46 protein-coding genes and 1 pseudogene (2 of these 47 only partly in view) are annotated in these 57,671 nt (G+C 72.4%); 18 read left to right on the plus strand and 29 right to left on the minus strand.

Features of this window, described 5'->3' with window-relative positions:
- Positions 1-142, plus strand: the end of a protein-coding gene (locus tag B4N89_RS06965) for a RecQ family ATP-dependent DNA helicase (protein ID WP_235618500.1). 2,048 nt of this gene lie to the left of the window's left edge; only the last 142 of its 2,190 coding nucleotides appear in the window; its start codon lies beyond the left edge, outside the window; its stop codon occupies positions 140-142.
- Between the two features lie 221 nt (positions 143-363).
- Positions 364-1,026 carry a hypothetical protein gene (locus B4N89_RS06970; RefSeq protein ID WP_078974983.1) on the plus strand — a complete coding sequence of 221 codons (663 nt, stop codon included), beginning with the start codon at positions 364-366 and terminating at the stop codon, positions 1,024-1,026.
- Positions 1,027-1,041: 15 nt separating this feature from the next.
- Here B4N89_RS06970 and B4N89_RS06975 read toward each other — a convergent pair whose 3' ends face one another.
- From B4N89_RS06975 to B4N89_RS07005, 7 genes are all read right to left on the minus strand, one after another.
- Complete coding sequence (locus B4N89_RS06975) at positions 1,042-1,410, minus strand: hypothetical protein (RefSeq protein ID WP_078974984.1); 369 nt, start codon at positions 1,408-1,410, stop codon at positions 1,042-1,044.
- 96 nt (positions 1,411-1,506) lie between these two features.
- Positions 1,507-2,112 (minus strand): hypothetical protein, encoded by a 606-nt coding sequence (locus B4N89_RS06980; RefSeq protein ID WP_143657880.1) that lies wholly within the window; start codon positions 2,110-2,112, stop codon positions 1,507-1,509.
- Positions 2,113-2,343: 231 nt separating this feature from the next.
- Positions 2,344-4,947 (minus strand): TerD family protein, encoded by a 2,604-nt coding sequence (locus B4N89_RS06985; RefSeq protein WP_161500652.1) that lies wholly within the window; start codon positions 4,945-4,947, stop codon positions 2,344-2,346.
- A gap of 164 nt (positions 4,948-5,111) precedes the next feature.
- Positions 5,112-6,017 carry a DUF2510 domain-containing protein gene (locus B4N89_RS06990; RefSeq protein ID WP_161500653.1) on the minus strand — a complete coding sequence of 302 codons (906 nt, stop codon included), beginning with the start codon at positions 6,015-6,017 and terminating at the stop codon, positions 5,112-5,114.
- Positions 6,018-6,109: 92 nt separating this feature from the next.
- Entirely contained in the window at positions 6,110-6,790 is a 681-nt protein-coding gene (locus B4N89_RS06995) for a ribonuclease HII (RefSeq protein ID WP_078979166.1), read from the minus strand.
- A 387-nt stretch (positions 6,791-7,177) separates the two neighbouring features.
- Positions 7,178-8,668, minus strand: coding sequence for a hypothetical protein (locus B4N89_RS48900; protein WP_143657881.1), 1,491 nt, complete (start codon positions 8,666-8,668; stop codon positions 7,178-7,180).
- 183 nt (positions 8,669-8,851) lie between these two features.
- Complete coding sequence (locus B4N89_RS07005) at positions 8,852-9,376, minus strand: winged helix-turn-helix transcriptional regulator (protein ID WP_078974989.1); 525 nt, start codon at positions 9,374-9,376, stop codon at positions 8,852-8,854.
- A gap of 120 nt (positions 9,377-9,496) precedes the next feature.
- Between B4N89_RS07005 and B4N89_RS07010 the strand changes: the two genes are divergently transcribed.
- A complete protein-coding gene (locus tag B4N89_RS07010; RefSeq protein ID WP_078974990.1) occupies positions 9,497-10,891 on the plus strand; it encodes an MFS transporter in 1,395 nt (464 codons plus the stop codon).
- A gap of 178 nt (positions 10,892-11,069) precedes the next feature.
- Positions 11,070-12,695, plus strand: coding sequence for a hypothetical protein (locus B4N89_RS07015; RefSeq protein WP_235618501.1), 1,626 nt, complete (start codon positions 11,070-11,072; stop codon positions 12,693-12,695).
- 48 nt (positions 12,696-12,743) lie between these two features.
- Here the strand turns inward: B4N89_RS07015 and B4N89_RS07020 are convergent, their stop codons facing one another.
- Positions 12,744-13,337, minus strand: coding sequence for a TIGR00730 family Rossman fold protein (locus B4N89_RS07020; protein WP_078974992.1), 594 nt, complete (start codon positions 13,335-13,337; stop codon positions 12,744-12,746).
- Positions 13,338-13,626: 289 nt separating this feature from the next.
- On the opposite strand from B4N89_RS07020, the gene B4N89_RS07025 reads away from it, so the two are divergent.
- The 3 genes from B4N89_RS07025 to def all read left to right on the plus strand — a co-directional run bounded on the left by B4N89_RS07025 (position 13,627) and on the right by def (position 16,680).
- Entirely contained in the window at positions 13,627-14,217 is a 591-nt protein-coding gene (locus B4N89_RS07025; RefSeq protein ID WP_078974993.1) for a hypothetical protein, read from the plus strand.
- A gap of 109 nt (positions 14,218-14,326) precedes the next feature.
- On the plus strand, positions 14,327-15,946 hold the full coding sequence (locus B4N89_RS07030; RefSeq protein WP_078974994.1) for a hypothetical protein: 1,620 nt from the start codon (positions 14,327-14,329) through the stop codon (positions 15,944-15,946).
- Positions 15,947-16,002: 56 nt separating this feature from the next.
- On the plus strand, positions 16,003-16,680 hold the full coding sequence (def, locus tag B4N89_RS07035) for a peptide deformylase (protein WP_078974995.1): 678 nt from the start codon (positions 16,003-16,005) through the stop codon (positions 16,678-16,680).
- Positions 16,681-16,799: 119 nt separating this feature from the next.
- Here the strand turns inward: def and B4N89_RS07040 are convergent, their stop codons facing one another.
- Together B4N89_RS07040 and nrdR are read right to left on the minus strand one after the other, a co-directional pair.
- Positions 16,800-19,652, minus strand: coding sequence for a vitamin B12-dependent ribonucleotide reductase (locus tag B4N89_RS07040; RefSeq protein ID WP_078974996.1), 2,853 nt, complete (start codon positions 19,650-19,652; stop codon positions 16,800-16,802).
- 165 nt (positions 19,653-19,817) lie between these two features.
- Positions 19,818-20,321, minus strand: coding sequence for a transcriptional regulator NrdR (gene nrdR / locus B4N89_RS07045; protein ID WP_101897011.1), 504 nt, complete (start codon positions 20,319-20,321; stop codon positions 19,818-19,820).
- 648 nt (positions 20,322-20,969) lie between these two features.
- On the opposite strand from nrdR, the gene lexA reads away from it, so the two are divergent.
- A complete protein-coding gene (gene lexA, locus B4N89_RS07050; RefSeq protein ID WP_414646406.1) occupies positions 20,970-21,680 on the plus strand; it encodes a transcriptional repressor LexA in 711 nt (236 codons plus the stop codon).
- A gap of 462 nt (positions 21,681-22,142) precedes the next feature.
- Here lexA and B4N89_RS07055 read toward each other — a convergent pair whose 3' ends face one another.
- The 9 genes and pseudogenes from B4N89_RS07055 to B4N89_RS07095 form a co-directional block, all read right to left on the minus strand.
- Entirely contained in the window at positions 22,143-24,176 is a 2,034-nt protein-coding gene (locus tag B4N89_RS07055; protein WP_078974997.1) for an ATP-dependent DNA helicase, read from the minus strand.
- Between the two features lie 83 nt (positions 24,177-24,259).
- Positions 24,260-25,216: an SGNH/GDSL hydrolase family protein gene (locus B4N89_RS07060; protein ID WP_078974998.1), complete on the minus strand. Its 957-nt coding sequence runs from the start codon at positions 25,214-25,216 to the stop codon at positions 24,260-24,262.
- Positions 25,217-25,334: 118 nt separating this feature from the next.
- Complete coding sequence (locus B4N89_RS07065) at positions 25,335-26,192, minus strand: carbon-nitrogen hydrolase family protein (protein ID WP_161500654.1); 858 nt, start codon at positions 26,190-26,192, stop codon at positions 25,335-25,337.
- Positions 26,193-26,279: 87 nt separating this feature from the next.
- Positions 26,280-28,145: an IucA/IucC family protein gene (locus tag B4N89_RS07070; protein ID WP_078975000.1), complete on the minus strand. Its 1,866-nt coding sequence runs from the start codon at positions 28,143-28,145 to the stop codon at positions 26,280-26,282.
- Positions 28,069-29,541, minus strand: coding sequence for a lysine N(6)-hydroxylase/L-ornithine N(5)-oxygenase family protein (locus tag B4N89_RS07075; RefSeq protein WP_078975001.1), 1,473 nt, complete (start codon positions 29,539-29,541; stop codon positions 28,069-28,071). Before B4N89_RS07075 ends, B4N89_RS07070 begins: the two co-directional genes overlap by 77 nt.
- Positions 29,538-30,206 carry a GNAT family N-acetyltransferase gene (locus B4N89_RS07080; RefSeq protein WP_078975002.1) on the minus strand — a complete coding sequence of 223 codons (669 nt, stop codon included), beginning with the start codon at positions 30,204-30,206 and terminating at the stop codon, positions 29,538-29,540. The genes B4N89_RS07075 and B4N89_RS07080 overlap by 4 nt, the downstream gene beginning before the upstream one ends.
- Positions 30,207-30,234: 28 nt before the next feature.
- The gene (locus B4N89_RS07085; protein WP_078975003.1) at positions 30,235-32,004 is read right to left on the minus strand and encodes an IucA/IucC family protein; all 1,770 of its coding nucleotides are present in this window, start codon (positions 32,002-32,004) and stop codon (positions 30,235-30,237) included.
- 179 nt (positions 32,005-32,183) lie between these two features.
- Positions 32,184-33,704 carry a pyridoxal phosphate-dependent decarboxylase family protein gene (locus B4N89_RS07090; protein ID WP_235618502.1) on the minus strand — a complete coding sequence of 507 codons (1,521 nt, stop codon included), beginning with the start codon at positions 33,702-33,704 and terminating at the stop codon, positions 32,184-32,186.
- 635 nt (positions 33,705-34,339) lie between these two features.
- A pseudogene (locus tag B4N89_RS07095) lies at positions 34,340-35,818 on the minus strand (diaminobutyrate--2-oxoglutarate transaminase); the annotation flags it as partial.
- A gap of 213 nt (positions 35,819-36,031) precedes the next feature.
- On the opposite strand from B4N89_RS07095, the gene B4N89_RS49650 reads away from it, so the two are divergent.
- On the plus strand, positions 36,032-37,123 hold the full coding sequence (locus tag B4N89_RS49650) for a trypsin-like serine peptidase (RefSeq protein WP_078975005.1): 1,092 nt from the start codon (positions 36,032-36,034) through the stop codon (positions 37,121-37,123).
- 62 nt (positions 37,124-37,185) lie between these two features.
- Here the strand turns inward: B4N89_RS49650 and hflX are convergent, their stop codons facing one another.
- From hflX to miaA, 6 genes are all read right to left on the minus strand, one after another.
- Positions 37,186-38,691, minus strand: a complete 1,506-nt coding sequence (gene hflX, locus B4N89_RS07105; RefSeq protein ID WP_235618503.1) for a GTPase HflX — start codon at positions 38,689-38,691, stop codon at positions 37,186-37,188.
- 140 nt (positions 38,692-38,831) lie between these two features.
- Positions 38,832-39,542, minus strand: a complete 711-nt coding sequence (locus tag B4N89_RS07110; RefSeq protein ID WP_161500655.1) for a DUF4097 family beta strand repeat-containing protein — start codon at positions 39,540-39,542, stop codon at positions 38,832-38,834.
- Positions 39,543-39,768: 226 nt separating this feature from the next.
- A complete protein-coding gene (locus B4N89_RS07115) occupies positions 39,769-40,512 on the minus strand; it encodes an SCO6745 family protein (protein ID WP_143657882.1) in 744 nt (247 codons plus the stop codon).
- 113 nt (positions 40,513-40,625) lie between these two features.
- A complete protein-coding gene (dapF, locus tag B4N89_RS07120) occupies positions 40,626-41,480 on the minus strand; it encodes a diaminopimelate epimerase (protein WP_078975009.1) in 855 nt (284 codons plus the stop codon).
- Between the two features lie 89 nt (positions 41,481-41,569).
- On the minus strand, positions 41,570-43,330 hold the full coding sequence (ggt, locus tag B4N89_RS07125) for a gamma-glutamyltransferase (RefSeq protein ID WP_235618504.1): 1,761 nt from the start codon (positions 43,328-43,330) through the stop codon (positions 41,570-41,572).
- A gap of 191 nt (positions 43,331-43,521) precedes the next feature.
- Entirely contained in the window at positions 43,522-44,427 is a 906-nt protein-coding gene (miaA, locus tag B4N89_RS07130; protein WP_101897257.1) for a tRNA (adenosine(37)-N6)-dimethylallyltransferase MiaA, read from the minus strand.
- Between the two features lie 181 nt (positions 44,428-44,608).
- On the opposite strand from miaA, the gene B4N89_RS07135 reads away from it, so the two are divergent.
- Positions 44,609-44,950 carry a hypothetical protein gene (locus B4N89_RS07135; RefSeq protein WP_078975011.1) on the plus strand — a complete coding sequence of 114 codons (342 nt, stop codon included), beginning with the start codon at positions 44,609-44,611 and terminating at the stop codon, positions 44,948-44,950.
- 146 nt (positions 44,951-45,096) lie between these two features.
- Here B4N89_RS07135 and B4N89_RS07140 read toward each other — a convergent pair whose 3' ends face one another.
- Positions 45,097-45,816 carry a hypothetical protein gene (locus tag B4N89_RS07140; RefSeq protein ID WP_078975012.1) on the minus strand — a complete coding sequence of 240 codons (720 nt, stop codon included), beginning with the start codon at positions 45,814-45,816 and terminating at the stop codon, positions 45,097-45,099.
- A gap of 61 nt (positions 45,817-45,877) precedes the next feature.
- On the opposite strand from B4N89_RS07140, the gene B4N89_RS07145 reads away from it, so the two are divergent.
- On the plus strand, positions 45,878-46,465 hold the full coding sequence (locus B4N89_RS07145) for a histidine phosphatase family protein (RefSeq protein WP_078979169.1): 588 nt from the start codon (positions 45,878-45,880) through the stop codon (positions 46,463-46,465).
- Positions 46,466-46,489: 24 nt separating this feature from the next.
- On the opposite strand, the gene miaB is transcribed toward B4N89_RS07145, so the two are convergent.
- Positions 46,490-47,971, minus strand: a complete 1,482-nt coding sequence (miaB, locus tag B4N89_RS07150; protein ID WP_078975013.1) for a tRNA (N6-isopentenyl adenosine(37)-C2)-methylthiotransferase MiaB — start codon at positions 47,969-47,971, stop codon at positions 46,490-46,492.
- Positions 47,972-48,039: 68 nt separating this feature from the next.
- Between miaB and B4N89_RS07155 the strand changes: the two genes are divergently transcribed.
- Together B4N89_RS07155 and B4N89_RS07160 are read left to right on the plus strand one after the other, a co-directional pair.
- Positions 48,040-49,041, plus strand: coding sequence for a TAXI family TRAP transporter solute-binding subunit (locus B4N89_RS07155; protein WP_235618505.1), 1,002 nt, complete (start codon positions 48,040-48,042; stop codon positions 49,039-49,041).
- 208 nt (positions 49,042-49,249) lie between these two features.
- Positions 49,250-51,163 carry a bifunctional serine/threonine-protein kinase/glutamate ABC transporter substrate-binding protein gene (locus B4N89_RS07160; protein WP_161500656.1) on the plus strand — a complete coding sequence of 638 codons (1,914 nt, stop codon included), beginning with the start codon at positions 49,250-49,252 and terminating at the stop codon, positions 51,161-51,163.
- A gap of 108 nt (positions 51,164-51,271) precedes the next feature.
- Here the strand turns inward: B4N89_RS07160 and B4N89_RS07165 are convergent, their stop codons facing one another.
- Both B4N89_RS07165 and B4N89_RS07170 read right to left on the minus strand, forming a co-directional pair.
- Positions 51,272-52,687 (minus strand): sensor histidine kinase, encoded by a 1,416-nt coding sequence (locus tag B4N89_RS07165; RefSeq protein WP_078975015.1) that lies wholly within the window; start codon positions 52,685-52,687, stop codon positions 51,272-51,274.
- Between the two features lie 36 nt (positions 52,688-52,723).
- On the minus strand, positions 52,724-53,401 hold the full coding sequence (locus tag B4N89_RS07170) for a response regulator transcription factor (protein ID WP_078975016.1): 678 nt from the start codon (positions 53,399-53,401) through the stop codon (positions 52,724-52,726).
- Between the two features lie 225 nt (positions 53,402-53,626).
- Here B4N89_RS07170 and B4N89_RS07175 point away from each other — a divergent pair, with 225 nt between their 5' ends.
- The 5 genes from B4N89_RS07175 to B4N89_RS07195 all read left to right on the plus strand — a co-directional run.
- The gene (locus B4N89_RS07175) at positions 53,627-54,406 is read left to right on the plus strand and encodes an amino acid ABC transporter ATP-binding protein (RefSeq protein WP_078975017.1); all 780 of its coding nucleotides are present in this window, start codon (positions 53,627-53,629) and stop codon (positions 54,404-54,406) included.
- Between the two features lie 107 nt (positions 54,407-54,513).
- A complete protein-coding gene (locus tag B4N89_RS07180) occupies positions 54,514-55,464 on the plus strand; it encodes a glutamate ABC transporter substrate-binding protein (protein WP_078975018.1) in 951 nt (316 codons plus the stop codon).
- Positions 55,465-55,613: 149 nt separating this feature from the next.
- On the plus strand, positions 55,614-56,261 hold the full coding sequence (locus tag B4N89_RS07185; RefSeq protein WP_078975019.1) for an amino acid ABC transporter permease: 648 nt from the start codon (positions 55,614-55,616) through the stop codon (positions 56,259-56,261).
- The gene (locus tag B4N89_RS07190; RefSeq protein ID WP_078975020.1) at positions 56,258-57,145 is read left to right on the plus strand and encodes an amino acid ABC transporter permease; all 888 of its coding nucleotides are present in this window, start codon (positions 56,258-56,260) and stop codon (positions 57,143-57,145) included. Before B4N89_RS07185 ends, B4N89_RS07190 begins: the two co-directional genes overlap by 4 nt.
- Positions 57,146-57,294: 149 nt before the next feature.
- Positions 57,295-57,671: the beginning of an FAD-dependent monooxygenase gene (locus B4N89_RS07195; RefSeq protein WP_078975021.1), read on the plus strand. Its footprint extends 1,333 nt past the window's final position; the window shows 377 of its 1,710 coding nt (coding positions 1-377); it begins with the start codon at positions 57,295-57,297; its stop codon lies beyond the right edge, outside the window.

A 57,671-nucleotide genomic window follows, 5' to 3' on the forward strand; every position in this document is an offset into this window, starting at 1 on the left:
GCGGGTGGCCGCCCTCGGCGCCCCGGTCCTGCTGGTCGACGACCGCACCGACACGGGGTGGACGCTCACCGTGGCGGCCCGCCTGCTGCGTCGCGCCGGCGCCGTGCAGGTGTTGCCCCTGGTGCTCATGATGGAGGGGTGACCCGCGCGGGCCGGTCGCCCGACCCGCCCGATCGGTCGCCGGGCCGTCACGCGGACGTAGCGAATGATCACCGGTACGTGTTGCCGAGTTCGTCGGCGTCACGCAAGAATCGACAAGGCGTTCTCTTCACTTTCCCGTGCGGGCCCCGTCGGCGCCGCTCCGCCGCGAGCCGCCCGCAGTGGGAGCGCGCGCCGCTGTCCGCCATGGACGGAAGGAGGACCGTGCACATCGCCGCAACCGCGTCCCCGGCGCCGGCCCCCACCGGCACGCCCCCGGCCAGTCCCTCCCGCTGGTTGGACCCGGAGTCCTGGCGCGCGCGCCGGATTCCCCTGCTGCGCGATCCGCGAGCACTGCTCAACCGGCTCCACGACCTGCACCGTCCGGCCGCGCGCACGGCGGTGGTCGCGGTCCTGGATCGGTCCGAACGGCCGGTCGCCAGCGCGTCCTTCGGCTTCGGCGAGGGCCGTACCGACGGCTGGCGCTGTCGCAATCTGATCCTGACCAACCTGCGCCTGATCGTCCCCGACGAGCTGCGCCGGGGCACCCCCACGCACACCGCGGTGTTGGCGGTGCATCGCGAGGGCGGGCGCGGCTGGGCGGCGGACGACGGCCGCTGGATGTGGGGGCTGCACGACGCGTGCGTCCTGCACGGTCTGCGCTGCGGCGCCTTCGCGATCGTCGCGGAGGACGGCTGGCAACTGGTCGCCGACGGGCGTCGCGGACGTACCCCCGCGCTGCCCCCGGGCCGCGACGGCGGTCCCGGCGCCGGAACGCCGATCAGGGCAGCGGGCATCGCCCCGGCCCGCGCCGCGACGGAACTGCCGCAGGTGCGCTACCTGCCGGAGGCGGGGCCCACTCCCCTGGTACGACCCTCCGCGTCCTGATGGACACGTGTGTGATCAGGCGGTGAGACCACGCTCGGCGAGCCAGTCGACCAGATCGGTCGTGACCGTCAACGCGTGGTCCTGAACGAGCTCCGGACTCTGCAGCCGCGTGCGCAGATGTTGCGCGTGGAACGGCTTGATCCCGGAGATCAACTTGCGTACCCCGAACACGTTGCAGAACGCCCGGTCGTCACCGGCCGAGAAGGCGCGGTCCCATTCCTGGCGTTCTTCCCCGATCAAGGTCGTGTAGGCGTACCGGTTGAGATAGCCCGACAACATGTCGATGACAGTGCTACAGGCCCGGTACTGCTGTATTTTCAGCCGGTCCTCCTGGTCGCTGAGGAACCGGTCAAGGAGCTGCGCGATCGACGGCGATTCCGACATGGCAACGAACCGTAGCCGACCTTGGCGATCCGCGGGGCAGGGGGCCCGAGTTCGGTCGGACCGGATACGGCCGGGCCCCCTACGTGCTACGACGTCTTACGCGACGCCGGTGAGCGCGCGCACCCGCTCCACGTCGCCGCAGACCGTGACCGACGCCCCGGCCGTGAGCGCCGAGGTCAGGATGCGACCCGCGTCGGCGCCCTCGGCGAAACCGTTGACCACGACGACGACCGCGGGCCGCCGCAGCGGACGCGAGGCCGGCAGCGACGCGTAGAACACGTCCTTGCCCTCGTCGTATTGGCGCCAGTACTGCGCGGCGCCGAACGTCTCCTCGTGCTGCTGCCACGGGTGCGGCCCACCCGTGGTCAGCACCAGGATGGCGCCGGGCTCGGTACCGGCCTCCAGGAGCGCGTCGACCGCGTCGTCGGCGACGTCGAAGACGTCGTCCGCGCCGGCGGGGATCAGCGTCACGCGCGGCGTCGGCGAGGCGGACAGGTCGGGGCCGGGCTTGGCCGCACCCGGCTTCGGGGGACCGGGCTTGGCCGGACCGGGCTTGGCCGCCGCACTCGCCTGCCGCGGCACGGCGGGCTTGGGCGGGCTCGGCTTCGGGCGCGGTCCGGGCTTGGGCACCGCGCCGGACGGACGCGGCACGGACGGGGTCTCTGCTGCGGACGTCGTGTCCGCGGTGTTTTCGGCAGTCACCGGATTCACAGTCATGTCTGGGGAAGGCTCGGTTCGTTCGTGGCGGTACCGGGATGCCCGGCGGTGAGGAGACGCGGGGAGGGATCGGTGGAGTCCCGTTCCCCGGAGAACACGCGCGGCATGGTGGCAGTCCTATCAAAGCCGCGCGGGGCGTGCCCACCCAGGGTGCTCCTGGGGTGTGGCCCGGGCGTACGACGGCGCATACTACGATGCCCCGTCAGCTCGGCCGGATCAATCGTCCACCACCACCCCGTGCTCGATCACCAAAGCTGCCAGCCCCTCCGCGTAGCCCTGACCGACCGCCCGCAGGCGCCAGGAGTCGCCGCGCCGATAGACCTCGGCCAGGATCATGACGGTCTCGTCGCCTCCGCTCAACCGGAATTCGGCGAGTCGACGGCAGGTCACGGGGTCGACGATACCGACGGTCACCGGTACCTGGGCGAAGGTGGTGCCACTCGTCGCGTCCAACGCGAGCGCGACCACGACCCGACTGCGGCCGGCCGGCAGCGTGGTGACGTCGATCTCGACCGAATCCGAGCCAGGTTCCACGTCGTTGGTGGTCCCGGTCTGCAGTTTGCCGGCCAACCGCACCGCGCCGCTGGCGTGTACCGGCTGGTTGAAGAACACCAGGTCGCCGTCGTCGGCCACCCGCCGATCGTCGTCGAGGACGAGGGCCACCGTGTCGCCGTCCACCTGCGCGGGCGCCCACCACGCGGCCTCGATCCGCACCGTGCCCGCGAACGGGCCCAGATCCTCGATCGTGACCGCCTGCCCCCGGGTCAGCCCGCGCGGCGGCGCGATCGCCGGCCGCGGCGGCACGGTCGGCGCCGGGCCCGCACTCGCCGACTCCGCCGACACCTCGCCCGACGCCGGGTGTTCCGGCTTCGGCGGCACGGACGACACCGGCCCGGGCGACACCGGCACCGTCGGCCGCGGCGGCGTGCGCGTCCCCGAGCCCGGCGGCGCCTGCGGCGGCGGCGGCGTCTGCGGCCCCGGCACGGGCGGCGGCGTGCTCGGCCCGGCGTCCGGCACCGGCGGCACCTCGGGCGGCGGCGGCAACACGTCCGGGACGGTCGCCTCCAACACCTCGGCGGCCGACGACCCGGCCGCGACCGGCAGATCGGCCGCGGTCGGCGGCGGCGGGATACTCGGCAGCGTCGCCCCCGTACCCGGCACCGGCGCCGGCGTGGTGGCGGACCCGGCCCCGGACATCGGCGCGCCCGGCGCGGACTGCGCCTCGGTGACCTCGAACGCCTCCGTCGGCGCCGACGACGCGTCCGGCCCGAACGCCTCCGTCGCCTCGAAGGCCTCGGTCGGCTCCGCCACCGCGGGCAGCACGTCGGAACCGTCCACCGGGGTGTCGTAGGGCCGGTACGGCCCCGGCGTGAACGACCCGGCACCGGCCGCCCCCGACGTGCTGGGCCGGGGCAGCAGGAAGCCGCTGGTGGTGCGCGGCATCCCCGGCACGGCAAGCGCCAACGAGGCGGCGGCCACCTGGGAGGCCGCGTCGGCCGCGCTGCTGCGCCCGCGCTCCAGGTCGGCGAGCAGCGCCAGGAACACCGGCTCGATCAGCACCCGGATACCGCGCTGCCGAGCCCAGTAGGTGCGATCCGCGGACTCGTCCGGATCGGCGACCACGAGCACGTCCACCCGGTCGTGGATCCCGGACGCCACGGACAGGTCCGCCCGGGCCATCCGACGCTCCAACTCGCCGCGGGTGACCGCGAGATAGCCGTGGAACAGCACCTGTAGACCCGACTCGAGCGGCCGCCCCCGGGCCAGGATGCGCGGCCCGCCACGACCCTCCTCGACGGTGGAGCGGGCCATCCCGACGATCTCGTCGAGCGCGGTGCGCGGAATCCCCAACTGCGCCGCCACCCGGGTCAGATCGGCCCGCTCCTCGCGGTCGATCGGGCCGGCGGCGACCATCGAGGCGGCCAGGGCGGTCACGTACAACCGGTCCAGGTCCTTGCGCTGCTCCTCGGAGATGCCCAGGGAGACCGCGAGTTCGGCGAGGTCGATCGCCTCCTGCGGGGTGATCACCCGGTCCTCCAGGGCCGCGTCCAGCACCGCCAGGTAGCTGTCGGGCCCCTCCCCCACGCCGGTCGGCGGCCCGTACGCCCGGGCCTTCTCCAGGTACGACACCGCGTCCCGGCGGCGCACCTGCTCGGCCTCCTCGCGGGCGCGCCGGGCCGTGTGCGCGTCGTCGCGGGTGAACACGCGCGGCGGATCGGCGCTGCGCCGCGGCCAGTTGAGCGAGGCGGCCACGGTCCGGGCCTGCTGCCAGTGCCGGGCCTCGCCCGCGCCGCGACTCAGGTAGTGCTCCAACAGGCGCGCCGTACCCATCGCCTTGGCCGCCGCGCCGTGTCCGCCGTCCACCGGCACCTCGGCCGCCTCGCAGCAGGCGAGCAGGGTGAACCTGGGCGCCTCCGGCAGGTGGTGCGGCGCCTCGCGCATCGTGCACACGGTGGTCAGCGGCGGCACCGTCGGCCGGCCTCGGCGCTGGAACTCGCGCTCGACGAAGCCGATGTCGAAGCGCGCGTTGTGCGCGACCACGACCCGCTGCCGGAACAGGTTGGCCAGCCACGGCGCGACCTCGGCGAAGGTCGGGGCGTTGACCACGTCGTCGTCGAACAGCCCGTGGGCCTGGAAGTCGCCGGCGGGACCCTGCGGATCGAGCAGGGTCGTGAAGAACTCGGTCACGCGTCCGTCGAGATCGCATTGCGCGATCGCGATCTCGATGATGCGATGTCGATGTGGGGACAAACCCGTCGTCTCCACGGCCACCACCGAGTAGCCGGGGCATTCGAGGCGATCACCGATGCGCACAGTCACCCCCCAATGATGATGTGCCCGGTGCGGCCTCCTTCGGTCGCATCCCGGCAAGCCCGACCTGCGGCGCGCGTCCACGGTACGCGCTCGCGACCGGTGCGGGGTACGGCGCGACCGATCGGGCGTAACCGTACCGCTGGTGACGAGTCATCAGATATGACGCACGGTCAGGACGCGCTCTCCGAGGGCTGCGGCTTGCCGACCCGGATGCCCTTCAGGACGGTGTCCAGCGTCGCCTTGTCCGGAGCCCCGGCGGTGATCGCCATCCTCGACAGCACGCACGGGTATCTGCCGCGCTCGTTCTTCTCGTCGATCACCACCGCCTGCGCCCAGGCGGAGTCCGCGTTCATGCCCAGGTCCTCGGGCTTGCCCGAGACCCGGCCGCGCAGGACGTAACCCGGGTGGCCGTCCACCGTGATCGCCTTGTCCAGTTCCAGGTCCTCCAGCTTGATCCCGCCCTTGCTGCCGCCGCTCACGTCCTTCTTCAGATCGGCGACCAGCTCGGCCATGGAGCCGGCCTTGCGCGCGGTCACCGTCACCCCCGCCACGTAGCACTTGCGCTCCGCCTGGAACCGGGTCTCGACGTCGGATCCGCCGTTGCGCGTCGCCGACCTGCTCGGGCAGGGGCCTTCCACCGCCTGGTCCGCCGGGGATTGGGGGTCGGGAGCGACCCAGTCCTTGAACCTGGGCACGGTCAGCCCGGTGGTGGGGTCGGTGAGCGTGCCGTCCGTGGCCACCGTCGTGCCGCCGTCGTCGTCCCCGCCCAGGAGCACGATCAGCGCGGCGATCAATCCGCCCACCACGACCAGCGCCAGCACGCTCAGCCCGATCGCTCTGCCACGACCGGGCCGGGCGGCGCCGGGTGGCGGCCCGATCGGCTGGTAGCCGCCCGGGTATCCCCCCTGGGGGTAGCCGGCGTGCGGCGGACCGGGCGGGGCGCTGCTCGGCGGCGGCGGAATCTCGCCCTGCGCGCGGGCCCGGGTGGAGGCGGTCCACTGCGTCCCGTCCCACCATCGCTCGGAGCCGGGAGCCGACGGGTCTTCGTACCAGCCGGGAGGAATCGAGGCAGTCACCCGCGTGACGGTACAACCGGCTCCGGCGCGACACGAGCGCCACCCGGCAAACGTGACCGTTCGGAGACGCGAACACCGCGAGCGGGCGCCGATCAGCCCAGGTCGAGGCCGAGTTGACCGTCGACGACCGGCTCCACGCGGGGTCGCTTCAGATGCCGCCACGCGGGCAGGTCGTCCCAGTACGCCCACGACATCCGGTGGTGGGGCGTGGGGCCGAATTCGGCCAACGCGGCCCGGTGCACCGGGGCCGGATAGCCGGCGTTGCCCGCGAAGCCGTACTCGGGGTACGTCTCGCCGAGCCCGGCCATCATCGCGTCGCGATGCACCTTCGCGAGCACCGAGGCCGCCGCGACGCCGACGCACGACTGGTCGCCCTTGATCACGCAGCGCACGGCCCACGGCGCGCCGAGGAAGTCGTGCTTGCCGTCCAGGACGATCGTGTCGGGGCGGATCGGCAGCGCGGCCAACGCACGCTCCGCGGCCAGCCGCAGCGCGGCGGTCATGCCGAGCGTGTCGATCTCCTCCGGCTCGGCCGCACCGAACGCGTACGCCCGCACCCACGAATCGACCGCGGCGGCCACCTCCTCGCGACGCCGCGCGGTGAGCAACTTCGAGTCGGTGAGCCCTGCGGGCGGTACGGACAGGTCGGTGATCGCCGCGGCGACCACCACCGGCCCGGCCCACGCACCACGCCCGACCTCGTCCACGCCCGCCACCACACGCGCGCCCCGAGCGATCAACTCCCGCTCGACGTCGTAGGTAGGCGCCGCGATCCGCCCACCGCCCTTACGCGGGCCGACGACCTTCTTGCCGACGGCCTTCTTGCCTGCCGCCTTCTTGCCGGCGATCGACTTTCCGGCCACCTTCTCGGCAGCGATCGTCCTGCCCGCGACCTTCTTGCCCGCGACCTTCTTGGCGATGGCCTTCTTGGCGGCAACCGTCTTGGCAATGACCTCGGCAGCGGCCTTGTCGCCGGCGATCGTCTCGGCCGCGACCGTCTCGGCAGCGGCCTTTGTGCCCGCCGTCGTCCTCGGGGCGCTTCGCGTCCCGGGGTGCGGCGTGGTGTCGGTGCTCGGCTCCGGCGCCGTCGCCGCGGTGTCCGCCGGGGTGCTCGTCGGTTCGGCGCTGGGCTGCTTCACGCCTCCACCGTAGGTCACCCGTCAGCGATGGCCGACCACCGTCTCGCGTGCGCCGTCGGCGATCGAAAGCGGCGGCTTGGGTTCGAAGTAGGTCGACACCCCCGCCGCCCGCAACCGGTCGCGCAGCGCCCGCGCCCCGGCCGCCCCCGCCAGCGCGGCCTCCGCCGCCGCGGCCAGGTTCAGTTCGACCCCGTCGTGGTCGGTGACGGTGGCCGTGCCGGCCCAACTCGGCCGCATCCGGCCCCGGCCCGACTCGATCCACGCGCACTCCAGCAGGGCGGCCAGCGCCTCCGCGGTGTCCTCGCCGTGCCGGGCGATCAGCTCGTCCCCCCGCCCCTCCACGAGCAGGCCGAGCACGCCGCCGAGGGTGACCGGATACTCCACGCCCGCCCGCCTCGCGGACATCCCGAGCGCCGCCGCCCGGCGGGCCGGCCCGAATCCGAGCACGTGCCCCAGGAACGCCTCGTCGGACAACTTCACCAGACCGTCCAGCGGCGCGAACCCGCGCCGCCCGAGATGCCCGTCGTCGTCGGTGGCCAGCAGGTACGGGTGCACATGCGCCAACAACCTCGGTTCGGCCGACGCACCACCCAGCAGGTCCGTACCGGCGGGTGTGCCCCGCCCGTCCGTCGGCCGCGCCCGCAGCCGCTCGATCCGGGTCACCAGGGCCGCCTCCGGCTCGCTCCCGGCCTCGTCGCGCTCCGCCCGAAACGCCCGGAAGCCGGCGATCGGGTCACGCGGTACGCATCCCGCCGCCATCCCGGGCACCAGGAGTTCGTCCCGGAACCGCCGCCAGTCCGCCCGCGCCAGAGCCAGCTCGGTCAGCGCGTCCACGACCGCCTCGGTGCCGTAGGCGCGCGCGGCGGCCCGATCGGCGGCCCGCTCCTCGAAGGCCACCACGGGCGCGCACACCCGCCGGTACAGCGCCGCGTAGCCGGCCGCCATCCGGGCCGACGCACCCCGTCCGGCGAACGCGTCGGCCAGCCCGACCACCGCGTCCACGCCGTGGCAGGCGATGCGGTCCGCCAGCGGAGGTCGGCGCCGGCGGGAGTGGCCGAGCGCGTGCGCGATCACCACCCGCAACCGGCGGCCGGTCATCACGTGGGGCAACGTGCCGCCGAGGACCAGGTGTCGGTGCAGCAGGGTCCCGGGCCGGCGCACCACCCGCAGTTCGCAACCGGCGCCACCGGTCAGCACGATCCCGTCCGGGGCCGGCACCCGCAGGTCGGCGGCCACATCCTCGACCAACTCCCACAACACCGGCTGCGCCGCGGCGTCGACGGCGAGTCCGGCCGGCAGTCGGCGCGGGCCGGCGAGTTCGAGCAGCAGCGCGACCGTCGCGACCACGCCCAGGCCCCACAACACCGCCGCGCCCGAGGTGAAGAACCGCCCGTGGTCGACGATCGCGCCCGTGGCGAAGGCCACGACCAGGAGCGGCAGCGCGAGCACGACGTAGAGCACGCCGAGGAGCAGCACCCCGGCGAGTGCGCGTAGGCCCGTCCGTGCGCCCATCGGTCCCCCTCGAGGAATATTCACCCGTTCGAGGACGACCCTAGAGCCTGGCCCGTGGCCCGCGCGGGATCCGCGGGCATCCGTGCGCATCCGTGCGCATCCGTGCGCATCGACCGGCACTCCGACCGCCTGCCGGGCACCCACGGGGCGCCCACCGAGCGCCGCTGCCCGCCGGCAAGCCCCTCAAGGCAGCAGCGGCTCCAGCAACCGATGCGGCTGCCGCATCGCGCGGGTGACCGGATCGTCCCGGCGCAGCAGATTCGCCCCCGGCCCCGGCGCCACCTCGGTGTCCGCCGGCGCGACCGTCGCCCCGCACACCGCGCAGACCCCGTGCGGGTCGACCGCCCCGCCGCAGCCCTCGTGCCGGAAGATCCGGCAGGGCACCCCGTTCTGCACGTGCTGCTCGCCCCATCGGGCCATCGCCCGGATGATCGGCCACAGGTCGATGCCACGCTCGGTGAGCACGTACTCGTCGCGCGGCGGGGACTCCTGGTAGCGGCGCCGATCCAGCACGCCGGCCTCGACCAGCGTCTGCAGTCGGCCGGAGAGCACCGCGCGCGGGATGTCGAGGTGCCCGAGGAAGTCGCTGTAGCGCCGCACGCCGTAGAAGGCGTCCCGGACGATCAACAGCGTCCAGCGTTCGCCGACGAGTTCCAGCGTGCGGGCGAGCGCGCAGTCCTGCTGTCCGTAGTCCTTGCCCAAAGCCATGCGAGCACTTTAACCCCGGGTCGGTTCATTCATCGAACCAAGAGGTGCTACGTTGCTCGGGCATCTTCGGTTCATTCACCGAACCGACGCGCCAGGAGTCGCAATCCGGGGAGCACAACCATGTCCGTCGCCACATCCACCGCCACGCGCACGACATCCGCACCACCCGCCACGCCCGAGTCCGCCCTCGACCGGGTCCGCGCCGACCGCACCGTGCCGGTGGTGGCGCTGGGCACGCTGCTGCTCCTGGCGACCTACACAATGCCGATGGCGATCGTCCCGAGCACCGTCCGCGACCTGCACGCCGGACCGAGCGGCCCGGCCTGGATCCTCAGCGCCATCGGCCTGGGCCTGTCCGCCGCCCTGCTGATCACCGGCAGCCTCGCCGACGACCTCGGCCGCCGCCGGGTGTTCACGGCGGGCGCGCTCGGCCTGGCGCTGTCCTCCGCGCTCACCGCGCTGGCCCCGTCGCTGCCCCTGTACGTGATCGGCCGCGCCCTCCAGGGCGTCGCCGGCGCGGCGATCATGTCCGCCGGGCTCGGCCTGCTGGCGCACAACCATCGGGGCGCCGCACGCGGGCGGGCGATGGCCGCCTACGGCTCCTCGATCGGCGTGGGCATGGTGCTCGGACCGCCGGCCGGCGCCGCCCTGGTCCAACTGCACCGGTCCGCGCCCTACTGGTTCACCGCGCTCGCCGCACTCGGCCTGGCCGTCGTCGCCCGCAGCATGCCCGAGTCGCGTGCCGAACACCCGCGCCGGCCGGACGTATGGGGCACACTCACCCTGGGCCCGGGCCTGATCGCACTCACCGCCGCGCTGATCGAGGGCCGCCGGGGGTGGCAGCGCCCGGTGGTCGACGCGCTGCTGGTGGCCGCCGTACTCCTGCTCGCCGGCTACGCCGCGACCGCGCTGCGCGGCCGGGCGCCGATGCTGGACCTGCGCATGTTCGCCCGGCCCGCGTTCCTGGGCGCCACGTTCGGCGCGCTGATCGCCGGCATCGCGGTGATCGCCATCGCCGCCTACCTGGCCACCGTGTTCCAGGGCACCCTCGGTCTGAGCGCCCTGGACTCCGCGCTCCTGCTCGGCCTGTGGTCGGCCATGGCCGCGCTCACCGCGTTCGCCGTCGGTCGGGTGCACGTGCTGCCCGACCCCGCCCACCGCTTCGCCGCGGGCCTGCTCGTCTCCGCGGTCGGCTTCCTGGGCCTGTACGGGATCGGCCCCGCCGACTCGTGGCTCCGGGCCGTACCGGGCCTGCTGGTCGGCGGCTTCGGGGTCGGCCTCGTCAACACCGCGCTGGCCCGCCTCGGGGTGGAGAGCGTGCCCGCCGACCGCGCGAGCATGGGCTCCGGCGCCAACAGCACCGCCCGCTACACCGGCGCCTCGATCGGCGCCGCGCTCGTGGTCGCCCTGGTCGACGCGGGCGGCATGGACCTGGCCATCCTGATGGCGGCCGGCGCATCCCTGCTCGGCGCGCTCGTCGTACTCGCCCTCCGGCGCGCCGAACAGCGGGCGTAGACCGTACGGCCCGCACCGGCCGCGCGGCGGCAGGCGGCACAACCCACCACGGCACAGCGAACACAACGACACAACCTGCGGGAATACCCTCGGCATCAAAGCGAATAAACCCACAAAGCTGCCCAAATCAGACACTCGCCGGCGACGCCGGGCCCCGCGTCTGGAAAACTCGGGTCATGTGACGAGCGATGTGCAGACACCGACGACGGATCGACCCGCAGCGCCGGCGGATCGCCGTCGTTTCCGGGCACTCGCCAACGCGATCATCGAGCGTCCGTACCTGATAACCGCGGGTCTGATCGGCCTGATCATCGTCACCGGGGTGAACGGGCCCGACTGGCCGGCGCAATACTTCCGCACCTGGCTGATCCGCGACCACGGCACCTACCTGTGGAACAACCAGTGGTACGGCGGTCACCTGCTCCCCGGCTACAGCATCCTCGCGCCGGTGATCGCCTCCAAGATCGGCACCGCCACCCTCACCGCGCTGTCCTGCGTCACCTCGGCGTGGGCCTGGGACAAGCTCCGGGTCGGCGCCAACGAATTCGCCCGCCAGGTGGGCAGCTGCTGGTTCGCGGTGATGTGCAGCGTCGACTACCTGATCGGCCGCACCCCGTTCGCGCTCGGCGTCGCGGCGGGCATGCTCGCGATACTGGCCGCCCGCCGCCGGCACCCCCTGTGGGCCGGCTTCGCCGCGCTGCTGTGCGGCCTGTCCAGCCCGCTGTCCGGCGCGTTCCTGATGCTGGTCGCGCTCGCGTGGGTGCCCCGGGAGCGGGTCTGGCCGACCCGGCTGTGCTTCGCTCCGGCCGCGCTCGGCCTGGTCGCCGCGCTGGCGTTCCCGAACGAGGGCATGTTCCCGTTCCCGTGGTGGCGGTTCCTGCCGATCCTGGCCTTCGCCGCGGTCGGCCTGGCGATACTGCCCAAGGAACTGAAGAGCGCCCGGCGCTTCCTGTGGTTGTACGCCGGCACCGCGGTGATCTTCTTCTTCGTGCCGACCTCACTCGGCGGCAACCTGGCCCGGCTGGGCGAGCTGACCTCCGGGCCGCTGATGGCCGTGGTCCTGCTCTCGGCCGGCCGGCGCCGGCTGGTGGTGCTGTTGACCCTGCCGCTGCTGGTCTGGCAGTTCCAGTCCGCCGCGCTGGCCATCACGCACGACATCAAGGACTCGCCGGGCGAGAAGCCGCAGTACTACGCGGGCATGCTCGACTACCTCCAGAAGAACAACACCCACCCGCTGGGCCGGGTGGAGATCCCGTTCACGCGCGGGCACTGGGAGTCGGTCTTCGTCGCCGAGAAGATGCCGCTGGCGCGCGGCTGGGAGCGCCAGTTGGACCGCAACTACAACGCGGTGCTCTACCAGAAGGACCTGACCGTCGAGGAGTATCGCGACTGGATCGACGACACGGGCGTGCGCTTCGTGGCCCTGCCCGACATCCCGATCGATCCGTCTGCGATCCCCGAGGCGGAGCTGATCCGCAAGGGCATCCCGTGGCTCAAGCCGGTCTACACGGAAAAGGACGGGCGCTGGCAGATCTGGGAGGTGGAGAACCCGAGCCCGATCGTCGAGGGGCCGGGCGAGCTGACCGAACTGACGCCCAGCCGGTTCTCCTTCGACGCGCACTCGGCGGGCACGTTCGTGGTGAAGATCCATCCGACGTTCTGGGTGACCGCCGACCGGCCCGAGATCGTGATCAAGGCGACCAAGGACGAGTGGAGCGAGATCACCGTCGACCGACCCGGACCGGTCACGGTGTCCGCGCGCGACGCCAAACTCTTCAAGGGCGGCAAGGGCGGCAAGCCCTGACCCGCGTCCGGTGGCCGGGGGCGGGTCCGCGACCCGCCCCCGGCCCGCTCACGGCGCCGGCGGCGCGTCCGGGTCCAGGCCGCCGGCCCACTTGGGCGCCCGGGGCTGCCACGCCTTGACCTCGGCGAGCAGGCTCGCCGCACTCCGCGCGACCAGCAGCGTCGAGCGCAGGTCCGGCTTGAGGAAGCCGTGGGCGGTCATCGTGTCCAGCGCGTCGAGCAGCGGACTCCAGAAGCCGTCCACCTCCAGGACCGCGACCGGCTTGGTGTGGATGGCCAGGTGCTGCCAGGTCCAGACCTCGAACAACTCCTCCAGCGTGCCCGCACCGCCGGGCAGCGCGACGAAGGCGTCCGCCTGGGCCGCCATCGCCGCCTTGCGCTCGTGCATGGTCTCGGTGACCTGGAGCTCGGTCAGGCCGAGGTGGGCGATCTCGCGATCCACCAGCGAGCGCGGCATCACGCCGATCACCTCGCCGCCCGCCGCCAGACAGGCGTCGGCGACCGCGCCCATCAAACCCACGTGTCCGCCGCCGTAGACGATCCCGACCCCCGCCTCCGCGAGCCCGCGGCCGAGTTCGCTCGCCGCCTCCCGGAACCGGGGCGAGACGCCCGACGCCGACCCCGCGAACACCGCTACCCGCATGACGGGCTCCCCTCGTCGATGACCACCGAAGTGGTGTGCGCAGAAAGATACGCCGCTCGAATTGTGCCGAATACGGTCACGCCCCCGGACGGCGGTCCCGTCCGGAGCTGCGCGGTCGAGGGGCATCGGATCGGTGCCGAATCGATGGCACGTCGAGTCGACGAATCGCCTCTCACCCGCCGGAGCGGCGGTACAGTCCCGGCATAGAAGGGCAAATTCGTCCATCGTCGGCCGCCGTCACCGAACCCGACGTTGACGGGAAGACCCCTCGCCACGGCAGAATGCCCGCGTGCCCGCCACCGAGCGCCCTGCCTCGGACATCCCGTTCGAGCGGCTGTTTCCCGATCTGGACGACCATGGCCGTGAACGCCTGGTCGCCGCCGCGAGAGCGCTCGATCTGCGCCGCTCCCTCGACGACCCCGCGCGTTGGTTCTGGAACGAGCCCGACCCGCTGAGCCCGGAACCCGAGCCCGAGCCGTCGCCGCACATCCTGGGCACCGCGCTGCTCCTGTACGAGGCCGACGGGGACTGGCTGGAACTGGGGCTGGACGTCTGGCAGCTGGACGGGCCCTTCGTCAGCGTCACCGCCACCGTCGAGGTGGCGTGCTGGTGCGACACCGACCACAACATGCACGCGGTCCAACGCGCCGAATGGCCGGCGTCCACCGCGCAGGCGTTCCTGGAGGCGTTCCACACCGCCGCGCTGTCCGTGATCCGCCGCATCGAGGGCCCGCGCGACCCGCGCGACCTGCGCGCCCGCGCGGGGCTGCCCAACCCGCCCGAACCACCCCCGAGGATGACCCCGCCGCCCCCCGAACGGGCCCCTGGTCTGAACCACCGATTCATCCGAACGAAGGATTTTTTCGCGGCACACCGGTGATTCCTCGACGGACATTGCGCCATGCCCCGCCATACATCGGACAATCCGGCGTCCTACCTCAACGCCCCCCTGCATCCCATCGGTTCCGGCGTGAAAAACTGGGGCCGTCATGACACACGCTCTGGACGGCCGCATACCCCTGGGGGAACCCACATCGGGCGCGGGCGGCACCGCCCGCCGTACGTGGCGCCGACATGCGCGCACGGTGCTGATCGGGATCACCGAGCACCCGTACGTGATCACTCTGGCCCTGGTCGGCCTACTGACCGTGCTGGGCATCAACGGCGCCGACTGGCCGGCCCAGATCTTCCGCGCCTGGCTGGTGCGCGACCACGGCGCGGTGTTGTGGAACAACCAGTGGTACGGCGGACACCTGCTGCCCGGCTACAGCGTGATCACCCCGGTCCTGGCCGGCGGCATCGGCACGCGCCTGCTCACCGCGATCTCCTGCGTCGCCGCCGCGTGGGCGTTCTCCCGGCTGCGCCTTGGCCGCGGTGACCTGGCCCGGCGGGTCGGCAGTTGCTGGTTCGCGGTCATCGTCAGCATCGAATACCTGATCGGCCGCACCCCGTTCGTGCTCGGCGTGGCCGCCGGCCTGATGGCGATCCTGGCCGCCCGGACCGGACATCGGGCGTGGGCGGCGGTGGCGGCCGGCTTCTGTGGCCTGGCCAGCCCGCTGGCCGCGGCGTTCCTGCTGATGATCGCGCTGGCGTGGGTGCCCTCCGAGCGGGTGTGGGCGACCCGGTTCAGCCTGTCCCCCGCCGTGCTCGGCCTGGTGATGTCGCTGGTCTTCCCCGGCGGCGGCGACTTCGCGTTCCCGCTGTGGCGGTTCGCCGCGATCCTGGGCTTCGCGGGCGTGGGCCTGGCCCTTCTGCCCCGCACCGAGGTCAGCGCGCGCCGCTTCCTGTGGTTGTACGCGCTCTCCTCCACCGTGCTGTTCCTGATCCCCAGCGCCGTGGGCGGCAACGTGGCCCGGCTCGGCGAGTTGTGCGCCGGTCCGCTGATGGCCGTGGTGCTGCTCTCGCTGGGCCGCCGGCGCCTGGTGGTCCTGCTCGCCGTACCGCTGCTCGCCTGGCAGTTCTCCTCCGCCGGCAAGGCGGTCGCCTTCAACAACCAGGACAGCACCGGCAAGAACTCCGCCTACTACGTCGGGATGCTCGACTTCCTGGAGCGGGCCAATCTGCCGGTGGGCCGGATCGAGATCCCGTTCACGCGCGGCCACTGGGAGACCGTCTACGTCGCCGAGCACATGCCGCTCGCGCGCGGGTGGGAGCGCCAACTCGACCGCGCGCACAACTCGGTGCTGTACGGCCCCGGTCTGGACGAGGCGCAGTACCACGCGTGGGTGCGCGAGACCGGGGTGCGCTTCATCGCCCTGCCCGACGTCCCGCTGGATCCGTCCGCCAAGCGTGAGGCGGAGATCCTGCGCGCCGGCGCCGACTGGCTGGTGCCGGTGTGGTCCGACCCGCACTGGGTGATCTGGGAGGTGGCCGACCCGGTTCCGCTCCTGGACGGCCCCGGGCAGTTGGTCGACATCACCCCGAGCGGCTTCACCCTGCTCGCCCAGCAGGCCGGCACGTTCACCGTACGGATCCACCGGACCAGCTGGTTCGTCGCGAACAAGCCCAATACGAGCATCGGCGAGACCGAGGACGGCTGGACCGAGGTGACCGTCACCGAACCCGGCGAGGTCACCATCACGGCGAAGGCGTCGGCCGTCCTGCCCTGACCGGGGCGGGTAGGGTAATTCGGGTTCATGCCCTGGTGGAAAGGTAAAGCAGACCGATGGCCGAGCACCACGACCACTCCAGCCACGATCACCACGATCACGAAAAGGGCCGGATCTTTGTGATGGGCCGCCCGGTGGACTCGTACCCCGCCATGGCGCCCGAGGCCGCGCGCGGCAAGGTCCTGCGCGTCACCGTGGTCGGCGAGGAAGTCCTGCACCGGCCCTGCGCCGAGATCACCGAGTTCGGCACCGACGAACTGAACACCCTGATCGACGACATGTTCCTGACCATGTACGTCGCCGACGGCGTGGGCCTGGCCGCGAACCAGGTCGACGTCGGCATCCGGCTGTTCGTCTACGACTGCGTGGACGAGGACGGCAACCGGCACGTCGGCCACATCCTCAACCCGGTCCTGGACGAACTGCCCGCGGCCGAGCGGCACCTGGAGGAGGCGGGCGAGGGCTGCCTGTCCGTCCCCGGCCCGCACGAGGACCTGGCCCGCCCCGACCGCGCCATCGCCCGGGGTGTGGACAAGGACGGCAACCCGCTGGTGGTCGAGGGCGAGGGCTACTTCGCCCGCTGCCTCCAGCACGAGACCGACCACCTCAACGGCTACCTGTACATCGACCGGCTCTCCAAGCGCGAGCGCAAGAACGTGCTCAAGGAGATGGAGTCGATGCGCGACGAGGTGTTCGCCAAGCGCGACGCGAAGGCCAAGCAGCTCGCCGGCTGACCCCCGGAAGCACCTCCGAGCACAACGCCGAGAACGACGTCGAAAGGGGCGGGGAACCGATACCGGTTCCCCGCCCCTTTCACGCGCTCACCCCATCATCCGAGGCACCGCCCTCGCGGTCAGCTGCACCCGCTGGTCGAGCCGCAGCCCTCGCAGACGTAGCAGCTGCCCGCCGGGCGCATCTTGATCCCGCAGGAGAAGCACAGCGGGGCGTCCGCGCTGCGGCCCTGCCGGGCCTCCAGCAGCTCGGTGGAGGAGTGCACCGCGGCCGGCACCGGCTTCAGGTCCGGGGCCTTGGGCGCGGCCTCGGTCGGCGCGGACTGCGCCAGGGTGCGCATGTCCTCCGCGGCGGCCGGCTCGTCCGGCTCGTAGGAACCGGTCTCCAGGTGCCGGGTGCGCTCCGCCGCCGAGTGGATGCCCAGCGCCGAGCGGGTCTCGAACGGCAGGTGGTCGAGCGCCAGGCGGCGGAAGATGTAGTCGACGATCGACTGCGCCATCCGCACGTCCGGGTCGTCGGTCAGACCGGCCGGCTCGAACCGCATGTTGGTGAACTTGGAGACGTAGGTCTCCAGCGGCACGCCGTACTGGAGCCCCACCGAGACCGCGATCGAGAAGGCGTCCATCATGCCCGCGAGGGTCGAGCCCTGCTTGGACATCTTCAGGAAGACCTCGCCGAGGCCGTCGTCCGGGTAGGAGTTGGCGGTCATGTAGCCCTCGGCACCGCCCACCGAGAAGGAGGTGGTGATGCCGGGCCGGCCCTTGGGCAGGCGCTTGCGGACCGGGCGGTACTCGACGACCTTCTCCACCACGGTGGCCGCGGTCGCCTTGCCGTCGTCGGCCTTGCCCTTGTTCTCGCCCTTGCCGGCCGAGAGCGGCTGGCCGACCTTGCAGTTGTCGCGGTAGATCGCGAGCGCCTTGATGCCGAGCTTCCAGCCCTGGAAGTAGATCTCCTCGATCTCCTCCACGGTGGCGTCCTCGGACATGTTGACCGTCTTGGAGATCGCGCCGGAGATCCACGGCTGGATCGCCGCCATCATCCGCACGTGGCCCATCGGCGAGATGGTGCGCTCGCCCATCGCGCAGTCGAACACCTCGTAGTGCTCGGTCTTCAGGCCGGGAGCGTCCACCACGTGGCCGTGCTCGGCGATGTGCTCGACGATCGCCTCGACCTGCTCGGGCTGGTAGCCGAGCCGGGCGAGCGCCCGGGCGACCGTGCCGTTGACGATCTGCATCGAGCCGCCGCCGACCAGCTTCTTGAACTTCACCAGCGCGAGGTCGGGCTCGACGCCGGTGGTGTCGCAGTCCATCATCAGGCCGATGGTGCCGGTGGGGGCCAGCACCGAGGCCTGCGCGTTGCGGAAGCCGTGCTTGTCGCCGAGCTTGGCGACGTCCTTCCACGCCTTGGTGGCCAGCTCCCACACGGGGGTGTCCAGGTCGTCCATGCGCTTGCCGGTGTCGTTGGCGTCGGCGTGCTGACGCATCACCCGCTTGTGCGGCTCGGCGTTGCGGGCGTAGCCCTCGTAGGCGCCGACGATGGCGGCCAGCTCGGCGGAGCGCTTGTACGCGGTGCCGGTCATCAGCGAGGTGATCGCACCGGCCAGCGCCCGGCCGCCGTCGCTGTCGTACGCGTGGCCGGTGGCCATCAGCAGCGCGCCGAGGTTGGCGTAGCCGATGCCCAGCTGACGGAACGCGCGGGTGGTCTCGCCGATCTTCTCGGTGGGGAAGTCGGCGAAGCAGATCGAGATGTCCATCGCGGTGATGACCAGCTCGACGACCTTGGCGAAGTTGACCGCGTCGAAGGTGTCGTCCTCGCGCAGGAACTTCATCAGGTTCAGCGAGGCCAGGTTGCAGGACGAGTTGTCCAGGTGCATGTACTCCGAGCACGGGTTGGACGCGGTGATCCGACCCGACTCGGGGCACGTGTGCCACTTGTTGATCTCGTCGTCGTACTGGATCCCGGGGTCGGCGCACGCCCACGCGGCCTCGGCCATGCGACGGAAGAGCTTCTTGGCGTCGACCGTCTCCAGCACGTCGCCGGTGAGCCGGGCGCGCAGCCCGAACTCCTTGCCCTGCTCGACGGCGTTCATGAACTCGTCCGAGACCCGGACCGAGTTGTTCGCGTTCTGGTACTGCACCGAGGCGATGTCGGCGCCACCGAGGTCCATGTCGAAGCCCGCGTCGCGCAGCGCGCGGATCTTCTCCTCCTCCTTGACCTTGGTGTCGATGAAGTCCTCGATGTCGGGGTGGTCGACGTCGAGGACGACCATCTTGGCCGCGCGGCGGGTGGCGCCGCCCGACTTGATCGTTCCGGCGGAGGCGTCGGCGCCGCGCATGAAGGAGACCGGGCCCGAGGCGTTGCCGCCCGAGGTGAGCAGTTCCTTGCTGGAGCGGATCCGGGACAGGTTCAGGCCGGCGCCCGAACCGCCCTTGAAGATCAGGCCCTCTTCCTTGTACCAGTCCAGGATCGAGTCCATCGAGTCGTCGACCGACAGGATGAAGCACGCGCTGACCTGCTGCTTCTGCGCGGTGCCGACGTTGAACCAGACCGGCGAGTTGAAGCTGAAGATCTGGTGCAGGAGGGCGTACGCCAACTCGTGCTCGAAGATCTCCGCGTCGGCGGGCCCGGCGAAGTAGCCGTTCTCCTCGCCCGACTTGCGGTAGGTCTTCACGACCCGGTCGATCAGCTGCTTCAGGCTCCACTCGCGCTGCGGCGTGCCCACCGCACCGCGGAAGTACTTGCTCGTGACGATGTTGACCGCGTTCACCGACCAGGAGTCGGGGAACTCGACGCCGCGCTGTTCGAAGTTGATCGAGCCGTCGCGCCAGTTGGTCATGACGACGTCACGACGCTCCCAGACCACCTCGTCGTACGGGTGGACGCCGGGGGTCGTGTACACGCGCTCGATCCGCAGGCCCTTGCCGGGTCGTGACCGACCGGCACCGCGTGCTGAGCCGCTCGTCGTCTCTGTCATGCCGTCTCCTCTTTTGAACAACGCCGTGGGCAGGCCGGGGCATCCCGATGGGAGGACCCGGATGACCGGTCGGGTGGTCCGTCGTTCCTGTACTACCGACGTGTACTACCGAATGAAAATGTGAATGACCCGCGCGTGGGCGGCCCGCTCGTGGGCGACCCGTGCTCAGTCCGCGGCGGGGGCGTCCGCCGCGTTCGCGGGCACCTCGGGCCCGATCGGCTCCGCGCGACCGGCGCGCAGCAGCGCGACCTCGGCCTCGAAGTCCTCCAGGGACTCGAAGGCCCGGTATACGGACGCGAACCGCAGGTAGGCGACCTCGTCGAGCTCACGGAGCGGGCCCAATATGGTCAGGCCCACGTCGTGGGTGGTCAACTCGGCGCACCCGGTGGCCCGCACCGCCTCCTCGACCCGCTGGCCTAGCAGGGCCAGCGCGTCACCGGTGACCGGGCGGCCCTGGCACGCCTTGCGCACACCGGCGATGACCTTGTCCCGGCTGAACGGCTCGGTGACGCCGCTGCGCTTGATCACCGTGAGCGAGGCGGTCTCGATCGTGGTGAAGCGTCGTCCGCAGTCGGGGCACGAGCGACGGCGCCGGATGGCGGCCCCGTCGTCGGTGGTCCGGCTGTCCACGACGCGGCTGTCCGCTCGCCGACAGAAGGGGCAGTGCATGCCGTTCCCTCTCCCCCTCGTTCAGACGCAGGTCCTGCGTGGTGCTCGTGCGCGTCGCGCGCCAAGCGAAACGTGCCCTGGTGGTGCCGCGGGTTGCCGCGCCCTCGCCCCGAGGGCCCACGCCTGGGGGCCCGTCCGGTGCGGTCCGGGAATGCTCCGGGAACATAGTATATACGGCAACCACAACTTGTGGGCTTCTGCAACGCCCTCGACCACAAGATGTAGTGGCTACGGTAGACCGCGACCCGAGGCGCTGCAAGCCGACTCGCAGACGCTCGGAGAGCCCGTGGTGACCTCTCGTCATCCCCGCAGGTCACCGCCCGAGGAGTCGCCGAAATTAACCCGACCGGCCGCGTGTCGCGGCACACGAGCGACGCATGCGACATATCGGGCGTCGCCCCTGTAGGCAATTCCCGAACGGAATTCGAATGTATGTACGATTACTACAGCGGGAACCGAATGATCGCCACCGGATTGGCCTAAATTCACTCGAACGTGTGTTTGGCGCAACCTTTCGAACCCGACTACCGTTCTCCACGTGCGAGCAATCCGTCGAAAGGGCCAGCCGTGACCGGAGAAGCCACCGGAGCCATCCACCCCGGAATCCGCACCGAAACCCTCCCCGTGAAATCCCCGCACAGCGCCACCGTGCCGCCACCGGCGCCCGCCCCGGGCACCGAGAACGCGCAGGTCCAGGGCGGTGCGACGCGGCGTCCGGCGGGGGGGCTGACGCCGCGCCAGACGCGCGTCCTCGAAGTGATCCGCGCCTCTGTCGAGTCGCGCGGATATCCGCCGAGCATGCGCGAGATCGGCGAGGCGGTCGGACTGTCCAGCACGTCCTCCGTCGCGCACCAGTTGATGGCGCTCGAACGCAAGGGCTATTTGCGCCGTGATCCGCATCGTCCGCGCGCCTACGAGGTGCGTTCGCCCGACGGTGGGCGTCCGCTCGCGCCGGCCGGGCCGCACGCCGAGCGCGGGTCACAGGCCGCTTCCTACGTCCCGGTGGTCGGCCGGATCGCGGCCGGTGGCCCGATCCTGGCCGAGCAGTCCGTCGAGGACGTCTTCCCGCTGCCGCGCCAGTTGGTCGGCGACGGCGACGTGTTCCTGCTCAAGGTCAGCGGCGACTCGATGATCGAGGCCGCGATCATGGACGGCGACTACGTCGCGGTCCGCCGCCAGCCGGTCGCCGAGAACGGCGACATCGTCGCGGCCATGCTCGACGGCGAGGCCACCGTCAAGCGCCTGCGCCACCGGGACGGACACCGCTGGCTGATGCCCCACAACCCCGCCTACGAGCCCATCCCGGGCGACGAGGCAACCATCCTGGGCCGTGTGGTCGCCGTCATGCGCCGAGTCTGAGATGACCGCGGACCCCCACATACCCCCCACGGGCGGTCGTCCGGCGCTCCCACGCCGAGCGGCCGCCCGTTTCCCGTCCGAGGCAACCCCGCCGCCCCGGTGACCCCGGATCACCCGCACAACGCAGCACCCCTCGCCAATCGCAACGACACGGCCCACCCCGAACCGCCCCACCCCAGGCGCGTCAGCGCCCACGACCGGCGCCACCCCTGGAGATCGACGCGCGAAGCGCGGAGAGCGGCGGAGCCGCAGAGTTTGGGCTGGGTGACCCGGAGCGAAGCGGAGGGGCACACAGCCCCGAGCGAGGGGCCGCTTTTCTGCGGAGGAGCGAAGCGGGGGAGCAGAAAAGCGGCCCCTCGCGAGCCGGCGCGAAGCGCCCAAAAAGAAGCACCGCCGCCGACACGAGTCCGCCGCCCCGACCCCACCCCGCGCCCCTCGGACCCGGCGCGAAGCCACCGACAATCAGTCCTTGTCGATCGCGGCCAACGACCGCCGAACCTGATTCCGATCCTCCGTGTACCACAACGGCGGCATCGACGCCCTGAAAAACCCGCCGTACCGCGCGGTGGCCAACCGCGGATCCAGCACCGCCACCACACCCCGGTCGTTCATCGACCGAATCAACCGCCCGGCCCCCTGAGCCATCAACAGCGCCGCATGCGTGGCCGAGACCGCCATGAAGCCGTTTCCGCCGCTTTCCTGGACCGACTGCGCCCGTGCGCTCATCAGCGGGTCGTCGGGACGCGGGAACGGAATCCGGTCCATGATCACCAGCTGGCAGGACGGCCCGGGTACGTCCACCCCCTGCCACAGGGACAACGTGCCGAACAGGCACGTGCGCGGCTCGGCCGCGAAGCGCCGCAACAACTCGGCCAGCGAGTCGTCGCCCTGGCACAGGATCGGCACGTCGAGCCGCTCGCGCAGCGCCTCCGTGGCCGCCTCCGCGCCGCGCCGCGAGGAGAACAGGCCCAGCGCCCGGCCGCCCGCGGCCTCGATCAGTTCGGCCAACTCGTCCAGCGTGCCCGCGTTCATCCCGTCGCGGCCCGGCGGCGACAGGTGCCGCGCGACGTAGAGGATGCCCTGCTTGGGATAGTCGAACGGCGAACCCACGTCCATGCAGCGCCACGGCGCCAGGTCGGTGTCGCCGTCCGCGTCGTCCTTCCCCGCCGCCTCCTCGTCCTCCCCCGGCCGCACCGCGACGTCGGTGGGCACCGGCTCGGGCGCGTCGGTCAACATCGCCTCGGGGCTCAGCCCCAGGCTGCCCGCCACGCCGCGGAAGTTGCCGCCGAGCATGAGCGTGGCCGAGGTGAGCACCACGGTGCGGTCGCCGAACAGCGCCTCGCGCAGCAGTCCGGCCACCGCGATCGGGGCCACCCGCAGCGACGCGCCGGTGCGCTCGTTGTGCTCCATCCAGATCACGTCGTGCGGCGACTCCCGCAGGATGCGCTCGCAGGTGTCGTGGATGTGCTCGACGCCGGCCAGCGCCTGGCGGCGGGCCGCGTCCTCGTTGCTCAGCGACTTGTCCCGGACCTCGCCGAGCGAGGTGATCACGCCCCGGCTCGCGTCGCGCAGCGCGGTCACCGTCCAGCCCAGGTCCGGGTCCACCTCGCGCAACCGGCCCGGCTCGCGCCCGTCCAGGGTCTTGCGGAACGCCTCCGAGGCGGCGTTCAGGTTGTCCACCGCGCCCTCGTTGGCCAGCTTGCCGGCGCGCCGCGCGGCCCGGTCGACCGCGCTCAGGCTCAACTCGGCGGTGGCCACGCCCGTGGCCCGGCTCGCGAACTCGTGCGCCTCGTCGACGATCAGCAGCTCGTGCTCGGGCAGCACCGGCGCGTCCTCCAACGCGTCGATGGCCAGGAGCGCGTGGTTGGTCACCACGATGTCGGCCTGCTTGGCCCGCTCGCGGGCAGCCTCGGCGAAGCAGTCGTCGCCGTACGGACAGCGTGAGGCGCCCAGGCACTCGCGCGAGGACACCGACACCTGGGCCCAGGCCCGGTCGTTGACCCCCGGACTCAGGTCGTCGCGGTCGCCGGTGTCGGTCTCGTCGGCCCAGTCGCGCACCCGGACCACGTCCTGGCCGAGTTTGCTCGTGGGCGACGGGTCGAACAGCACCTCGCCCTCGTCGGGCGGCCCGTCGTGCAGCCGGTGCAGGCACAGGTAGTTGCCGCGCCCCTTGAGCGTGGCGAAGGTCGGCGAGCGGCGCAGCTGCGGGCGCAGCGCCTCGACCGTGCGCGGCAGGTCGCGCTCGACGAGTTGGCGCTGGAGCGCGAGGGTCGCGGTGGCCACCACGACCTTGCGGTGCGCGGCCAGCGCGGGCACCAGGTAGGCCAGCGATTTGCCGGTGCCGGTGCCGGCCTGGACCAGCAGGTGTTCGGCGCGGGCGACCGCGCCGGCGACGGCCTCGGCCATCGATACTTGTCCGGGTCGCTCCGATCCGCCGACGGCGGCGACGGCGGCGTGCAGGAGTTCGGTCAGCGCGGGACGGTCGGAGTCGCTCATCGGGCGACAAGCCTAGATGCTCCGAGCGACATCCCCGACCGCGCGGCCCGCTTCGTCCGACTCCTCCCCGAAGGTTTTCCGGCTCAGCCGAGCTTGGCCAGCACCGCGTCGGCCATGGCCTCCTGGCCGAGCGCGTTGGGGTGCACGGGGCCGGCGGGCGACTCCGGCTTGACGCCCTCGACCCACTTGGTGCCGACCGGCTTGCACACGTCGTGACCGGCCGAGCCGGTGTAGGTGTCGACGTATTCCGCGCCCTGCTTGGCCGCCTCCTTGGCGATCATGTCGTTGAGCGCGGGCACCAGCTTGCGCAGGTACGGCAGGTCGCCGTCGGCCACCGGCACCTGGGCGGGGCAGCCGGGGCCGCTCTCCGGCAGGATCATCGGGTAGCCGACGACCAGGATCCGGGCCTTGGGCGAGCGCTCCTTGATGCCGGTGATGGCGGCGGCCAGCTTGGGCCCGGTGTCGCCGATCCGCTTGGTCAACTCGTCGTTGCCGCCCGGGGCGTACTTGTCGGTGCACGGCTGGGTCGAGGTGGTGCTGCGGCTTTGCAGCACGCACATCGTGACGATCTCGGAGAAGCCGATGTCGTTGCCGCCGACGCCCAGGGTGACCAGCGCGGTGTCCGGGCGCAGCGCGTCGAACTGCGGCGGCGGGGCGCCCTGGGTCTGCTGGCCGACCGTCAGGTCCGGGGTCCTGGCTCCCCCGCAGGTGACGTCGACGAGGCCGGTGATGTTCTTCCGCTTGGCCACCAGGTGCGCGTAGTTGCTCTCCGAGCGGCTGCAGCCGGGCGGCGCGGTGGGCACGATCACGGGTATCTTCACGCCGGCCGCGTACGAGTCGCCGAGCGCGACGTAGGTGGCGCCACTGGCGGCCGCGGGCAGTGCGCCGGCCGGTGCGGGGGCGGCCTGTGTACCTCCGGGGGCGCCGCTCTTCGCGGCGGCGGACGCCTTGGAATCGCCGGAGTCGTCCGAACAGGCGGACAGCGCGCCGAGCGCCGTCAGTGCGGCCAGGCCCGCGATCGCCCTGCGAGTTGTGCGCACCAGCGCTCCCCTCTCGTCGTCACCCGCCCATTACCCGTCGGTAGGTAGCGGCGTTCCGGCGAGACTACGGTCTTCCGCGCCCGGATGCCGGCCTCCCGGCCGCCGGGTCGCCGCCGACTCAGTCCAGCTTGATCGTCTCGCGGCGCGCGCCCGCCGCCGCGCGCGCTCGCGAGGGCAGGTCCTCCAGCATGGTCAGGCACTCGCGGGCGGCGTCGATCTCGATGTCCTGGAAGGTGGCCGCGACCACGTCCACCCGCTCCCCGTCGGCCTCGATCACCACTCGCCCGTCCGGTCCGTACACCCCGCTGCGTCCGCAGGCCGGGCCCAGGCCCGTGTCGCCGATGTGGTTGGCCACCACCGTGTAGCAGGTGTTCTCCAGGGCGCGGGCGGCGAAGTAGAGATCGCGTCGGTGTTCGCCGTCGCCGCGCGTGTACACCCCCGGGCACAGGTACGCGTCGCAACCGTCGTGCACGGCCGCGCGCGCGTGTTCGGGAAAGCTCACGTCGTAGGCACTGCCCAGGCCCAGCCGCCAGCCGGAGATCTCGATCGTGCAGCCGTGGTCGCCGGGGCGGAACAGTTCGCGTTCCTCGCGCCACAGGTGTTGGCGGTCGTAGGCCACGTGCGCGTCGCCGTCGCGGCCGACCACCAGCAGCGAGATGGTCCGCCCGCCCGCGCGGCGCACCGCGGCGCCGACCACGGCGACGGTGCGGGTGGCGTAGCAGGCGGCCTGCAACTCGCCGAGCCGGGTGTCGCCGGGCACGATGTCGCACGGTTTCACGTCGGGTCGGAACAGGTCGAGGTCGTAGCCGGACAGGAACAGCTCCGGCAACACCACGACATCGGCGCCGGCCGAGGACCCGAAGCGCACGAGTTGCGCGGCCGTGGCGACATTCGCGGGGATGTCGCCCGGCCGCGCCTGGGCCTGTGCGGCGGCGACCCTCAGAGGTTGCCTCGCGTTTTCGGCGACGTCGGTCACCCGCCGCATTCTGGCATCGTGATGGGGATCACACCATCGGCAAACCGGACAGGTTGTTCGCGAGCCCGGGTCCGATCGGGGTGCGGCTCACATGCACAGCGCGTTGGGGACGGTCCCGTGCGCGCCCACGTGCGGGCGGGTGGGGCGGTCCCGGTAGCCGTCCAGGAGCAGCCGATTGCGGTTCAGGCACAGCCGGTCGATCCGGGGCGTGAGCAGGTCGAACAGCTCGAAGCGGTCCCGGAGTTCGGGGAACGCCGCCTGGTGGTCCAGCACCTCCTCGCGGACCAGCGCCCAGAACCCCTCTTGCGGGATGCCCAGGTGGGCGACCGCGAGATCGGCGAGGTAGCGGTGGTGGCCGACCAAGAGCGCGGCGTGGATGAACTGGCACAGGTAGTCGGGCTTCTCGCGGAGCAGGACCGCGTCCACGTCGGCGGGCAGCGCGGCCAGTTCCGGCAGCGGCCGGTCGCTGATGTTGACGTCGTCGACGAAGTCCTTGATGGCCAGCCGGACCGGGACGTCGTGCTCGTCGAAGACCACGATCGTGTTCTCCCCGTGCGGCGAGAACACCAGGCCGTAGCGGTACAGGCAGTGCAGCAGCGGCGGCAGCAGCGCGTGGAAGAGCCGGCGCAGCCACACCCGGGGAGCCAGGCCGGAGCGTTCGATCAGTTCGGCGACGAACGGCCGCCCGGCCGGGTCCACGTGCAGCAGCGAGGCGAGGGTGCGGGCGCGCTCGCCCTCGTCGAGGTACGGGGCCAGCGGTTCGCGCCAGATCGCGCCGAGCAGTTCGCGGTACTGGTAGGGCACGCCGGGCAGTTCCTCGAGCACCGGATGGCGCACCGTGATCGACGCGGTCTCGCCGAGCATGATCACCCGGCATTCGTCGCGCAGGAACGGGTCCGCGTCGCGCAAGCCGTGCACCCACGCGGTGACCGCGGGCGCGGCGAGGGTGCGCTCGCTGGGCAGGCCGCGCCACACCAGCGTGTTGAGCACCGACAGCGGCAGTTTGACGGTGCGGCGGGCGGGGTGGTCCACGTTGAGGAAGGTACGGACCGACTGCTGGGCCAGGTGTCGGTCCTCGGCCTCGCCCAGCGGCACGATCCGCCCGGCGGCCAACTCCGGCGCGAACAGCGTCGCGATCGTCTCGTCCCACTGCCACGGGTGCACCGGGAGCCACCGGAATTCCTCCGGCGCCGACACCCGGGCGGCCAGCGCGTGGTGGAAGCGCTCGCCGGTCGCCGGGTCCAGTTCCTCGGCGTACAGCCGCTGCTCGGCCAGCCCCGGCACCGACCGCCACACCGCCAGGTCCTGGTGCACCGCGATCCACGGCAGCCGCATCGGGCGGCGCGCCTCGGGCGCGTAGGCGCGCGCGTCGCTCGCGGAGAAGCCGACGCGGCCCTTGTTCGGCACGATCCACGGGTGACCGGTCTGGTGGCCCTCCAGTTCGGCGTAGCCCAGGTCGGCCAGCACGGCCGCGGTCGGCGCGCTCGCCGCGGTCACCGCATCGGCGGTCAGCGTCGCGGTCAACTCGCGCACCAGGTGCCCGGCCGTGTCGCCGGCGAGGCCGATCACGGTGTGCGCGTCGAGCAGGAACTGGAGCATGTCCTCGGCCGGATCGGCGCCGCCCTCCCACTCGCGCACCACCGAGGCCGGGTCCACGTGCCACGCGTCGTAGGCGCCGCGCCGGGCCCGGAAGCGGTAGCGCACGTCGCCGGACACTTCGACGGCGTAGGCGTCGCCGTCGGCGACGGGCGTGAGCAGGTCCTCGTAGGCGAACTCGGCGATCGCCTTGGCGATCATGTCCCGGTTGACCCGCCGCCACAGCTGCGGATCCGTGGGGGGCACGCCGTGGCGCGCGGCGGGTACCCGGGAGGCGGGCTCAGGCGCTGCGTGTCGGGCGCCCTGGTACGGCAGTTCGGCCTCGATGGGCTCCGCTGCCGGGTTCGACTGCGACATTGCGTACCTCTGGGGGGTCGGTCGCGCTCCGTCGGTGCGGTCGGCGCGCGGGCTCGGTATCGCCCGCGGCCAGGCCGAACGTGGTGAACGCGGTGCGGATCGGCAGTCGGTAGACCGCGCTGCCGCACACGGAGTTGAGGATGGTCGCGGCCCGGTGTGCGCCCAGGCCCAGATCGGGTGTGCCCACGCCGTGCGTGTGCAGCTCGGCGTTTTGCGTGTACAGGCCGCCGGTGACGTGCGCGGGCAGGGCGACCCGGTGGTCCAGGTCGATCAGCGGACGCCCGGCGGCGTCCCGGCTGATCAGGTCCCACAGCGGGTCGAGCATCGCGGGGTGCCGCTGCGCGTAGCCGGTGGCCAGCACGACCCGATCGGTACGGACGGTGAACGCGCGGTCCTGCTCGCCGTGGCGGCAGCCCAGTTCCACCCCGTCGCCGGTGATCCGCGCGGCGGTGACCGTCACGTCGGGCATCAGCGTGGCGCGCACCCGGCCGCCGGCGATGCCGCGCTCGTACAACTCGTCGTGGATCGCGGCGATGGTCTCCGCGCTGATCGCCTTGTACAACTGCCACTGCTCGGGCAGCAGTCGGTCGCGCACCGGCTCGGGCAGGCCGTGGAAGTAGCGCGTGTAGTCGGGCGTGAAGTGCTCCAGACCGAGTTTGGAGTATTCCATCGGGGCGAACGCGGGCGATCGGGTCAGCCAGGTCAGCCGCCCGCCGGGGCCGGTGCGGCGGCGCAGCAGGTCCAGGAACACCTCCGCACCGGACTGGCCCGAGCCGAGCACCGTGACGTCCTCGGCGTCGGTGAGGTCGGCGCGGTGGTCGAGGTAGTCGGCCGCGTGCAGCACGCTGTCCCCGAGCAAATGCGCGAACGGCTCGGGCACCACCGGTTCGGTGCCGATGCCGAGCACCACGTGCCGCGCGTGCACCCGGTGGTGCTCGCCGTCGGCCACGTCGCGAAAGTCGATCCGGTACAGGTCGCCCTCCCAGGCGACGGAGAGCACCTCGCTGCCGAAGCGGCAGGCGGGCAGTGCCTCGGCGACCCAGCGGCAGTAGTGGTCGTATTCGCGCCGGGGCACGTGCAGGCGTTCGGCGAAGTAGAACGGGAAGAGCCGGTCGTGCGCGCGCAGATAGGCCAGGAACGACCACGGGCTGGTCGGGTCGACCAGGGTGACCAGGTCGGCCAGGAAGGGCACCTGGAGGGTGGTGCCGTCCAGGAGCAGCCCCGGATGCCAGCTGAACGTGGGCGCGCGGTCCAAGAACAGCGTGCGCAGCGGCTCGACCCGGTCGGCGAGCGCCGCCAGCGCCAGGTTGAACGGCCCGATGCCGATGCCCACCAGGTCGTGCACCACCGCGCCGGGGTCGGCCGCCCGGCGCGGCGCGGGCAGGAGATCGGTCACGGGCGGGCACCCGACTCCCGCACGGTGCGCGGGCGCACCATCAGCGCGGCGGTCTTGTCCGGCAGGAGCACATCGCCCTGGCGCCGGAAGCCGGCCCGTTCGAAGGCGCGCACCGACGCCTCGTTGCGCACGTCCGGCTCGGCCACCACCCGCATCGTGTCGGGCGCGGCGCGCAGCACCAGTTCGGTGACCGCGCGCAGCAGCAGCGAGCCGATCCCGCGCCCGCGCGCACCGGCGGGTCCGATCAGCAGGTGGATGCCCACGTCGTGCGGGCGCGCGGGGTAGTGCCGGGCCAGGTCGTCAAGGTCGGCCCGGTACAGCTCCCAGTAGCTGACCGGCTCGTCGTCGAGGCAGCCCAGGTAGGCGTTGCTGTGGCCGCGCACGGCCTGGGTCGCCAGGTGTCGGCGCACCAGCTCCTCGTCCCCGGCCAGCTCCCACCAGCGGGCGGTCACCGGGTCGTTCATCCACGCGTGCAGGAGTGGCAGATCGCGCTTGGGGTTCACCTCGTGCAGCGAGAACCGCCCGACCGGCAGGGTGAGCGCGCCCCAGCGGGCGGCCTCGGTGAGCGGGCCGGTCGGCCCCGTGCGCGGCCGGCGGGTGTTCAGGCGCAGCGTCTCGGCCTCGGCGAGCGGGGTCTCGGGGGACGAGAGGAATGACGGGCTCATACGGGGACGGAACCTCCTGGGGCCGGGCTCACGCGGGGGCGTCGGCGAGCGGATTGCGGATGTGCACGTAGATCGACTGGGTGGCGACCGGCCCGACGAGTTCGTCGAGGCCGTGCAGCCGGGTCAGCAGATTGGCCTTGCAGCGCGGGCGCGGATCGGTCAGCAGCGAGCGCGCGGCGCCGCTGTCCCGGGCGTGGCGGGCCAGCAGGGCGCGCAGGCGGGCCAGCAGGACCCGCTCGTCGACGAGCCCCTGTGCGCCGAACGCGCCGATCAGGCCGAGCAGGTTGTTGACCCCCAGGTAGTAGGCCAGGCGTTCGTCGGCGATCTCGTCCGGCACGATCGTGTCGCTGGCCACCCCGGCCGCGGGCGACCGGCGGGCCAGGTCGCCGGCGCGCGAGGCGCGGAAGTAGTAGCCCTGGTTGTCCCGGTAGCGCCCGCCCGAGGGCAGCCCGTCGGCGTCGAGCAGGACCAGGGTGTTCTGCTGGTGCGCCTCCAGCGCGATGCCGGCGTGCCGGTCGAGCCACAACACCGGCTCGGCCACCACCGCCAGGTAGCGCTCGAACCACTCCTCGGCCACCGACGCCGGCGCGCGCCCGGTGCGCTCGGCGAGGGTGTGTACGTGTCCGGCCAGCCGCGAGGGGCCGATCCCGGGGCGTTCGGCGACCAGCGCGGCCAGGCACGAGACGCGGTCGCCGGCGCCGAACGGGTTGGCCCGCAGCACCAGTTCCAGGCCGGCCGCGGGCCGGTCCGGGCGCGGGAACGGCTCCGGCGGGGCCACCGAGATCCAGGCCGGGTCCCGGACGATGTCGAACGTGGGGTGCACGGCCCACAGTTCGTGTTCCAGGCCGGAGCGCAGGATGCGGTGCACCTCGATGCCGCGCAGCAGTTCCTTGGGCAGGTTCTCCCGCCGGGAGTTGGTGATCCGCAGGCCGAGCGAGAGTTTGAGCATGACCTCGGCGTCGGGCCGGTACACCGTGCGCACCGAGGAGGTGGGGTGCCAGGGGGCTCCGGCGGGGCCCAGGTCGCGCAATCGGCCGGCATCGAGCAGGGCGCGCAGATGCGGGCGCCGCGGCAGGTCGCGGGCCTGCCACGGGTGGGCGGGCACGAGCACGGTGCCCTCGGGGGCGCGCAACTCCCCGGCGAGGTCGGCCAGCACGTCGGCGGCCTCCCGGTCCAGCGCGCTGTCCTGGCCGACCAGGTCGGCGTCGGCGGCGAACCAGTGCAGCGGGAAGGATCCGCGCAACTCCGGGGACCACGCGGCGTCCTCGTCGGGGTCGAGCCGGTCCCGGCTCTTGGGTGTGGGGTGCATCGGGTGGCCGAGCACCAGGGACTGCTCGGCGGCCAGGAACGGGGTGGTCCCGGGCGGGTCTTCGGGATGCGCGCGCCGGTGGGCGATGTAGCGCTCGGCGTGGGTGACCGAGTCGGCCACCCGGATCGCGGTGTCGCCGCAGGCCCCGCCCGCCGCGCCGGCCCCGCTCGCGCTCGCCTCGTCGCCGAGCACCAGGGCCAGTGTGACCGCGTTGAGCGGCCCCTCGTCGTCCAGGTGCGCGGCGCCGAAGCGGTGCCAGCCCGCCGGCGACCAGTAGCGCACCTCGACCGTCAGGGTCCGGCCGACCCCGCGCAGTTCGACGGTGAGCACGTCCGACTCCGGTCTCGGCAGCGCGTGTTCGCGCACCCAGCAGCGGAGCAGGCATTCGACCGTCGCCGCGTCGGCGGCGTGCCGGGTGTCCGGCGCGTCGAGGTGGTCCGTTTCGGAATCCGTCCGCACGGCGGACGGGTCGGGACCCGCGATGGTCATCGCTGCTCCGTGTGGTGTCGATCGACCCGGTGGTCGATGCCCGGAAATCGGAAATCGGAGATCGGTAGTCGTGTGGGAGGCGGCATTCGGGATATGGAGATTTCGACCCGTGTCGATTGTTTGGCGAGGATGGTCGCGAATACGCGAGGCGCGCGGTAACGAAGATTGTTGACGGAGCGTCAGCCCGAGGTCGTGCTTTCCGCGCGCCCCGCCTCGACCACCGCGGCGAGCAGCGCGGTGAGGTCGGCGCCGGTGGTGTCGGGGTTGAGCAGGGTGAGTTTGAGGCGGACCGCGCCGGGCCCGTCGCCCAGTTCGGTACGGCCGACCACCGCGCGCCCCTCGTACAGCAGCCGGCGCCGCAGCGCCGCGTTGACCCGGTCCGCCTCGGTCCGCTCGGCCGGGTCGTCGGGGGCGTGGCCTCGGGGGAGGTAGCGAAAGACCACGGTGGTGAGCACGGGATCGGCGGCCAGTTCCAGGTGCGGGTCGGCCCGGATCGCCTCGGCCGCGTGTCGGGCCAGGTCGTGGCAGCGGTCCACCAACTCGCCCAGTCCGGCCCGGCCGAGGGCGCGCAGGGTGACCGCGATCTTGAACACGTCGGCGCGGCGCGTGGTGCGCGGCGAGTTGCCCAACAGGCTGACGTAGCCGGCCCGTTGGTCGTCGTCGGGGTTGAGGTAGGCGGCGCGCTGGGCGAGCGGCCCGAGCAAGGCCGCGTCGCGGACCAGGAACACCCCGGCCGCGATCGGCTGCCAGCCGAGTTTGTGCAGGTCCAGACTCACCGAGTGGGCGCCTTCGAGGCCGGTGAGCAGCGGCGTGAGCCGGTCCGAGAACAGCGCGCCGCCGCCGTAGGCCGCGTCCACGTGCAACCACGCGCCCGCCGCGCGCGCCACCGCGGCGATCGCCGGCAGCGGGTCGATCGCGCCCAGGTCGGTGGTGCCGGCCGTGGCCACGATCGCCGCGATCCGGTCGTTGCCCGCCCGCACCCGTCCGACCGCGGCCGCCAGTGCGTGCGGATCCATCCGGTGGTCGGCGTCGGTGGGCACCGTGACCACCGCGTCCTCGCCCAGGCCCAGGTGGCCGGCGCAGCGGCGGATGGAGAAGTGCGCGTCGCGCGAGCACAGGATCCGCCGCCGGCCCACTCCCGGGCCCAGCGCGTCGCGGGCCAGGAGCAGTCCCGTCAGGTTCGACTCGGTGCCGCCGCCGGTGATCGTGCCGCCCGCGCCGCCGGGCGGGAAGCCGACCAGACCGGCGAGCGCGGCCACCACCTCGGCCTCCAGGGCCACCGCCGCCGGTGCCTGGTCCCACGAGTCGAGCGAGGGATTCAGTGCGGAGGCGATCAGGTCGGCGGCCACCGCGACGGCCAGCGGCGGGCAGTGCAGGTGGCCGGCGCAACGCGGATCGGCCGGGTCGGCGGACCCCCACGCGAGCAGCGCGGACAACTCGCGCAACGCGGCGACGTCACCCACCCCGATGTCCGGCAGCGTCCCGGGGCCCGGGCCCGCCGACGCCGCACCTCGCGCGGCCGGCACCGGCCCCACCGCACCGGAGCCGAGCACCCGGGCCACCTCGACCGCCACCGCGGCCGGCCCACCCGACGGCAACGGCCCGCCCCGCGCACCGACCCCGGCGTCCATCGCGCCGAGCGCGACGTCGACCAGCTCCCGCAACGCGTCGGCCCCGGCCACACCCCCCGAGAGCGACACCCCGACGGGGTGCCCCACCCCCCGCCCGGCCCTCACACCGACTCCGATCCGACAGCCACGAACCCGACCCCCGAGAACCCGCCGCTCCCACCCTCGGCACCCTCGAACCCACCACCCGGGAACCCGCTCACCTCGGACCCGGCGACCGCCCACCCGAGCCCCGAAAACCCGGCACTCCCACCTCCGGCGTCCTCGGACCCAGCCGTCTCGAACTCGACGACCACACGCTCGACACCCGGGAGTCCGCCGCTCCCACCTCCGGCGTCCTCGGACCCAGCCGTCTCGGACTCGACGACCACACGCTCGACACCCGGGAGTCCGCCGCTCCCACCTCCGGTGTCCTCGGACCCGACGCCCCCGGACCCGCTCGCCTCACACTCGGCACCCCCGCACCCGCCACCCGAGAATCCGGCGCTCCCAGCCCCGGCGCCCTCGGACCCACTCCCTGGAGGCCCGGCGGTCGGACCGCCGTTTCCCGCCCCGGCCGCCCCGTTTACAGATGGGGGCATCGAGGTTCCGGCACTCGCGAACCCGGTGGCCCCCGGCCCGGAGTCCGCCGCCCCGGCACTCGCAGAGCCGGCACGGGCGAACCGGGCCGTCCCGGTTCCGGTGCCGGCGGATTCGGCGGCCGGGCCGCGATATCCCGCCCGGGCCGCCTCGATGGCCTCGGCCAGGCGCTCCAGGACCGCGTCGGCCTGGACCTCGGTCATCGTCAGCGGCGGCAGCAACCGCACCACACTGTCGTGTCGCCCGCCCAGCTCCACGATCAGCCCCCGGGCCAGCGCCTCGCGCCGCACCGCGAGCGCAAGCCCGGGTGCCGCCGGCCGGGCCCCGATCGCATCCGGCGCCGCGTCGGGCTCGACGATCTCCACGCCGAGCATCAGGCCCCGCCCGCGCACCTCGCCGATCGCGGGCCGGCCGGGCATCAGGCCCCGGAGCGCGCCCGCGAGTCGGGCGCCGACGCGGGCCGCGTGCTCGTGCAGACGGTGCTCGCGCACGAACGCGATGGTGGCGGTGCCGGCCGCCATCGCCAGCTGGTTGCCGCGGAAGGTGCCCGCGTGCGCGCCGGGCCACCAGCGGTCGAGTTCGGCCCGGTAGACCACCACGGCCAGCGGCAGGCTGCCGCCGATCGCCTTGGACACCACCATCACGTCGGGCACCACGCCGGCGTGGTCCACTCCCCACATCGCGCCGGTGCGCCCCAGGCCGGTCTGTACCTCGTCGGCGATCAGCGGGATCCCCCGCTCGGCGGTGAGCCGGCGCAGCTCGCGCAACCACTCGTCGGGCGCCGGCAGCACCCCGCCCTCGCCCTGGACCGGTTCCACGATCATCCCGGCGGGTGTCGGCACGCCGCCGCCCGGATCGGCGAGCAGCGTGCCCGCGTAGTGCCCGGCGATCCGCGCGCCCTCGGCCCCGCCCACACCGAACGGGCAGCGGTAGTCCTGCGGGAACGGCAGCCGCACCGTGTCGCCCGTGCCCGCCCCGGTCGCGTCCCGGATCGCGGTGTCGCCGCTGACCGCCAGCGCCCCCGCGGTCATTCCGTGGTAGGCCCCGGTGAACGCGACCACCCCGCGCCGCCCGGTCGCGGTCCGCACCAGTTTGAGCGCCGCCTCCACCGCGTCGGTGCCGGCCGGCCCGCAGAACTGAATCCGCCCGTCGCGCGCCAACTCCGGCGGCAGCGTGGCGAACAACTCCTCGACGAACCGGTCCTTGACCGGGGTGGCCAGGTCGAGCACGTGCAGCGGCGCGCCGGTGTCGAGCACACCCCGGATCGCGGCGAGCACCACAGGGTGGTTGTGGCCCAGGGCCAGCGTGCCGGCGCCGGAGAGGCAGTCGAGGTAGCGCCGGCCGTCCGCGCCCTCGACGGTCATGCCGCGAGCCCGGACCGGGACGATCGGCAAGGAGCGCGCGTAGGTGCGGGCCGAGGACTCGCGGGCGGCCTGTCGCCGCAGGATGCCCGACGCGTCGGCACTCGCGGCCCCCGAGCGCTGCCGGCCGATCGCGGCACCGCCCCGCCCTCCGCCGTCGGGGCTCGCGGCGTCGACGGGCGGCCCGAGCGGGGTGGGATCCGGGGCACCGGAGCGGTCGTCCGGCCTGGTCAGGGCGGCGGTCATGACTGCGGCACCTCCACGAGGGCGATCGAAAGTTAGGTAAGGCTTACCTTTGCATGACAGCGGACCGCCACGCCATCACCACAAAGAGTGACATTCACCGAATCGACGACCCCCCGTGCTGACAACGACCGAACGGCCGCCCGATCACGGGCGGCGGCCCCTCCGATACTGTCGACCGGCACACACGGGGGGCGCACACGGGGAGGTGGGCGCTTGACGCGCGGCGTTCGCACGCTGTTCGTCACGCTGACGGTGGCGGTGTCGCTGCTGGTGACGGGCACCGTCATGGCACTGACACTGGGCGGCGTCGGCACCGACGGCGGCCACGGCCGGGGGCCGGCGGCACTCGCCGATCCCGGCGATCCCGCGCACTGGACCCCGGAGCGGATGAGTCGGGCCAAACCGCGCGAGCCGCGCGGCAGCGAGGACGGCCCGGCCGTACCCCCGCCCTCGCCCGACCCCGGACGCACCGGGGCACCGGCCGGCCCGGAACCGCTGCCCGACGTGCTCGCCGAGGCCAAACCGCCGCCGGTACAGGCCCGCGCGGTCGCCCGCCCGTACACCGGCGAAGCCGGCACGGTCGCCGTCGGCAAACTCTTCTTCGAGGCCCCCGACGGCCCCTCCGTCTGCTCGGGCACCGTGATCGCCGACCCCAAGCGGCCCGGCCGCAGCAACCTGGTGTGGACCGCCGGCCACTGCGTACACGCCGGGCGCGGCGGCACCTGGTTCGCCAACCTGCAATTCGTGCCCGCGTTCAACAGCAGCGGCCAGGCCACCCTCGCCAACCTCGGCAACCCCGGCCCGGTCGCCCCCTTCGGCCAGTGGTGGGCGACCTCCGTGGCCACCTCCGACCAGTGGCGCGACGGCGGCACCAACGCCACCTCCTCCGCCACCTCGTACGACTACGCGGTGGTCGAGGTGCGCAACCCCGACCGCAGCGGGCGCAGCCTCGAGGAGGTGGTCGGCCGCGCCCTGCCGGTGTGGTTCGACGCCCCGCGCGAGCTGGCCGAAACCGGCGCCTACGGCTACCCGCAGGACGCCCCCTTCGACGGCCTGACCATGTTCGGCTGCGCCCAGGCCCCGCGCCGGATGACCGTCGACCCGAACACCCCGCCCCTGCTGCGCATCGGCTGCACCATGACCGCGGGCGCCAGCGGCGGCGGCTGGTACGCCACCGCCCCCGACGGCACGCTGTGCCTGATCGGGAACAGCGCGCTCAGCGGCGCCGGCCACACCTGGATCGCCGGCCCCTACCTGGACCAGGAGGCCCGCCGCATGCTCGACAACCTCAAGCGCAAGCGCTGACCCGGCCGGACACGACGAGGGCCCGGGTCGCCTCCGCGACCCGGGCCCTCACCATCCGACGATCAGCCCTTGACCACCACGAACCGCTCCAACTCGGCCGCGAGTTGCCGGCCCACCCGGGCGTGCAGCCAGGTGCCCGACTCGCGGTGCTCGGTGCCGAGCAGTTCGCCGCTCGCGTGCACCTTCGCCACCAGGTCGCCGCGCTCGTACGGCACGACCACCTCGACCTCGACGTCGGGACGCGGCAGTTCCTCGTCGATCAGCGCAAGCAGTTCGTCCATGCCCTGCCCGGTACGGGCGGACACCACGATCGCGTGCTTCTCCCGACGGAGCAGCCGCGCCAACACCTCCGGATCGGCCGCGTCGGCCTTGTTCACCACCACGATCTCCCGCACGCGGTGTGCGTCGACCTCGGTGAACACCTCGCGCACGGCCGCCAGTTGGGCCTCCGGCGTGGGGTCGGAGCCGTCCACCACGTGCAGGATCAGATCGGCGTCGGCGACCTCCTCCAGGGTGGACCGGAACGCCTCGACCAGCTGGTGCGGCAGGTGCCGCACGAAACCGACCGTGTCCGCCAGCGTGTAGCCGCGTCCGCTGGGCGTCTCCGCCCGGCGCACCGTCGGATCCAGCGTGGCGAACAGCGCGTTCTCCACCAGCACGCCCGCGCCGGTCAACCGGTTCAGGATCGAGGACTTGCCGGCGTTGGTGTAACCCGCGATGGCCACCGAGGGAACCGCGTTGCGGCGGCGCTCCTGGCGCTTGGTGTCGCGGGCCTTCTTCATGTCCGCGATCTCGCGGCGCATCTTGGCCATCTTCTCCCGGATGCGCCGACGATCGGTCTCGATCTTCGTCTCACCGGGACCACGCGTGGCCATGCCGCCACCGCCGCCGCCACCCATCTGGCGCGACAGCGAGGCGCCCCAGCCGCGCAGGCGCGGCAGCATGTACTGCATCTGCGCCAGCGAGACCTGCGCCTTGCCCTCTCGGGACTTGGCGTGCTGGGCGAAGATGTCCAGGATCAGTGCCGTGCGGTCCACGACCTTGACCTTGACGACGTCTTCCAGCTGGATCAGCTGACCGGGCGTCAGTTCACCGTCGCAGACCACGGTGTCCGCGCCGGTGGCGATCACCACGTCACGCAGTTCGCGGGCCTTGCCGGAGCCGATGTAGGTCGCCGGGTCGGGCTTGTCGCGGCGCTGGATCAGCCCGTCCAGCACCTCCGAGCCCGCGGTCTCCGCGAGCGCGGCGAGTTCCTTGAGCGAGTATTCGGCGTCGGCGGCGGTTCCGTCGGTCCAGACCCCGACGAGGACCACCCGTTCCAGGCGAAGCTGACGGTATTCGACCTCGGTGACATCGGTCAGCTCGGTCGACAGACCGACCACCCGGCGCAGCGCGCTGCGCTCGTCACGGTCGAATTGGTCGCCGTCGTAGTCGACCGGACGACCCCCGACGTCATCGCCCGGTCCGAATCCGTCGAAGGCCGCTCCGTCGTCGAAGCCGTCGGCGTCGTCGAAATGGGGAGTCGAGTCCGTGTCGTCGTGTCCGGCGCGGTGTGAGCGAGAAGTCATATCGTCCTGTTCAACGTAGTCGGCGGGCCGCTCCATTCCCCGAAGCGGCCGTCACGATGGTCCCACGAGGGTCCGCGATCGGGCATCCGGGTTTTCGGCCGGTTCGCCCGAAGCGAACCGGGGCGCGGCCCGCCGCGGTTTCACGAGGTCAGCAGTCGGGCCTGCCCGACCTCGGTGCGCACCTTGATCTTGTGCGGCGACTGGTCGTTGCGCGAGACCTTGACGTCGCTGTCGCCTATCGCGGTGGACACATCCGTCGCGTACTGCTGCCCGCCGGGCACCCGCACCGTCGCCCGACCCGCGTCGGTCTTGGCGCTGACGTCGGTGGGCGCCTTGGTGAAGGTCATGTCGATCGAGCCCGCGCTCGTCTGTGCGGTCACCTTCGCCGAGGTGATCCCCTCGCCGTCGATCTTGCCCGCGCTGGTGTGCAGGTTGAGCGTCCCGGTCACATCGCGCAGCGTCACGTTGCCCGCGTCGGTGCGGATGTCGAGCGCGGCGCCGCCGCGCGGGATGGTCACCTCGTACGCCACGAAGCACGCCTTCTTGCTCGCGCAGTCGTAGTCCAGGACCAGTTGGCCGTTGCCGTCCACGTTGTGCGTGGTCGTCGGCGCGGTCTTGTCGTAATGCTGTTTCTCGGTCACCTTGACCACGTTGACGTCGCCCTCGGTCACCTTGACGTTGCCCGCCGCGCTGTCCACCTTGAGCGACTTCACGCTCTGCGAGACGTCGTAGGAGGTGGTCTTCTTCTCCGCGTCGTGGTCGGTGTCCACGTTGAACTCGCACGCGGTCAGGACCAGCGGAAGCGCGACGAGCGGGCCGAGCAGGGCCAGACGACGGTTGCGGGCAGCCATAAGGGTCTCCTTGGGTCGGGGCGGGGTACGCCGCCCGAACGCACGACCACTCCCCCGCTGTCCTCTTGCCCTCAAGGCTAGGAAGCACCCCTTGTTCCCCGCGTCGGTCCGGCGTCGGGTTGGCCGGCTCCTTCCCTGGCATGAGGCCACCCCGAGGCACTCCACCTCCAGGCAGGGCCCGCCTCGGGGTTGTCCCGGACCCCGGTACCGGGACCGGACGCGCCGGTCAGTGCGCCAGCCGGGCGCCCAACGCCGGTGCCAGCGCCGCGAATTCGGCCGACTCGGCCTCGTCGAGCACGGCATATGCGGCCGCCACCAGCTCGTCCGTGGTGTCCTCCGCGGCCCGTCGGCGTGCCGTCAGCTCGTCGGTGACCTGCGGAAACGGCTTGGTGTGGCCGTAGAACTCGAGGTAGGGGCTCGCCTCGGCCGCCTGCGCCTCGACGGCGGTCAGGCGGTGCGCGGCCAGGGCCAGGACGTGCAGGCCGCCGCGGTGCTCGCGCAGCGTCTGCAGGTTCTGCGCGAGCCGGGCGGGCGCATCATCCGCAAGAGGTACACCGCGCCAGGCCGAGTACAGCGGGGCCAGCGCGCCCAGGTCGTTGGCCCGCACGATCGTGGTGGTGATCTCCGCCAGCCGGGCCGCCTCCGGCAGGTCGGCGAGATGCTCGCGCCCCCAGTCGCGGGCGCATTGGGCGTACAGCGCGCCGATCCGCTCGGGCGGCGCGACCTTCCTGCCGCCCTGCCACAGCGGAAGCAGCGCGTCGGCGGTGAAGTGGTGGAACGCGGCGACCACCGCGGCGTCGTCGACGTCGCCGAGCACGCCGCCGCGGCCGGCGACGTAGAGCGTCACGCCGTCCAACCCCAGTTCGGCGCCGCGCGCGACGGTGTGCGGCGCGAAGAAGAACGCCCCGGCCGCCTGCACCGTCTTCTTGACCGCGCGGGTGGTTGCGCGTGCGGTGTCCATGCTGCTCATGCTCGTGTCTCCCCGGGGACGACCTTGCTTGACCATGTCAGGCAAGACCTATCACGGCGGATCGAACGAGCACAGGTGTTCGGACCCCGGTTCCGCGACGCCCGCACCCGGGGTCACAGGCGGGAGAGGTCGACCCGTCCCTCGGCGACGATCACGGCCGGGCCGGTCATCTCGATGTGCCCGTCCACCCGCTCGGTGATTCGCAGGCGCCCGCCGGGCACGTCCACCGTGTAGGTGACCGGCTCGCCGGTGACCGAGGGCTGCGCGCCGTCGGCCCGCGCCGCGGCGACCATCACCGCGCACGCGCCGGTGCCGCAGGACCGGGTCTCTCCCGAGCCGCGCTCGTGCACCCGCATCGCCACGTGGCCCGGCGCCCGGCGCACCACGAACTCGACGTTGACCCCGTGCGGATAGGCCCCCTCGGGCGTCACGGTCGGCGCGGTGTACAGGGTGCCCGCCTGGGCCAGGTCCTCGACGAAGACCACCGCGTGCGGGTTGCCCATGTCCACGTTGGTCGCCGGTCGCACCCGCCCCTCGACGTCGACCCCGATGCCCTCGGAACCGGGCAGCCGGGCCGGGCCCATGTCCACGGTGACCGGGCCCTCGGCGGACACGGTGACCGCCTTGACCCCGCCGCGCGTGGCCACCCGCAATTCGCCCGCCTCGGCCAGTCCGCGCTCGACCAGGAACCGTGCGAACACCCGCACGCCGTTGCCGCACATCTCCGCGATCGAGCCGTCGCCGTTGCGGTAGTCCATGAACCACTCGGCCTCGCCCGCCAGGTGCTCGGCGGCCGGGTCCTTGGCCGAGCGCACCACCCGGAGCACCCCGTCGCCGCCGATGCCCGCCCGCCGGTCGCACAGCGCGGCGACCTGCGCGGCGGACAGGTCGAGTTCGCCGTCGGCGTCCGGCACGATGACGAAGTCGTTCTCGGTGCCGTGCCCCTTGAAGAAGTGCAGAGTGCTCACCCCGCAATCCTAGGACGGGGCGGGACGGACCACGCGCGAGCGGCCTCGGCGGAGTACCGCCGAGGCCGCTCGCGCGGTTCATCGGCCCGTTATCGGTCCGGGTGCACCACGCCGGCCGCGCCGCCGCCCCGGCGGGTGGGTTCGGCCACCGCCTGGACGCGCCCGCCAGGCAGGAATTCCAGCGCCGCCGCGGCGCCGATCTCCGGGTTGGCCTTGAGTACATGCCCGCGTTGTTCCAGCGCCGTGCGCAACCACGCCGGCGCCCCCGGTTCGACCTCGGTGGCCGCGCCGTTGCGCTGCGACAGTCGCGGCGCCGCGACCGCCTGCGGCAGCGAGAGGCCACGATCGATCCGCTCGGTCAGCACCTGGAGCACGGTGGTGATGATGGTCGCCCCACCGGGAGAGCCAACCGCGATGAACGGCCGACCGTCGCGCAGCACGATCGTCGGCGACATGCTGCTGCGCGGCCGCTTCCCCGGCGCCGGCAGGTTGGGGTCGAACACGCCCGGGGTCAGCGGCGCGAAGTTGAAGTCGGTCAGTTCGTTGTTGAGCAGGAACCCGCGTCCGGGCACGGTGATCGCACTGCCCCCGGTCTGCTCGATGGTCAGCGTGTAGGAGACCACGTTGCCCCAGCGGTCGGCGGTGACCAGGTGCGTCGTGGACAACCCCTCGATCGGCTCGGTCGCCTCCGGCGTGCCGCTCGCCCGGCACCGCCGGTCGTACGGCGGCTTCGGGTCACCCGGCGGCACCGGGCTCACGGCGGCGTGGTCCGGGTCGATCAGGCACGCGCGTTCCTTGGCGAAACCGTCGGCGAGCAGGCCCTTGAGCGGCACGTCCACGAAGGCGGGGTCGCCCACGTAGCGGTTGCGGTCCGCGAAGGCCAGGCGCGACGCCTCCAGGTAGTGGTGCGTCGCGGCGACCTCGTCCTGCGCGCGCGGGTCGGTGGTCTCCAGGATGTTCAGCGCCTCGCCCACGGTGGACCCGCCCGACGAGGACGGCGCCATGCCGTAGACGTCCAGGCCCCGGTAGTCGAGGCGGGTCGGCCGCTGCTCCCGGATCCGGTAGTTCGCCAGGTCGCCGTTCTCGATCAGTCCCGGCCGGAACACCCGGTCGGCTCCCGGCGCCACCGGCGGTTGTTGCGCGGTGCGCACCACCTCGCGGCCGAGGCCGCCCCGGTAGAACCAGTCGACGCCGTTGCGACCGAGTTGCTCGTACGTGCGGGCCAGGTCCGGATTGCGGAACACGCTGCCCACGACCGGCGGTTGCCCGTTCGGCAGGAACAGTTGCGCGGTCGGCGTGATGTCGTCGAACCGGGACGCGTTCGCCGCGGTCTGGTCGTGGAACGTTTGGTCCACCACGAACCCGCGCTCGGCCAGTTGCCGAGCCGGCTCCAGCGCGGACCGCAGACTGGTCGTACCCCACGTGCGCAGCGCGGTGTTCCACGTCTGCGGCGTGCCGGGAACCCCGACCGAGAGCCCGGAGTTGACGCCCTGGTCGAACGGGATGGGCAACCCGGTGGCCGGGTCGAGGAAGGCGTCCTCCCGCATCTTCGCGGGTGCCGTCTCCCGCCCGTCCAGGGTGCGCACACTGCGGCTGCGCGCGTCGTAGTAGACGAAGTAGCCGCCCCCGCCGATCCCCGACGAGTACGGCTCGGTCACGCCCAGCGCGGCGGCCGTGGCCACCGCGGCGTCCACCGCGTTGCCGCCCCGGCGCAGCACGTCCAGGCCGATCCGGGTGGCGTCGGGATCGACGCTGGACACCGCGCCGCCCCACCCGGTGGCCACGGGTTGTTTGGCCGGCGCCTCCGCCGGCCCACCGGGCGACGCGGACGCCACTCCCGGGATGGTCATAGCGAGCCCCAGCGCCGCAACCGACGCCATGGCGCGACGAACCGAGCGAATCACGACCGCCTCCCCCGAACAGGTTCTGCGATGTCACGGACCCCCCACCGTGCCACGCCGGCCCCACCCGCAACACCCCCAAGTCCTCCACCCGGGACAAGGTTCACCCGGTTGTGCGCACCACCGCGCAGCAACCCGCTCTAGGAGGCGGCCACCTTCTCCAGGGCCGCTTCGAGCAGGTCGGCGCGGGTGTGGTCCAGCCATTCGATCCTCGGGTCGCGGCGGAACCAGGTGTCCTGGCGGCGGGCGAACCGGCGCGTGGTGCGGACCGTGTCCTCGCGGGCCTCCTCGTCGCCGCACTCGCCCGCGAGCATGCGCAGCACCTGGGCGTAGCCCAGCGCGCGCGAGGCGGTGCGGCCCTCGCGCAGCCCGACGCGTTCCAACTCGCGCACCTCCTCGACCAGGCCCGCCGCCCACATGCGGTCCACCCGCGCGGTGATCCGCTCGTCCAGCACCGAACGGGGCACGTCCACCCCGATCTGCACGCTGTCGTAGAGCGAGCGGTGGGTGGGAAGGGTCGCGGTGAACGGCCGCCCGGTCAGCTCGATGACCTCCAGGGCGCGCACGATCCGCCGGGCGTTGCCCGGCAGGATCGCCGCGGCGGCGGGCGGATCGGCGACCGCCAGGCGCGCGTGCAGCGGCCCGGGGCCCACCCGCTCGGCCTCGGCCTCCAGGCGGGCCCGGATCTTCGGGTCGGTGCCGGGAAACTCCAGGTCGTCGAGGACGGCGCGGACGTACAGACCCGACCCGCCGACCAGGATCGGGGTCCGCCCGCGCGCGAGCAGGTCCTCGACCACGGCCCGCGCGTCGCGTTGGTATTCGGCCACGCTGGCGGAGCTGGTCACCTCCCACACGTCGAGCAGGTGGTGCGGGACGCCGCCGCGCTCGGCGACGGTCAGCTTGGCGGTACCGATGTCCATGCCCCGGTAGAGCTGCATGGAGTCGGTATTGATCACCTCGCCGTCCAGCGCACGGGCCAAGGCGACCCCCAGATCGGACTTTCCGGCCGCGGTGGGACCGACGACGGCAATGACACGGGGACTCACCCCCCAAGTCTGCCGGATCGCCGACCGGTCGCCGCGCACGGCGGTGTGCGGCGGCGCCCGTCCCGGCACGCGCCGGCGGGCCCGCGCCGTCGCTCGTTGCGGTACGGCCGCGCGCGAGGTCGTGACCGGCCACGTTCGCTCTCGTTGAGTTCGGACACAGACATACGGCCAAGGAGCAATCGTGAGTGTTTTCGACTGGTTCAAGCGGCGCCCCGACACGACGGAGACGGGCGGCTCGTGCTGCTCGGGGAACACGGCGGGCACGGACACCGCCACGCTCGTCGAGGACCGGCCCGGGACACCGGCAGAGGCGCACGCCGCGACCGGGCCCGGCGAACCGGTCGCCGCCCCGGCACCCCCGACCGCCGGGGACACGGTCGTCGCGGCGGACGCGGCACAAGCCCCGGAGGAACCCGACGCGGGTGTCGCCCACGACGCCGAGGCCGAGAACGCGCCGGCCGAGACCGGTGACGGCACGCGCGAGGCGGCCGGCAAGCAGCCCGCGGCGGCATCCGGCGCGTGAGTCGGACAGCGGGCGGCGGTCACCGGATCCGGTGACCGCCGCCCGTCGCGTTCACGACGGCGCGTGCACCGGGGCGCCACGGGAGCACCGCCGGCCCGCGGCCCCCGCCCGCCGGGCGTCAAGTGTCGGGCGTCGGGCGTCGGCCGTCAGGACCACAGCGCCACGAAATACCCCACGCCATAGGGCGCTTCGTCGTACAGCAGCCGCCCGCTCCGGCCCGGCCCCGCCGCCCCGGCCAACACCTGGAGCGCCGGTCGGCCCGCCACCCACAGCTCCTCCGCGAGCGCCGGGTCGAGCGCCGCCAGAGCCGCCGGGTCGGCCGTGTCCAGTGCCGCCGCGAGCGCGACGTCGTACTGCTCGGCGCGCGCGTCGAGGTAGCCGGGGGCCTTCTCGGTCCGGCACGCGGACCCGTCGCCCACCACCAGGAGCGCCACCCGATCCGCTCCCGCGACCAGCTCGGCGCCCCGCGTCGCACAGCGCACCGGATCGGCGTCGGCGGCGATCACCACGCCGGACACCGGGCTCGGCGCGGTGCCCGCGGCGACCCGGTCGGCGGCCCACGGGGAACGGCCGAGCAGCCACGCGCCGACGGCCAGCGCGGGCGGCAGTTCGTGGTCCGCGCCGCCGCCCAGGACGACCTCCAGGTCGACCCCGTACCGCGCGAAGGAGCCGACCCCGCCGTCGCCGAGGGTCGCCTCGACGGGGCCCGCGCCCACCACCACCAACCGGTCCGGCGCACTCGCGGCCAGCGCGGCCAGCGCCTGATCGCACGCCGCGCGCAGCGCGTCCAACTCCGCTACGGCCCCGCGGGCCAACTCGGGCACGATCATCGGGGGGCACGGGACTACCGCGGCGGCTACGAGCATTCAGGGAGAGTACTAAGCGGCCGCCGCGACGCCTCCCGGGTCGCATGATGGGATGGATCACATGCGTGAACTGATGCTGGTGCGACACGGTGAGACCGAGTGGAGCAGGTCCGGGCGGCACACGGGGCTGACCGACATCCCGCTCACGCCCGAGGGGGAGAAGCAGGCGAAGGCGGTGGCCGACCTGCTCGCCGGACGCGAGTTCGGGTTGACCCTGGTGAGCCCGCTGGGCCGGGCCCGGCGGACCGCCGAACTGGCGGGGATCACCGGTGCGAGCTTGGAACCCGACCTGGTCGAGTGGGACTACGGCGGCTACGAGGGCATCACCACGGATGAGATCCGCGAGCGGGTGCCGGGCTGGGTGGTGTGGCGCGACGGGGTGGTCCCCGGCGACGCGGCGCACCCGGGCGAGTCGATCGCCGACGTGGGCCGGCGGGTGGACCGGGTGCTGGAGAAGGTGCGTCCGGTGCTGGCGCGCGGCGAGGACGCGGTGCTGGTCGCGCACGGCCACCTGCTCCGGGTGCTCACCGCCCGCTGGCTGGGCCTGCCGCCCGAGGACGGCCGGCTGTTCCGCTTGGAGACCGCCCGGCTGTCCACCCTCGGCTACGAGCGCGAACAGCCGGCGATGCTCGGCTGGAACGTGTCCTGACCGACGCGAACGCGGCCCGACCGGTCAGTCGCGACAACCCGCCGTCGCGGCCGGCGCCCCCACCGTGACCGGGGCGCCGACACTCGGCATCCCGAGCAGGACGCCCGGGGTCGGCGCGGGAGTCGCGGTGCGGCGCTCCCACGCGTCGCCCGCGCGGGTGCGCCGGATGGCGAGCGGGGGGCGCTCGGCCAGCAGGTGGTGCGGCGCCGCGTAGGTGATCTCGACCGAGACCATGTCGCCGGGCCGCACCCCCTCGGCGGGCCGCTCGAAGTGCACGAGCCGGTTGTCCGGGGCGCGCCCGGACAACCGCGCGGTGTCGTGGTCCTTGCGGCCCTCGCCCTCGGCGACCAGCACCTCCAGGGTGCGACCGACCTGGGTGCGGTTCTCCGCCCAGGAGATCTCCTCCTGGAGCGCGAGCAGCCGCTGGTAGCGCTCGGTGACCACTTCCTTGGGCACCTGGCCGTCCATCGTGGCGGCGGGGGTGCCGGGGCGCTTGGAGTACTGGAAGGTGAACGCCGCGGCGAAGCGGGCCTCGCGCACCGTGTGCAGGGTCTGCTCGAAGTCCTCGTCGGTCTCCCCGGGGAAGCCCACGATGATGTCGGTGGAGATGGCCGCGTCGGGCATCGCCGCGCGCACCCGCTCGATGATCCCCAGGTAGCGGTCCTGGCGGTAGGAGCGGCGCATCGCCCGCAACATCGTGTCGGACCCGGACTGCAGCGGCATGTGCAGCTGGTGCATGACGTTCGGCGTCTCGGCCATCGCGGCGATCACGTCGTCGGTGAAGTCGCGCGGGTGCGGCGAGGTGAAGCGCACCCGCTCCAGGCCGTCGATCCGGCCGCACGAGCGGAGCAGCTTGGAGAACGCCTCGCGGTCGCCCATGTCGGAGCCGTACGCGTTGACGTTCTGACCGAGCAGGGTGACCTCGATCACGCCCTCGCCGACCAGCGTCTCGATCTCCGCGAGCACGTCGCCGGGGCGGCGGTCCTTCTCCTTGCCGCGCAGCGCGGGCACGATGCAGAACGTGCAGGTGTTGTTGCAGCCCACCGAGATCGCCACCCAGGCCGCGTAGGCCGACTCGCGGCGGGTGGGCAGCGTGGAGGGGAACACGTCGAGCGATTCCAGGATCTCGACCTGGGCCTCCTGCGCGACGCGGGCCCGCTCCAGGAGCACCGGCAGCGAACCGACGTTGTGCGTGCCGAAGACCACGTCGACCCACGGCGCCTTGCGCACGATGGTGTCCCGGTCCTTTTGCGCGAGGCAGCCGCCGACGGCGATCTGCATGCCGGGGCGTTCGGCCTTCGCGGGCGCGAGATGGCCCAGATTCCCGTACAGCTTGTTGTCCGCGTTCTCCCGCACGGCGCACGTGTTGAAGACGACCACGTCGGCCTGCTCCCCCTTGGGCACGCGGACGTAGCCCGCCTCCTCGAGGAGGCCGGACAGCCGCTCGGAGTCGTGGACGTTCATCTGGCACCCGTAGGTGCGGACCTCATAGCTTCGCGCAGTCATAACACCCGACAGGGTACGGGGTTTGCTTCCTCGCGTGTGTGGCCGACCTCCATGGCAATATCGCCGCCGTGCCCTCCTTGCCGTTCCTCCCCGTTTCCCTGCGCGACGCCTACGCGCGACGCCCCCGGCTGGTGCAGGCCGGGGTGGCGACGCTGCTGCTGTTCTGCCTGGTCGGGGGCTACCTGGTGCTCGGCAAGGACGACCGGCGGGCGCCGAGCGGGCCGGTCTCGATGGCCACCGGGGTGCCGATGGGGGTGTACCACCGCTACGGCGAACTGCTGCGGCCCCGGTTGTCCGCGGACCTGGGCGTGCGGGTGAGTGTGGACGCCAGCGGGGGGTCGGTGGAGAACCTGCGTCGGGTGGTCGCGGGCGCGAACACCTTCGGCATCTCCACCGCCGACGCGGTGGCGGATCTGGGTCCGGGCGACCGGGACCAGTTGCGCGCGGTGGCGCGGCTGTACGACGACTACGTGCAACTCGTGGTGCCGGTCGGCTCACCGGTGCAGAAGATCACCGACCTGCGCGGACGTCGGGTGGTGGTCGGGCTGCCCGGCTCGGGAGTGGAGTTGATCACTCGCCGGCTGTTCAGCGAGGTGGGCATGAGCGACATGGAGCAGGCCATCACCCCGGTGCGGATCGGCATCGGCGAGGCCACCGAGCGGCTCAGGGACGGCACCGTCGACGCGTTCTTCTGGTCCGGCGGGCTGCCCACCGGAGCGGTCTCCGATCTGGCCGAGCACTGGCAGGTGCGGCTGGTGCAACTCGGCGACCTCGCGGGCAAGCTGCGCGATCGATACGGGCCGGTGTACCGCGAGGCGGTGGTGCCGGCCGACGCCTACCCCGGCGGGACCGAGACGCCGACCATCGCGGTGCCGAATCTGCTGGTCACCCGGGCGTCGCAGGATCCGGAGCTGATCAGGCGGGTGACCGAGACGGTGATGGAGAACCGCGAGGCGATCGGACGCGAGGTGCACGCCGCCCAGTTGGTCGACCCGAGAACGGCGATCTTCACCGATCCGCTGCCGCTGCATACGGGCGCGCTGCGGTGGTACCGATCGGTGAAACCCTGATGGGACAGATCGTGATGCCCAGGGCGTCGCGCGAACGGCTTCGATGGCACATGCTGGGTCGTGTCATCGTGTTCGGGACCGACATCTACGCTCTGAGCCTGTGGGCCAGACCGTGCGCGGTCCCCGAACCGACGCCGTGAGCCGACCGGGGGGAAGGCCGCAGCATGGTCAGGAAGGCCCGCTTGCTCGGGAGGAGGGTGCGACCGCGGTGTCCGAGGGGGAGATCGGCCGAATACTGAACGATCGTTACCGGCTGAGCCGCAGTCTCGGCCGAGGCGGTATGGGCGAGGTCTGGCTGGCCGTCGACACCGCCCTCGGTCGCGAGGTCGCGATCAAGGAACTGCTGCTGCCCAAGTCGCTGGACGCGGGATCCCAGCGTTCCTGGCTGGAGCGCAGCAAGCGCGAGGCAATCGCGGCGGCCCGTATTCGCCACGAGAACGTGGTGACGGTGCACGACGTCTTCGAGGAAGACGGTTTGCCGTGGATCGTCATGGAATTGGTGATTTCGCGGTCGTTGGCCGACGTGATCCGCGCGGAGGGTCGACTCGACCACGCCGAGGCGGCCCGGATCGGCTTGGACGTCCTGCGGGCGTTGCGCGCCGCGCACGCCAAGGGTGTGCTGCACCGCGACGTGAAGCCGGCCAACGTCCTGCTCGGCATGGACGGCCGGGTGGTGCTCACCGATTTCGGCATCGCCACCTTCGTCGACGCGCCCCAGGTGACCCAGTTCGGCGAACTGCTCGGCACGCCGGGCTATCTGGCACCCGAGCGCGCGGAACAGTTCGCCCGGTCCCGGCCGAGCGTGCTCACCGACGACGCGAACGGGGACCACACCCTCGCCGACCGGCCGGACGTGCTCGATCCCGCCTCCGACCTGTGGTCGCTGGGCGCGACGCTGTACGAAATGGTCGAGGGCATGGCCCCGTTCAGCCGGGCCTCGCCGGTGGAGGTCGTGGACGCGGTGGTCAACGCGCCGCCCGCGCCGCCCCGGCACGCCGGCCCGCTGGAGTCGGTGATCATGGGCCTGTTGCGCAAGGACCCGACCCGGCGCCTGGACGCCAAGGAGACCGACGCGCTGCTGACCCGGGTGGTTCAGGACTCGGTACCGGTGACCTGGGGCGGCGATCCGCTGCCCCGCCGCGCGGATCGGGACGAGGACGTCGACGCGACCTTCGCGGGCGAGCCGCCGGCCGGCGCGCCGCCCGCGCGCCCGGCGCGCCGGTCCCGCCGCTGGTGGCGGCGCACCCGCGTCGCACTGCCCGCCGCGCTGGCCTTCCTGCTGGTCGCGGTCGGGGTGTCGTGGCTGGCGGTGGAGAACAACCGGGCCGAGGGCGGCACGCACGAGGCCGACCCGCTCGCGAACCTGCGCAAGAACTCGCCGACCTACCGGGAGATGGTGGCCCGGGGTCGGGTGATCATCGGGGTCAAGCCCGACCAGCCGGGGTGGAGCGTGCGCACCGGCGAGCAGGCGTATCAGGGCTTCGACGACGACGTGGCCCTGATGATCGCCGAGGACCTGGGGTTCAAGGACCGCGTCACGTTCATGGACGTGGAGACGCAGAACCGCGAGTACCGGATCACCAGCGGTCAGGTCGACCTGGTCGTGGCGAGCTACACGATCAACGCGCTCCGCGCGCAGAAGGTCTCCTTCGCCGGGCCGTACTACATCGCCGGACAGGACTTCCTGGTCCGCACCGACGATCCCCAGGTCAACGGCCCCGAGGACCTCGCGCACAGCTCCGTGTGCGTGGTGCGCGAGTCGACCTCCGCGCTGCGCATCCGCGGCGAGTTCCCGACCATGCGGGTCGAGGAGCGCGGCAAGTATTCGGAGTGTGTGGACGAGTTGCTGGCCGGCAGGGTGCGCGGGGTGAGCACCGACGACGCGATCCTGTCCGGCTTCGTCGTGCAGCACCCGGGCGCGCTGCGGATCCTGGGCCGGCCGTTCTCCGACGAGCCGTACGGAGTGGGCCTGAGCAAGGGCGACGTGGCGCTCGCCGAGGCCGTGTGCGGCGCGCTGAACCGGCACATCGCCAACGGCGACTGGCAGCGCGCCTACGACGCGCGGTTGCGCCCGCTGGGCCTGCCGCAGCCCCGCGCGCCGCAGTGCCGGGTGAACGAGTAGGCCGCCGACCGGGACGGGCCCGCGTCCGCCTTCCCAGCGGCCGGGCCCGCGCGGGTCGACCGGACGCGGTTTCGGCGCCGGGTGGATCACATCTCGCGCGGCACCGGTTCAGTCGGCCCTGGGGACCGTCAGCGTGACGGTGAGGCCGCCGCCCTCGCGCGCGGCGAAGTCGATCGTGCCGCCGCTCGCGGCCAGCAGCGTGCGGGCGATGGACAGGCCCAGTCCGGAGCCGTCCACGTTCTGGTGCCGGGGGCTGCGCCAGAAGCGGTCGCCCACCCGGCGCATCTCCTCGAACGTGAGCCCGGGACCGCGGTCGCTGACCCGGATCTCCACCTCGCCGCCCACCGCCGCGCACGCGACCGTGATCGTGCTGTCCTCGGGGGCGAACTTGAGCGCGTTGTCCAGGATCGCGTCCAGCGCGCTGCCGAGCGTGACCGGGTCCACGTTGCCCGTCAACGCGAGCGGGCCCTCCTGCGCGAACCGCCGGGCGCGCGAGCGGGCCAGGGTCTGCCAGGCGTCCACCCGCTCGTGCACCAGCGCCGCCACGTCCACGGCCCGGGCGGACGGGCGCGCGTTCTCGGCCAACGCCAATTCGAGCAGTTCGTCCAACACGCGGGTGAGCCGACGGCCCTCGTCCCGCACCCCCTCCAGCGTCTCGCCGTGTCCCGGCGGCAACGACAGGCCCAGTTCCTCGATCCGCAGGAGCAGCGCGGACAGCGGGTTGCGCAACTGGTGCGAGGCGTCGGCGGCGAACGCCCGCTGCTGGTCCACCACGGTCTCCACGTGGTCCGCCATCTCGTTGAACGACCGTGCCAGGCGCCGCAGTTCCGGCGGCCCCTGGGCGCCGGCCACGCGCGCCCCGAGCCGGCCGGTGGCGATCTCGTGGGTCACCGAGTCGAGCACCCGCACCGGGCGCAGCACCCAGCCGGTCAGCCGGGTCGCGAGCAGCAACGCGGCCAGTACCGCGACCACTTCGCCGGCGAACAGAATCAGCCACACCCGCTGGATCTTCGAGCGCATCCGGCCGGTCGGCGAGTCGGTGAGCACCACCGCCACCACGTCGCCCCGGTGGATCACCGGCACCGCCACCACGATGCGATCACGCTGCCAGGGCCATACCTGTCCGGGGTCGTCGCTGCGCCGTCCGGCCAGCGCCTCGGTGAACGCGGGCGAGCGCGGATCGACCCGAAATCCCTGACGGGACACGGCGATCGGCTGGCCGCGCCGGTCGAAGGCGCCGACCCGGATGCCGTAGACGGCCTCGTAGCGCTCCAGCTCGGACCGGAGCATGTCGAGGTCGACGGCGTCCGGTCCGGGCGGCACGCCGCTCTCGGTCTGCGCGCGCAGCGTGTCCGAGACCACGGTCAGCTGGGTGTCCGAAACGAAGCGGGTGAGATCGTCCACGCGATCCCGGATCAGCTCCTGCTGATGCGCGGCGGCACGGGAGATGGCCAACGGGATGCCGAGGGCGATCAGCACCGCGGTCATCAGGGCGAGGAGCAATGCGAGCAGGCGGGTGCGCACGGGAACCGGTGACGATCCTTCGGGAAGCCGGTGGGATCAGGCCTCGGGGACGACACGGTAGCCCACGCCGCGCACCGTCTCGACGATCGCCGGGTTGCCGAGCTTGGAGCGCAGCGACGCGACGTGCACCTCCAGGGTGCGATTGTTGCCCGCCCAGCTGGTGTGCCAGACCTCGCTGATGATCTGTTCGCGGCGAAAGACCACGCCCGGACGTTGGGCGAGGAGGGCGAGCAGGTCGAACTCCTTGCGGGTGAGCACCACGTCGACGCCGCCGACGGCGACCCGCCGGGTGGCCGGGTCCAGTTCGATGCCGCCGGGCCCCTTGGCGGCCGGCGGGGTCTCCGCGGCGGGCGCGTCGCTGCGCGTACGCCTGCTCACCGCGTGAATTCGGGCCAGAAGTTCGCCGATGTCGTAGGGCTTGGTGACGTAGTCGTCGGCGCCCAGGTTCAACCCGTGTATCCGGGATCGGATGTCCGCCCGCGCGGTCACCATGATCACCGGGACGTCGCACAGCCTGCGGATCCGGCTGCACACCTCGAAACCGTCGTGGTCGGGCAGCGACAGGTCCAAAAGCACCACGTCGGGCACGTCGTCGAGCGCGGCGAGGGCCTCCTCGCCCGTGGTCGCGTGTCGCACGGTGAATCCGTGTCGGCCCAGCACCGCGCGTAGCGGCGCGGCGACGCGCAGGTCGTCCTCAACGAGCAGGAGGCGCACGTGGTTCCTCACATCTGACGGTCCGTTACCGACTCTTGACCTCAAGACAAGCTCAAGTGCACTGACTGGAGGGGTGCTGCCTGCCTTAGTGTCACGCACCACCCGGCCTCGCCGGGAGCCCTCGAACCCACCTGCCACCCGGTCGCGCAAAAAGATACGGGACGACTCTGGACGGAGCCCGCCATCGTGACGACGGATGCCTCTGACACCACACCGAAGCCGCCGGTGCTCACCAAGAGCGAAGTCGGCAAGGACGCCGTCCACCCCGGCGCACCCCTTGTCGTCTTGGAGAACGTCAACAAGCACTTCGGCGCCCTGCACGTGCTGCAGGACATCGACCTGACCATCCACAAGGGCGAGGTCGTCGTCGTCATCGGTCCGTCCGGATCGGGCAAGTCGACCCTGTGCCGCACGATCAACCGCCTGGAGGCGATCGACGGCGGCCGGATCACCATCGACGGCGCCCTGCTGCCGCAGGAGGGCCGCGAGCTGGCCCGGCTGCGCTCCGACGTGGGCATGGTGTTCCAGTCGTTCAACCTGTTCGCGCACAAGACCGTGCTGCAGAACGTCACGCTCGGCCCGCTCAAGGTCCGCCGCGAGAAGGCCGAGGTGGTCACCCGGCGCGCACACGAACTGCTCGACCGGGTCGGTGTGGGCAGCCAGGCGGACAAGTACCCCGCCCAGCTCTCCGGTGGCCAGCAGCAGCGCGTCGCGATCGCCCGCGCGCTGGCCATGGAGCCCAAGGTGATGCTCTTCGACGAGCCCACCTCGGCGCTCGACCCGGAGATGATCAACGAGGTCCTGGAGGTCATGCGCGACCTGGCCCGCGAGGGCATGACGATGGTCGTGGTGACCCACGAGATGGGCTTCGCGCGCTCCGCCGCGAACCGGGTGATCTTCATGGCCGACGGCCGCATCGTCGAGGAGAACACGCCCGAGGAGTTCTTCAGCAACCCGCGCAGCGACCGGGCCCGGGACTTCCTCTCCAAGATCCTGCACCACTGAGCGCGCCGTCGGGCGCCCCCAGCCCGCCCGACGCACGCAACTCCCGCTCCGCAGCCCGTGGTTCGGCTGCCGCCAGGCCTGTTCACCTTTTTCGAAGGACGTTGATCATGAAGATGCGCTCATCCGTGGCCGTCGCCGGCATCGCCGTGCTCGCCCTGTTCGGCACCGCGTGTGGCAAGGACGGTTCGCCCGAGGCCAAGACTCCGGCCGGCTCGACCGGCGGTTCGCAAGGTGCCCCCGGCGCGCCCGGCGGTGCCGCGCCCGAACTGCCCACCTATACGCCCAAGACGGGTGTGGCGCTCACCGGTTCGAAGACGTTCGACGCGGCCAAGTCGCGCGGCAAGCTGATCGTCGGCGCCAAGGAGGACCAGCCCTTCCTCGGCTCCAAGGACCCGGCCACCGGCAAGGTCTCCGGGTTCGACATCGAGATCGCCAAGATGATCGCGGCCGACCTCGGCTTCGGCCCGGACAAGATCGAGTTCAAGGCGATCGCCTCGACCAACCGGGAAAACGCCCTGGTCAACGGCGACATCGACTACTACGTCGGCACCTACAGCATCAACGACAAGCGTAAGCAGCAGGTGTCCTTCGCGGGTCCGTACTACATCGCCGGCCAGTCCCTCCTGGTCCGCAAGAACGAGACCGCGATCACCGGCAAGGACACCATCAAGGGCAAGACGGTCTGCTCGGCGAAGGGTTCGACCCCGCTGCAGAACCTCCAGGCCAACTTCCCCGACACCACCACCCGGGTCTTCGACACCTACTCGCTGTGTGTCGAGAGCCTGCTCTCCAACCAGGTCGACGCGGTCTCCACCGACGACGCGATCCTCAAGGGCTACGCGGCCAAGGACCCGAAGTCGCTCAAGGTGGTCGGCGAGCCCTTCACCACCGAGAACTACGGCGTCGGCCTGAACAAGGACGACTCGGTCTTCCGCAACGCGGTCAGCGACGCCCTCGAGGCGCACGAGAAGAACGGCGACTGGAAGAAGGCGTACGACGCCACCCTGGGCCTGTCCGGCTCGGCGGCCCCGGCCATCCCGGCGCTCGTCCGCTACTGATCGTCCGCAGTTCCGCGCGCCGGCCGGTCCCGGCTCCCCCTCGACCGGCCGGCGCGTGCCCCCTCCCGTCCCCGTCGCACCAGACCGTGGGTACGGGCCGTCACGCCAACCCCTGAACCCACGATCTCGGAGAGGAGGGCTCGATCACGATGCTCGAAGTGATCCAGGACAACTGGGACCTCTTGCGGCACGGCTTCGTCGGGACGCTCAAGCTGACCGTCGTCTGTGGGATCGTGTCGCTTCTGCTCGGCACGCTGATAGCCGCGTGTCGGGTCTCGCCGGTGCCGCCGCTGCGCTGGTTCGGCACCGCCTACGTCAACCTTTTCCGCAACACCCCCCTGACGCTGATCTTCTTCGCCGTCGCGCTCGGTTTCCCGAAGCTGCGGTTCAACCTCTCCTACTTCGAGTTCGCGGTCATCGCGCTGAGCACCTACACCGCCGCGTTCATCTGCGAGGCGATCCGCTCGGGCATCAACACCGTGCCGATCGGCCAGGCCGAGGCGGCCCGCAGCCTCGGGATGTCGTTCACCCAGTCGCTGACGCAGATCGTGCTGCCCCAGGCCGGTCGGGCGGCGGTCCCGCCGATCGGCAGCCTGCTGATCGCGATGGTCCGCAACTCGGCCATCGCCAGCGCCTTCAACGTCACCGAACTCATGGGCACCAGCGCTGAGATGGTCGAGAACGGCTACAAGTCGCTGTGGGTCCTGCTGTGGATCGCGGTCGGCTACCTGATCATCACCCTGTCCATGAGCGCCGCGCTGGCCGCGCTCGAGAAGAAGCTGGCGGTGGTCCGATGAGCCGCGAAGCGAGTGTGCTGTTCGACGTCCCCGGTCCCAAGGCGCGTCGCCGCAACCTGATCATCGGCATCGTCGGCAGCCTGGGCCTGGCCGCGTTCCTGGTCTTCGTGATCGTGCGGTTCAACGACACCGGCCAGTTCGAGTCGGCGAAGTGGGACCCGTTCCAGTACAGCGGTGTCCAGCAGTTCATCTTCGACGGCCTCAAGGCCACGCTGAAGGCGTTCGCGCTGGCCGCGGTGTTCTCCATCGTGCTCGGCGCCTTCCTGGCCGCCGGCCGGCTCTCCGATCACAAGATCGTGCGCTGGGCCTCGACCACGTTCGTGACCTTCTTCCGCGCCATGCCGCTGCTGGTGCTGATCTTCATGCTCTACCTCGTCCCGGGCAGCCAGGGCTGGTGGAAGTGGGATCCGATGTGGCCGCTGGTGGTCGGCCTGACCATCTACAACGGCACCGTGCAGGCGGAGAACATCCGCGCCGGCATCCTCGCCGTGCCCAAGGGGCAGAGCGAGGCGGCCTACGCGCTGGGCATGCGCAAGACCCAGGTGATGACGATGATCCTGGTCCCCCAGGGCATCCGCACCATGCTGCCGACGATCATCAGCCAGATCGTGGTGACCCTCAAGGACACCTCGCTCGGCTTCCTGATCACCTACCCGGAACTGCTCGCGGCCGCCAAGCTGATCGGCGGCTACCAGGACTACAACATGCCGTTCATCCCGGTCACCATCATCGTCGGCACCATCTACGTGGCGATGTGCATGATCCTGTCGGCGTTCGCGACCTGGCTGGAGCGCAGGCTGCGCACCTCCCGCAAGGGCAAGCCGCCGGCCGTCGTCCCGCCGACGCAGGCCGAGTCGTCCCGCGACAGGTTGGCCGTCGTCTGACCCCGTCGAACGCGCCGTCCCACCCCCGCACCACCGACCGACGCCCCGCGGTGAACTCCACCCGCGGGGCGTCGCTTTGTCGTCGTAGGGCCCCGGTGCCGGATGATGGGCGACGAGTACGACACGTCTTGCAAGACTTGGGGGCCACGATGGCGGGCAATGCTCCGCGCGCGGACTCGGTGATCATCGCGGGTGCCGGACCCGCCGGTTTGGCCGCCGCACTGGCGCTGGCCGGGCGCGGGGTGCGCTCGGTGGTGCTCGACATGGGCAACGGCACGCCGCGCGCGGGTTCGCGGGCCTGTGGTCTGGAGGCCTCGACACTGGCCTTCGTCTACGACCTGACCGGCACCCGGCTCGACGGCGCCGCCGAACCGTGGGGCGTCCAGCGCATCCGCCGGCGCGGTCGCGACGTACCGCAGCCGGTGGCCGAGCCGGAGGCCCCCGTGCGCTACGGGCTGTCCCAACAGCGGCTGGAGCGCGCCCTGTTGGACGCCGCGCACGCCAGCCCCCTGGTGACCACCGCGTG

The sequence above is a fragment of the Embleya scabrispora genome (assembly GCF_002024165.1).
GTDB classification, from domain to species: domain Bacteria; phylum Actinomycetota; class Actinomycetes; order Streptomycetales; family Streptomycetaceae; genus Embleya; species Embleya scabrispora_A.

What these genes read in the sequence shown, in the direction of transcription:
- nrdR (WP_101897011.1), bottom strand. Translation starts at nt 20,321, where the DNA reads ATGCACTGCCCCTTCTGTCGGCGAGCGGACAGCCGCGTCGTGGACAGC.
- B4N89_RS07110 (WP_161500655.1), bottom strand. Translation starts at nt 39,542, where the DNA reads ATGGCTGCCCGCAACCGTCGTCTGGCCCTGCTCGGCCCGCTCGTCGCG.
- B4N89_RS07145 (WP_078979169.1), top strand. Translation starts at nt 45,878, where the DNA reads ATGCGTGAACTGATGCTGGTGCGACACGGTGAGACCGAGTGGAGCAGG.
- B4N89_RS07115 (WP_143657882.1), bottom strand. Translation starts at nt 40,512, where the DNA reads ATGAGCAGCATGGACACCGCACGCGCAACCACCCGCGCGGTCAAGAAG.
- B4N89_RS07190 (WP_078975020.1), top strand. Translation starts at nt 56,258, where the DNA reads ATGAGCCGCGAAGCGAGTGTGCTGTTCGACGTCCCCGGTCCCAAGGCG.
- miaB (WP_078975013.1), bottom strand. Translation starts at nt 47,971, where the DNA reads ATGACTGCGCGAAGCTATGAGGTCCGCACCTACGGGTGCCAGATGAAC.
- B4N89_RS07140 (WP_078975012.1), bottom strand. Translation starts at nt 45,816, where the DNA reads ATGCTCGTAGCCGCCGCGGTAGTCCCGTGCCCCCCGATGATCGTGCCC.
- def (WP_078974995.1), top strand. Translation starts at nt 16,003, where the DNA reads ATGGCCGAGCACCACGACCACTCCAGCCACGATCACCACGATCACGAA.
- ggt (WP_235618504.1), bottom strand. Translation starts at nt 43,330, where the DNA reads ATGACCATCCCGGGAGTGGCGTCCGCGTCGCCCGGTGGGCCGGCGGAG.
- B4N89_RS07185 (WP_078975019.1), top strand. Translation starts at nt 55,614, where the DNA reads ATGCTCGAAGTGATCCAGGACAACTGGGACCTCTTGCGGCACGGCTTC.
- B4N89_RS48900 (WP_143657881.1), bottom strand. Translation starts at nt 8,668, where the DNA reads ATGGGCGCACGGACGGGCCTACGCGCACTCGCCGGGGTGCTGCTCCTC.
- B4N89_RS07085 (WP_078975003.1), bottom strand. Translation starts at nt 32,004, where the DNA reads ATGACCATCGCGGGTCCCGACCCGTCCGCCGTGCGGACGGATTCCGAA.
- B4N89_RS07030 (WP_078974994.1), top strand. Translation starts at nt 14,327, where the DNA reads ATGACACACGCTCTGGACGGCCGCATACCCCTGGGGGAACCCACATCG.
- B4N89_RS07020 (WP_078974992.1), bottom strand. Translation starts at nt 13,337, where the DNA reads ATGCGGGTAGCGGTGTTCGCGGGGTCGGCGTCGGGCGTCTCGCCCCGG.
- hflX (WP_235618503.1), bottom strand. Translation starts at nt 38,691, where the DNA reads ATGACTTCTCGCTCACACCGCGCCGGACACGACGACACGGACTCGACT.
- B4N89_RS06975 (WP_078974984.1), bottom strand. Translation starts at nt 1,410, where the DNA reads ATGTCGGAATCGCCGTCGATCGCGCAGCTCCTTGACCGGTTCCTCAGC.
- B4N89_RS07180 (WP_078975018.1), top strand. Translation starts at nt 54,514, where the DNA reads ATGAAGATGCGCTCATCCGTGGCCGTCGCCGGCATCGCCGTGCTCGCC.
- B4N89_RS07055 (WP_078974997.1), bottom strand. Translation starts at nt 24,176, where the DNA reads ATGAGCGACTCCGACCGTCCCGCGCTGACCGAACTCCTGCACGCCGCC.
- B4N89_RS07080 (WP_078975002.1), bottom strand. Translation starts at nt 30,206, where the DNA reads ATGAGCCCGTCATTCCTCTCGTCCCCCGAGACCCCGCTCGCCGAGGCC.
- B4N89_RS07070 (WP_078975000.1), bottom strand. Translation starts at nt 28,145, where the DNA reads ATGTCGCAGTCGAACCCGGCAGCGGAGCCCATCGAGGCCGAACTGCCG.
- B4N89_RS07040 (WP_078974996.1), bottom strand. Translation starts at nt 19,652, where the DNA reads ATGACAGAGACGACGAGCGGCTCAGCACGCGGTGCCGGTCGGTCACGA.
- B4N89_RS07010 (WP_078974990.1), top strand. Translation starts at nt 9,497, where the DNA reads ATGTCCGTCGCCACATCCACCGCCACGCGCACGACATCCGCACCACCC.
- B4N89_RS07005 (WP_078974989.1), bottom strand. Translation starts at nt 9,376, where the DNA reads ATGGCTTTGGGCAAGGACTACGGACAGCAGGACTGCGCGCTCGCCCGC.